At 52.9% G+C, this 57671-nt stretch carries 51 protein-coding genes (2 of these 51 cut by a window edge); 10 read left to right on the plus strand and 41 right to left on the minus strand.

The genetic code is table 11. The features are described from left to right. Together D3P09_RS10470 and D3P09_RS10475 are read right to left on the minus strand one after the other, a co-directional pair. A protein-coding gene (locus D3P09_RS10470) for a glycerophosphodiester phosphodiesterase (RefSeq protein ID WP_120109588.1) crosses the window boundary here: on the minus strand, nucleotides 1–1462 show its 5' portion. 311 nt of this gene lie to the left of the window's left edge; the window shows 1462 of its 1773 coding nt (coding positions 1–1462); the start codon lies at nucleotides 1460–1462; the stop codon falls past the left edge of the window. Nucleotides 1463–1542: 80 nt separating this feature from the next. Continuing rightward, on the minus strand, nucleotides 1543–2643 hold the full coding sequence (locus D3P09_RS10475) for a branched-chain amino acid aminotransferase (protein WP_120109590.1): 1101 nt from the start codon (nucleotides 2641–2643) through the stop codon (nucleotides 1543–1545). Nucleotides 2644–2765: 122 nt separating this feature from the next. Here D3P09_RS10475 and D3P09_RS10480 point away from each other — a divergent pair, with 122 nt between their 5' ends. Then, nucleotides 2766–3662 (plus strand): LysR family transcriptional regulator, encoded by an 897-nt coding sequence (locus D3P09_RS10480; RefSeq protein ID WP_120109591.1) that lies wholly within the window; start codon nucleotides 2766–2768, stop codon nucleotides 3660–3662. Nucleotides 3663–3831: 169 nt separating this feature from the next. On the opposite strand, the gene D3P09_RS10485 is transcribed toward D3P09_RS10480, so the two are convergent. The 6 genes from D3P09_RS10485 to D3P09_RS10510 form a co-directional block, all read right to left on the minus strand. Continuing rightward, nucleotides 3832–4710 carry an AraC family transcriptional regulator gene (locus D3P09_RS10485; protein ID WP_120109593.1) on the minus strand — a complete coding sequence of 293 codons (879 nt, stop codon included), beginning with the start codon at nucleotides 4708–4710 and terminating at the stop codon, nucleotides 3832–3834. 98 nt (nucleotides 4711–4808) lie between these two features. Then, nucleotides 4809–6020 (minus strand): beta-glucanase, encoded by a 1212-nt coding sequence (bglS, locus tag D3P09_RS10490; protein ID WP_120109595.1) that lies wholly within the window; start codon nucleotides 6018–6020, stop codon nucleotides 4809–4811. A gap of 49 nt (nucleotides 6021–6069) precedes the next feature. After that, nucleotides 6070–7215 (minus strand): family 16 glycosylhydrolase, encoded by a 1146-nt coding sequence (locus tag D3P09_RS10495; RefSeq protein ID WP_120109597.1) that lies wholly within the window; start codon nucleotides 7213–7215, stop codon nucleotides 6070–6072. A gap of 208 nt (nucleotides 7216–7423) precedes the next feature. Further along, a complete protein-coding gene (locus D3P09_RS10500) occupies nucleotides 7424–7843 on the minus strand; it encodes an NUDIX domain-containing protein (protein ID WP_120109599.1) in 420 nt (139 codons plus the stop codon). A 4-nt stretch (nucleotides 7844–7847) separates the two neighbouring features. Next, a complete protein-coding gene (locus D3P09_RS10505) occupies nucleotides 7848–8531 on the minus strand; it encodes a DUF2306 domain-containing protein (RefSeq protein WP_120109601.1) in 684 nt (227 codons plus the stop codon). A gap of 380 nt (nucleotides 8532–8911) precedes the next feature. Next, a complete protein-coding gene (locus D3P09_RS10510; RefSeq protein ID WP_341538284.1) occupies nucleotides 8912–11554 on the minus strand; it encodes a discoidin domain-containing protein in 2643 nt (880 codons plus the stop codon). A gap of 263 nt (nucleotides 11555–11817) precedes the next feature. Here D3P09_RS10510 and D3P09_RS10515 point away from each other — a divergent pair, with 263 nt between their 5' ends. From D3P09_RS10515 to D3P09_RS10530, 4 genes are all read left to right on the plus strand, one after another. Continuing rightward, on the plus strand, nucleotides 11818–12399 hold the full coding sequence (locus D3P09_RS10515; RefSeq protein WP_120109602.1) for a TetR/AcrR family transcriptional regulator: 582 nt from the start codon (nucleotides 11818–11820) through the stop codon (nucleotides 12397–12399). Nucleotides 12400–12459: 60 nt separating this feature from the next. Beyond that, nucleotides 12460–14328, plus strand: coding sequence for an alpha/beta fold hydrolase (locus D3P09_RS10520; RefSeq protein WP_120109604.1), 1869 nt, complete (start codon nucleotides 12460–12462; stop codon nucleotides 14326–14328). Nucleotides 14329–14456: 128 nt separating this feature from the next. Then, complete coding sequence (locus D3P09_RS10525; RefSeq protein WP_165867381.1) at nucleotides 14457–15365, plus strand: amidoligase family protein; 909 nt, start codon at nucleotides 14457–14459, stop codon at nucleotides 15363–15365. A 124-nt stretch (nucleotides 15366–15489) separates the two neighbouring features. Next, a complete protein-coding gene (locus D3P09_RS10530) occupies nucleotides 15490–16248 on the plus strand; it encodes a DUF975 family protein (protein ID WP_120109608.1) in 759 nt (252 codons plus the stop codon). 920 nt (nucleotides 16249–17168) lie between these two features. Here the strand turns inward: D3P09_RS10530 and D3P09_RS10535 are convergent. The 6 genes from D3P09_RS10535 to D3P09_RS10560 all read right to left on the minus strand — a co-directional run bounded on the left by D3P09_RS10535 (nucleotide 17169) and on the right by D3P09_RS10560 (nucleotide 22132). Continuing rightward, nucleotides 17169–17774, minus strand: coding sequence for a response regulator transcription factor (locus D3P09_RS10535; protein WP_120109610.1), 606 nt, complete (start codon nucleotides 17772–17774; stop codon nucleotides 17169–17171). A 1-nt stretch (nucleotide 17775) separates the two neighbouring features. After that, a complete protein-coding gene (locus D3P09_RS10540; protein WP_120109612.1) occupies nucleotides 17776–18885 on the minus strand; it encodes a sensor histidine kinase in 1110 nt (369 codons plus the stop codon). Nucleotides 18886–18915: 30 nt separating this feature from the next. After that, entirely contained in the window at nucleotides 18916–20070 is a 1155-nt protein-coding gene (locus D3P09_RS10545; RefSeq protein WP_120109614.1) for a DUF418 domain-containing protein, read from the minus strand. A 182-nt stretch (nucleotides 20071–20252) separates the two neighbouring features. Beyond that, nucleotides 20253–20549 carry an NUDIX domain-containing protein gene (locus D3P09_RS10550; RefSeq protein WP_120109615.1) on the minus strand — a complete coding sequence of 99 codons (297 nt, stop codon included), beginning with the start codon at nucleotides 20547–20549 and terminating at the stop codon, nucleotides 20253–20255. A 175-nt stretch (nucleotides 20550–20724) separates the two neighbouring features. Next, on the minus strand, nucleotides 20725–21006 hold the full coding sequence (locus D3P09_RS10555; protein WP_120109617.1) for a hypothetical protein: 282 nt from the start codon (nucleotides 21004–21006) through the stop codon (nucleotides 20725–20727). A gap of 220 nt (nucleotides 21007–21226) precedes the next feature. Next, a complete protein-coding gene (locus D3P09_RS10560; RefSeq protein WP_120109618.1) occupies nucleotides 21227–22132 on the minus strand; it encodes a DMT family transporter in 906 nt (301 codons plus the stop codon). Between the two features lie 220 nt (nucleotides 22133–22352). Here D3P09_RS10560 and D3P09_RS10565 point away from each other — a divergent pair, with 220 nt between their 5' ends. Beyond that, nucleotides 22353–22865: a GyrI-like domain-containing protein gene (locus D3P09_RS10565; protein WP_120109620.1), complete on the plus strand. Its 513-nt coding sequence runs from the start codon at nucleotides 22353–22355 to the stop codon at nucleotides 22863–22865. A 1200-nt stretch (nucleotides 22866–24065) separates the two neighbouring features. Here the strand turns inward: D3P09_RS10565 and D3P09_RS10570 are convergent. From D3P09_RS10570 to coaW, 6 genes are all read right to left on the minus strand, one after another. Further along, complete coding sequence (locus tag D3P09_RS10570; protein ID WP_120109621.1) at nucleotides 24066–25346, minus strand: methyl-accepting chemotaxis protein; 1281 nt, start codon at nucleotides 25344–25346, stop codon at nucleotides 24066–24068. Nucleotides 25347–25933: 587 nt separating this feature from the next. After that, the gene (locus D3P09_RS10575) at nucleotides 25934–26962 is read right to left on the minus strand and encodes an ABC transporter substrate-binding protein (protein WP_120109623.1); all 1029 of its coding nucleotides are present in this window, start codon (nucleotides 26960–26962) and stop codon (nucleotides 25934–25936) included. Nucleotides 26963–27040: 78 nt separating this feature from the next. Further along, entirely contained in the window at nucleotides 27041–27814 is a 774-nt protein-coding gene (locus D3P09_RS10580; RefSeq protein ID WP_243644063.1) for an ABC transporter permease, read from the minus strand. Then, nucleotides 27744–28586 (minus strand): ABC transporter ATP-binding protein, encoded by an 843-nt coding sequence (locus tag D3P09_RS10585; RefSeq protein WP_120109624.1) that lies wholly within the window; start codon nucleotides 28584–28586, stop codon nucleotides 27744–27746. The genes D3P09_RS10580 and D3P09_RS10585 overlap by 71 nt, the downstream gene beginning before the upstream one ends. A 225-nt stretch (nucleotides 28587–28811) precedes the next feature. Beyond that, nucleotides 28812–29252, minus strand: a complete 441-nt coding sequence (locus D3P09_RS28070) for a hypothetical protein (RefSeq protein ID WP_243644065.1) — start codon at nucleotides 29250–29252, stop codon at nucleotides 28812–28814. A 131-nt stretch (nucleotides 29253–29383) separates the two neighbouring features. Continuing rightward, on the minus strand, nucleotides 29384–30199 hold the full coding sequence (coaW, locus tag D3P09_RS10595; RefSeq protein ID WP_120109626.1) for a type II pantothenate kinase: 816 nt from the start codon (nucleotides 30197–30199) through the stop codon (nucleotides 29384–29386). 297 nt (nucleotides 30200–30496) lie between these two features. Here coaW and D3P09_RS10600 point away from each other — a divergent pair, with 297 nt between their 5' ends. Then, nucleotides 30497–31411 carry a class I SAM-dependent methyltransferase gene (locus D3P09_RS10600; RefSeq protein ID WP_120109627.1) on the plus strand — a complete coding sequence of 305 codons (915 nt, stop codon included), beginning with the start codon at nucleotides 30497–30499 and terminating at the stop codon, nucleotides 31409–31411. 166 nt (nucleotides 31412–31577) lie between these two features. Here the strand turns inward: D3P09_RS10600 and D3P09_RS10605 are convergent, their stop codons facing one another. The 10 genes from D3P09_RS10605 to D3P09_RS10650 all read right to left on the minus strand — a co-directional run bounded on the left by D3P09_RS10605 (nucleotide 31578) and on the right by D3P09_RS10650 (nucleotide 42262). Continuing rightward, the gene (locus tag D3P09_RS10605; RefSeq protein ID WP_120109629.1) at nucleotides 31578–32465 is read right to left on the minus strand and encodes a cupin domain-containing protein; all 888 of its coding nucleotides are present in this window, start codon (nucleotides 32463–32465) and stop codon (nucleotides 31578–31580) included. A 202-nt stretch (nucleotides 32466–32667) separates the two neighbouring features. Beyond that, a complete protein-coding gene (gene asd, locus D3P09_RS10610; protein ID WP_120109631.1) occupies nucleotides 32668–33756 on the minus strand; it encodes an aspartate-semialdehyde dehydrogenase in 1089 nt (362 codons plus the stop codon). A gap of 460 nt (nucleotides 33757–34216) precedes the next feature. Further along, nucleotides 34217–34771, minus strand: a complete 555-nt coding sequence (locus D3P09_RS10615; RefSeq protein ID WP_120109632.1) for a GNAT family N-acetyltransferase — start codon at nucleotides 34769–34771, stop codon at nucleotides 34217–34219. Nucleotides 34772–34855: 84 nt separating this feature from the next. Then, entirely contained in the window at nucleotides 34856–35728 is an 873-nt protein-coding gene (locus tag D3P09_RS10620) for a hypothetical protein (RefSeq protein WP_120109634.1), read from the minus strand. Beyond that, complete coding sequence (locus D3P09_RS10625) at nucleotides 35721–36260, minus strand: RNA polymerase sigma factor (RefSeq protein WP_120109635.1); 540 nt, start codon at nucleotides 36258–36260, stop codon at nucleotides 35721–35723. Before D3P09_RS10625 ends, D3P09_RS10620 begins: the two co-directional genes overlap by 8 nt. Nucleotides 36261–36533: 273 nt before the next feature. After that, complete coding sequence (locus tag D3P09_RS10630) at nucleotides 36534–37469, minus strand: TauD/TfdA dioxygenase family protein (protein WP_120109637.1); 936 nt, start codon at nucleotides 37467–37469, stop codon at nucleotides 36534–36536. Between the two features lie 169 nt (nucleotides 37470–37638). Continuing rightward, the gene (locus D3P09_RS10635) at nucleotides 37639–38991 is read right to left on the minus strand and encodes an LLM class flavin-dependent oxidoreductase (RefSeq protein WP_120109639.1); all 1353 of its coding nucleotides are present in this window, start codon (nucleotides 38989–38991) and stop codon (nucleotides 37639–37641) included. A 484-nt stretch (nucleotides 38992–39475) separates the two neighbouring features. Further along, complete coding sequence (locus D3P09_RS10640; RefSeq protein ID WP_120109641.1) at nucleotides 39476–40309, minus strand: ABC transporter permease; 834 nt, start codon at nucleotides 40307–40309, stop codon at nucleotides 39476–39478. Continuing rightward, nucleotides 40302–41177 carry an ABC transporter ATP-binding protein gene (locus tag D3P09_RS10645; protein ID WP_120109642.1) on the minus strand — a complete coding sequence of 292 codons (876 nt, stop codon included), beginning with the start codon at nucleotides 41175–41177 and terminating at the stop codon, nucleotides 40302–40304. Before D3P09_RS10645 ends, D3P09_RS10640 begins: the two co-directional genes overlap by 8 nt. A gap of 23 nt (nucleotides 41178–41200) precedes the next feature. Then, nucleotides 41201–42262: an ABC transporter substrate-binding protein gene (locus D3P09_RS10650; protein WP_120109644.1), complete on the minus strand. Its 1062-nt coding sequence runs from the start codon at nucleotides 42260–42262 to the stop codon at nucleotides 41201–41203. 391 nt (nucleotides 42263–42653) lie between these two features. On the opposite strand from D3P09_RS10650, the gene D3P09_RS10655 reads away from it, so the two are divergent. Then, complete coding sequence (locus D3P09_RS10655; protein WP_165867382.1) at nucleotides 42654–43922, plus strand: helix-turn-helix domain-containing protein; 1269 nt, start codon at nucleotides 42654–42656, stop codon at nucleotides 43920–43922. A 734-nt stretch (nucleotides 43923–44656) separates the two neighbouring features. Here D3P09_RS10655 and D3P09_RS10670 read toward each other — a convergent pair. Continuing rightward, on the minus strand, nucleotides 44657–45430 hold the full coding sequence (locus tag D3P09_RS10670) for an SDR family NAD(P)-dependent oxidoreductase (protein ID WP_120109650.1): 774 nt from the start codon (nucleotides 45428–45430) through the stop codon (nucleotides 44657–44659). 420 nt (nucleotides 45431–45850) lie between these two features. Next, the gene (locus tag D3P09_RS10675; RefSeq protein ID WP_120109651.1) at nucleotides 45851–46240 is read right to left on the minus strand and encodes a winged helix-turn-helix transcriptional regulator; all 390 of its coding nucleotides are present in this window, start codon (nucleotides 46238–46240) and stop codon (nucleotides 45851–45853) included. A gap of 117 nt (nucleotides 46241–46357) precedes the next feature. Between D3P09_RS10675 and D3P09_RS10680 the strand changes: the two genes are divergently transcribed. Then, nucleotides 46358–47371: a zinc-dependent alcohol dehydrogenase family protein gene (locus D3P09_RS10680; protein ID WP_120109653.1), complete on the plus strand. Its 1014-nt coding sequence runs from the start codon at nucleotides 46358–46360 to the stop codon at nucleotides 47369–47371. Here the strand turns inward: D3P09_RS10680 and D3P09_RS10685 are convergent. The 6 genes from D3P09_RS10685 to D3P09_RS10710 all read right to left on the minus strand — a co-directional run bounded on the left by D3P09_RS10685 (nucleotide 47368) and on the right by D3P09_RS10710 (nucleotide 54338). Next, nucleotides 47368–48177, minus strand: coding sequence for a response regulator transcription factor (locus D3P09_RS10685; RefSeq protein ID WP_120109654.1), 810 nt, complete (start codon nucleotides 48175–48177; stop codon nucleotides 47368–47370). The genes D3P09_RS10680 and D3P09_RS10685 overlap by 4 nt on opposite strands. Then, nucleotides 48149–49864, minus strand: coding sequence for a sensor histidine kinase (locus D3P09_RS10690; protein ID WP_165867383.1), 1716 nt, complete (start codon nucleotides 49862–49864; stop codon nucleotides 48149–48151). The genes D3P09_RS10685 and D3P09_RS10690 overlap by 29 nt, the downstream gene beginning before the upstream one ends. A gap of 118 nt (nucleotides 49865–49982) precedes the next feature. Further along, the gene (locus tag D3P09_RS10695) at nucleotides 49983–51635 is read right to left on the minus strand and encodes an ABC transporter permease (RefSeq protein ID WP_120109657.1); all 1653 of its coding nucleotides are present in this window, start codon (nucleotides 51633–51635) and stop codon (nucleotides 49983–49985) included. Beyond that, nucleotides 51632–52738, minus strand: coding sequence for an ABC transporter ATP-binding protein (locus tag D3P09_RS10700; protein ID WP_120109659.1), 1107 nt, complete (start codon nucleotides 52736–52738; stop codon nucleotides 51632–51634). The genes D3P09_RS10695 and D3P09_RS10700 overlap by 4 nt, the downstream gene beginning before the upstream one ends. 40 nt (nucleotides 52739–52778) lie before the next feature. Further along, nucleotides 52779–53813 carry an ABC transporter substrate-binding protein gene (locus D3P09_RS10705; protein ID WP_120109660.1) on the minus strand — a complete coding sequence of 345 codons (1035 nt, stop codon included), beginning with the start codon at nucleotides 53811–53813 and terminating at the stop codon, nucleotides 52779–52781. A 246-nt stretch (nucleotides 53814–54059) separates the two neighbouring features. Continuing rightward, a complete protein-coding gene (locus D3P09_RS10710; RefSeq protein ID WP_120109662.1) occupies nucleotides 54060–54338 on the minus strand; it encodes a hypothetical protein in 279 nt (92 codons plus the stop codon). A gap of 44 nt (nucleotides 54339–54382) precedes the next feature. Here D3P09_RS10710 and D3P09_RS27640 point away from each other — a divergent pair, with 44 nt between their 5' ends. Next, a complete protein-coding gene (locus tag D3P09_RS27640) occupies nucleotides 54383–54652 on the plus strand; it encodes a hypothetical protein (RefSeq protein WP_165867384.1) in 270 nt (89 codons plus the stop codon). A 930-nt stretch (nucleotides 54653–55582) separates the two neighbouring features. On the opposite strand, the gene D3P09_RS10720 is transcribed toward D3P09_RS27640, so the two are convergent. The 3 genes from D3P09_RS10720 to D3P09_RS10730 form a co-directional block, all read right to left on the minus strand. Further along, nucleotides 55583–56395: a GyrI-like domain-containing protein gene (locus D3P09_RS10720; RefSeq protein ID WP_120109666.1), complete on the minus strand. Its 813-nt coding sequence runs from the start codon at nucleotides 56393–56395 to the stop codon at nucleotides 55583–55585. Between the two features lie 180 nt (nucleotides 56396–56575). Beyond that, complete coding sequence (locus D3P09_RS10725) at nucleotides 56576–57019, minus strand: NUDIX domain-containing protein (protein WP_120109668.1); 444 nt, start codon at nucleotides 57017–57019, stop codon at nucleotides 56576–56578. Nucleotides 57020–57039: 20 nt separating this feature from the next. Continuing rightward, nucleotides 57040–57671 carry the 3' portion of a hypothetical protein gene (locus tag D3P09_RS10730; protein WP_120109670.1) on the minus strand. Its footprint extends 358 nt past the window's final position, so only the last 632 of its 990 coding nucleotides appear in the window; the start codon falls outside the window, past its right edge; the stop codon is at nucleotides 57040–57042.

Consider the following 57671-nt stretch of genomic DNA (forward strand, 5'->3'; position numbering starts at 1 on the left):
CCTCCTCCATGCCGTAAGCCTGGATCAGATTGACGACTTCCTTCACCAGATCGTCGCCCGGGCCGTATGGCTTCAGGTCGAGCAGCAGCTTAATGCGCCCCTGCGCTTCTGCCAGCGCATAAGCCAGCGTCGGAATATGGATAGTTTCCATATTCTCGTCCTGCCCGATAACAAGGCGGCTAAGCTCCTCATAGGTGAGCTCGGACACGCGCTCCGGCACGCCGGCCATACGGCGCAGGCTGTAATCATGATGGAGCACGGCTATGCCGTCTTTGGTTAATTGAACGTCTACTTCTACCGACTGAATCCCCTTGTCTATTGCGGCATTAATGGATGGAATGGAATTCTCCGGAGCGTTCTCCGCATCCCCTCGATGCGCTGAGATGAGCACGTTCCACTTCGCATAGACGAGACTGTCATTGGCTCTGATCCCCACATATACCGCCAGTCCAATGTAGATGACCGCGATGGACGCGTACAGCAGGCTCGTACGCTTCCTCCCCTTCAAGAAGGCGGCGAATCTCTGCTCCAGCCTGCCAAGTCTGCTCCGGTAGATATGCAGATGATCCTTTGGCTTCTCGCCCCTTGTATGTCCGAAATAATAGAACAGACGGGTCAAGAAGATCATATTGATCGGGATAAGCAGCAGCGCGAACATATAGGTCAGAATCGAAGATAGCGTCAAGGAATAATGATTCGTAAACGCCTTAAGCACATTCATATCCATCCACGACGGCAAATAGGAAAGCAAAGAAATCGCCGCGAAGCCGGTGCCGAATACGACCGCATTCAGGACGAACAGCCAGAAGAACAGCTGAAGCCTTCTCCCCTGCGTCAAGACCTGGCTGCAACGGATCGCTTCCGTAATGGACTTGCGCTCCAGCATGATATAGTGCAGCACGAATATCCATCGCAGCACCATATAGAGAATGGCAATCAACAGCAGGATATATACAATCGTCATCGTATAAGAGGCATCGAACACTCTGCTTTGCATGAAGATCGGGAAATTAAACAATGCATAGAAGGAAGCCGATAACGGCGAGTCGATAAAGGGGATCAGCACCAGCAAGAAAACAAGCAGCTGAATGATGCCGAAGCCAAGCAGCCGCGGCGTCTGGCGCAGCGTCGTAAGGAGGGCATCCGCGATGGTGATTCCCTTGCCAAAGTATCGCTGCTGGACGAGAATAACGAGGACGCACAATTCAATGAACAGCGCAAAAGAAGCGACCAGGCCGATCATAATGAGCCCGAGCACTCCTTCGTAAGTATAGCCAATCTTATATACCTCGCCGTTCAGCAGCGAGCCGGAGCCGACTACGGTTAATATCCGGTTGAAGATAAACGTAATAACGGGAATGATAATGACGCTCGTAAGCAGCATGTACAAATATTCAAAGAGCAGCAGCTTGGTGTATGAGGCGCGGAAATCGCGAATGCTTCTGCCGAGCAACCTGAGCATGTGAATTCATCCTATCTGTGGAAGATGGTTACACACCCATTATACCCTCCAAGCCGCCGCTCCTTGAAGCGATTTTTTGTTTAACGTACCGATTCGGCTTTGCCGGCCCCTACTTCGCGCGTCCAGCCGAACGGATCCTCTATCGTTCCATACTGAATGCCTGTGAGCGTATCATACAGCTTGTTCGTCAGCTCGCCTGTGCGGCCTTCGCCGATAACCAGCTTCTGGCCGCCCCAGTTCACTTCGCCAATCGGGGAGATGACAGCAGCGGTGCCTGTGCCGAACGCTTCCTCCAGCAAGCCTTGCTCGGCCGCTTCATAGATCTCATCGATGGACAATCTTCTTTCTTCCACCGTGATGCCCCAATGGGTCAGCAGTTGAATGACGGAGCTGCGCGTAATGCCTGCGAGAATGCTGCCGTTCAGCACCGGAGTCACAACCTTGCCGCCGATCTTGAAGAACACGTTCATACTGCCGACTTCCTCAATGTACTTGTGCTCTGCGCCGTCCAGCCACAGTACCTGCGTATAGCCTTGCTCCTTCGCAATCTGCTGCGACTTTAAGGCTGCGGCATAGTTGCCGGCCGTCTTCGCTTCGCCTACTCCGCCGACCATCGCGCGGACAAACTGGGATTCCACGTAGATTTTGACCGGATTCATGCCCTCCGGATAGTATGCGCCTACTGGCGACATGATGATAATGAAATGGTAGTTCTCCGATGGCGCAACACCAAGCGTTGCCTGCGTCGCAATGACATAAGGGCGAATATAAAGCGATGTGCCCGGTTCAGTCGGAATCCAGTCGGCATCGACTTCGATCAGCCGCTCCAGCGCCTCGACAGCCTTGTCGATGTCCAGCTCAGGAACGCTCATGCGGTCGTTGGAGCGATTCATGCGGGCGAAGTTGTCTTGCGGGCGGAACAAGCGAATGCTGCCGTCTGCGGATTTATACGCTTTCAATCCTTCGAAGATGGTTTGTCCATAGTGGAACACTTTCGCTGCAGGGTCCAGCACAAGCGGCTGATACGGAATAATGCGCGCATTATGCCATTCCTGCTCTACGCTGTAATCCATCATAAACATATGATCGGTGAAATGAATGCCGAAGCCAAGCTGATCTTGCGGCGGCTTTGCTTTCTTCTGCGAAGTTGTTTCCACGGTTATCGATAGGCTTTGAGTCATGAGAATCCAGCTCCTTCGTTCAATACATTGTGATTGAATACTATCATCTTCTGAGGTATATATAAAATATCTAAACTATTCATCATCCATACCTTTAAAGTATGTTAAAGGAGAGCATGACGATGGACATCCGGCAACTGAAATATTTCCTTGCAATCGCGCAAGAAAAGCAGATTACACGCGCCGCCAAGCTGCTGCATATGGAGCAGCCTCCCCTGAGCAGACAGCTCATGCTGATGGAGGAAGAGCTTGGCACCCAGCTGTTCGAGCGCAGCCGCAAGCAGCTCACCCTGACTGCTGCCGGCGAGAGACTCAAGGAGCGCGCGGAGCAGCTGCTGCTGCAGCTGGACGAGACGATTAAAGAAGTGCGGGAGATCGAATCCGGCGTACGGGGCACCCTATCGATCGGGGCCGTCGTATCGTGCGTCTCCATCCTGCCGAAGCCGATTCAACTGCTGCGTGAGACGCATCCCCGGGTTACGTTCAAAATTTCCGAAGGCGACCACTTTATTATGAGCCAGCTGCTGGAGAAACGATCCGTCGAGCTGGTCATCTCGCGGCTGCCGTTCGAAACCAATATTTTGCCTGGGAAAATAGAGATTCTCCCGCTCCCGTCCGATCCCTATGTGGCGCTCATGCCGTCATCCTGGGCCCCGTCCACCGCTGACAAGAGCATCGGCATGGAGGAGCTTGCGACCTATCCGCTGCTAACGCTTAAGACGGACAACACGACACGCATGCATGAACAGGTTGTCAACGAATTCAGGCGCCACGGCATCGAGCCGACGATCATATGCGAATGCTCCAGCGTTGCCATCATCATGTCGCTCGTCGCCGCTGGAATCGGGGCGACTGTCTTCCCGAAATCGACGCTCTCCTCATTCCCGCTGGAGGCTGTGACGATGCTTGCTATACGCGATGCCGACTTTCAATCCGAAGTAGGCATTCTATGGCTGAAGGATCATCGCTTGTCGAAGCGCGCCCAGCACTTTATCGAATGCTTGCTGTCGGCCGAATAGATGAATAGTTGTTTCCAATATGGGAATTCTGCAATCCATTTGCTTGTACCCTACATCCAGTTTAACAGAATCGGCGGAAAATCTCGAAGAATCAAAGAAAAAACGCCTTCTTAGGCGTTTTTTGGCGAATTCAGCTTCATCAGTTTCGCTGCTTCGTTCATCCCGGGCATTATGCCTGCTGCTTGCGCGAAGCCTTCGGCGTCATGCCGACATGCTTCTTGAACAGCCTGTTGAAGTTGGTGAGCGAACGGAAGCCGCATTCCAGCGCGATATCGGTCACCTTCATACCGCCCCCCTCCAGCATGGCGACCGCCTGCTCCAGCCGAATATGAATGAGATACAGCAGCGGCGGCATGCCGACGGCCCGTTTGAATATTTCGCTAAAGCGAGACGGACTTAGATAGACGAGGGACGCAAGCTCCTCCAGCGTCCAAGAGTGGGCATAGTTCAGCTCCATCGTCATAATGACCTGGCGCATCTTCTCCAGCTGCTGCTCGCTGATGCTTGGCTCCTGCCGCAAAGCGCCGTCCACCCGGCACTCCCGGTTGACAACAGCCAGAAACCGGAGCAGCAGCGAATAAACAATAGATCCATAAGAGCGATTCTCCTGCTCATGCTCCTGCTGAAGCTCCATAAGGATGCTCCGCAGCTTGTCCATAGACGGGTGCTCGCGATCGATCAGATTCGTAAAGCATTTGCCCACATCCCTGAACGGGCTTAGCAGCTCCGGATCGAACCTCAAATTGCGGACGAACCAGGTGGGATCGAAGGTGATGACCGTCATGACCAGATCTTTGCTTTCATAGGCGCAGTGCAGATCATTGGAATTAATCAGCAGGATGTCTCCCTGCTGAAACTCGTACTTCTGGCCATTGATTATATAGTAGCCCGTCCCGGACTTGATATAGTTAATCTCCAGCACGTCATGCCAATGCAGCTTCTGATACACATTATTAACCCCGATTGTATCGATGACGAATACCGGATAGTTTTTGTCCAAAATTACTTTTTCCTTCGGAATTGCTTCTTCTCTCATGATAGCTGGCATCTCGGAGCCCCCCGTCTCTCTTCTAACAGGAACAGCTGTCCCGGGTACGATAATCGGACCGGGACAGCTTCATGACACGACTTATATGGCTTGCTTCATCAGTTCGGATAGAGCCTGTTTTGCGGAATAATTTGCTTCGGCTGAGATGCCGACGACCAGGATAGCTTAGCGATGGCATCCTCCGTATTATCGTAGAACTCCAGCTTAATATCATACTTCTGGCCGGCTGTCAGATAGATGGAGCCTGACCATTCGGTCTCGGCCTGATCGACCCACTTGTCGATGATGAGCTGATTGTTCACCCATAGCCGGACGCCGTCATCCGTACTCGTATGGAATGTATAGGTGCCTGTATACTGCGGCTTCACTTTGCCCGTCCAGCGTACGGAGAAGGTATCTGCACCCATAGAAGGAAGCGGCGCTCCGTAGCCCCAATTGAAATTCACTGTCGCGTCTACCCTCGTAGCCATCAAAGAGGTGAAATTCATATTGTCATAGTACTGGGCAGTCAGGCCAGTGCCATTGTCAGCTGGCAGCTCGCTTGCCGGCGTGAACTTGATCCAGTCGTAGTAAGCGCGGACGGGCGCTCCCGGATAATTGAACTTGCCCGTCCATACCTCAGCAGGGCCCGCTCCCGACCACAGGTTAACCATAATGTGGCCTGGACTGGTCGGCAGCGCTCCTCTCGAGCCGTTCTCGGTATGAACTAACACCCCATCCACATACCACTTGATGTAAGTCGGCGACCATTCGAACGCATAATCGTGGAAGTCCAGCGAAGCGTCGAAGCCCAGATTAATAATGGTGCTGTGCTGGCCGACGCCATTCGTGAAGTAGTTCGTCTCCAGCTTGGTTGTGTCTTTGCCCAATATCTCGATGTCAATCTCGTCATTGGATGTACCCTGCGCCGCGCCGGAATACGTAAAGAGGCTGGTGACAAGACCGGTGCCTTTCGCCGCTTTCATTCGGGCTTCCACTCTGCCGTAGCCATACTTCACATTCGTCGCGTATTCACCTGATGCGTAGTTTTTGCCAGAGCAGCTTGCGGGACATCCCGCATTATCCAGCCGCAGTGCCATAATGCCATTCGAAAATTCCTGGTTGGCCGCCTTCCAGCCGACACCGAAGTCGGCGCCGTTGGCCCAGCCGTCCGAAGTGTAGAACATGCTTGGATTCGTCCCGTTCAGCGGTTCAAAAAATGCAACGTCAGCAGCCGACGATGAGTTCGGCAGGAGCAATACTGCAAGCATAGCAGCAGCCGCAAGCAGGGCTGTCATTCTTTTTCTGATAGGCATCACCTTGTTGTTCATGAATACACACCTCTTTCTTGGAATGTGATCGATGGCCCTCTATCGCCGGTTAGGCGAGGCCTCTGGAAATCTTAATGGACTGGTTCTGTGCGTCCCGCTCCACCTTGGCTCCGACAGCATCTGCCAGCGCCGCAAGCGGCACATACGCGATACCATTCCGAAGCGTAACGGGTTCAGCCAGCGTAAGCTTCTTGCCATTCACCGCAGCAGTCTTCGAGCCAGCCTTGAAAATAAGCGTTGCGCCGGACGCTTCATCGATGACGTGAATTTCCTGCTTTGCGCCGTTCCACTCCACCTTCGCGTTCAGGGACTCCATCAGATAACGCAGCGGCGCCATCTCGGTCTGGCCGATGCGGTAGATCAGCGGCTTGTTCGGGTCTTCCACTTGCAGCTCGACCGATTGCACTTCGCCTTGCGGCTGCTCGGCCTTCGTATAAGCCATCCAGTCGAATTCGGCAACCAGCGTCTCTCCTTGATGCGTATAGTCGCCCGCCCATCCGTTCGTCTTCGTTGCCGGCCACAAGTTGGCAATAATATGGCCAGGCGCAGAAGGCAATTCGCCTCTCTCGCCAGTCTCGGTATGAACGAGCTTGCCGTCTACATACCACTTGATATAGTCCGGCGTCCATTCGAAGGCGTAATCGTGGAAGTCATCCGCGGCATCGAAGCCGAGCGGAATTACCGTGGAGTGCATGCCTACGCTTTTCGTAAAATAATTTGTCTCCAGCTTGGTTGTGTCTTTGCCCAAAATTTCCACATCAATCTCATGCGTCTTGCCATCCGCATCGGTGCCGTACGTAAAGAAGCCCGTGACGACGCCAACTCCTTTCACCGCTTTCAGCCTGGCTTCAAACTTGCCGTAGCCGTACTTCTGGGTCGTCGCATATTCTCCTGATGCATACGGCTGTCCGGAGCACAGAGCCTGATCGTCTGCGCAAGGCTTGTCATCCAGCAGCAGCTTCAGCTTCCCGTCCTCGAATACGACATGATCATCCCGCCAGCCGTTCAGGAATGTGCCTCCATTGCCCCATCCGTTCGAGGAATACCAACGTTCGGCGTCTTTCTTGTCAAGCTGATCCTTGAAGCTGGTGCCGAGCGGCGCCGCTTCTTCTGCCATTGCGGTTAGCGGCATAAGAAGCGCCACTGCCGTGAAAGCGGATACAATTAACGCTGTCCATCTCCGTCTAAGCTTCATAAATCGTCATCCTCCTCCTTTTCGCATCTTGTAATCAGAATCATCAATCAACTTAATCCTACATGCTATCGCCTCTATGATCTCAGCCATTTCTACCATAAAACTGCACTATTTTACGGATATTTGAAGAAGGTGTACATACGGAAGGACAGCAAAAGGCCGGAACCATGGACCATTCATTGTCCACATCCGGCCTCTCGCAACGGAATTATTGATCTCCTAAAACATCTTTTTTGAACAAATTCACCTGGGCAACCATATGCCCGATATTCCCTTCACCCGCATACAGCGCCATGTCGAAGAAGTCAGAGGCGGCGTCGATCCAGTCCAGATACTGCTCGTCTCCGGCTGGCTCAACCTCATGCCTAAGCCTTCCGGCGTACACTTCTACGCGGCAATCTTGCAAGTAATAGCTGAACTCCATAACAGGATGCAGCACAATATCCTCACGCGATATGCCCGCCTCCTCACGCAGCTCCCTGTAGGCGCTGTCGATTCCGGTCTCCCCGGGCTCTATTTTGCCGCCTACCAGATTATACAAGCCTTTGTAGGGCTCCTTCACCCTCTTGCACATCAATATCTTGTCCTGATTATGATGATAGACCATGATGACATTATAGCCTTGCATCTGCTCAGTCCTTTCCTAGTCTATGACTGCCAGAGTCTGCGAATCTTTCTTTCATCAGAGGCGGGGACTTGAATACCGTCCGATTGATCACTTCCGCGGCCATCCACAAGCCTATGATCGATACATAGACGGATACCGTATAGCTGGTCGTGAAGGAAAGTCCAAATCCTTTTTGCAGCAAGTTCAGCGACAGATGGGTAACCGCATTGGTGAAGCAAAAGACGTAGCTTCGCACCATCCACTGGCGATGGCTGCTGGGCTGCTTCTTTCTGATTTTGGTTATCGCGATCACTGTAATAACCGGCCAGGCAATATTCAAGAGATTGAACGGAATGCTTGTCGCCTTGCCTCCGGTGGAATAAGGAGCCATGTAGCCTGATGTGATATCTACTATGAGAATAGCGATAAGATAAGCGTAGCCGTTCATGCGATGAAACTTCTTGAACTTCCGCAGCAGCGAGTTCGAAAAGTTAAGCGCTCCCGCTATTAATGCGACACAAGCGAAGGCTACATGCACATACATCACATTCAGCCAAATCGGAGGTTGAAGAGTGCGCTTCAAATCCATCTTTTGGCTGAGAAATCGGGTTGCCGACGGATCATAAATATAATTCGCAATGACAGCATACAGTACGGCGCCAATTGCCGCTGCAATCACAAACTTGTACAGAAGCTTTGAGTTAAACATACATTTCAGCCTTTCTCCCTGATGCATTTCCCTAATGTAACCCATTCTACCTTAAGCCATTGGCCGAGTATAGCATGGTTGCTGCTTATGGAAGGGGCTCTGTAAGTTCTCAAGCAAAAAAACACCGCCATCGGCATTTCCCGATGCGCAGTGCTATAAGGCTGTTTCGAACGCTTAACTTCGGGAAAGCAGACACGACTCCGGCAACGTCTTCAATGGCTGCTTATGCCCGCCCATCTGCCCGTGTATGGGGGCTCCATAAATATCCCGTCTCTAAGCTCCTGCACCTGCGAGCGTATGCTATTCCAGCAGGCAAAGAGGGATTGCAGCCTCTGCAATCCCTTACAAGCACTCTTTTCCTCCGAATCTAACAGCTCTGGTTAGTTGTATACCTTAAGCTCGCGGATCGACCACCAGTTCGATGCCGTTCCCGTCTGCACAATCTTCAAATACCGTGCGCTCACTTGCGAGAATTGGGCGGTCACAACCGGACCGCTGCCCGTGCCGCTGGCGATGACGCTGCCATAGTTCACACCGTCTTGCGAGACATATACCTCATAGCCCCGCGCATAATCATCGTTGCTGCCTGTGGAGTCCATCACAATCTTGCTGAAGCTCTTCGGGGAGCCCATGTCCACGGTCAGCGATTGGCCCGGAGCCATAGCGGCTCCCGTGCTCCAGCGCGTCGACATATCGCCGTCCAACAGGTTGGCTGCCGCGTCTCCGCTCGACGGCGTTGAAGCTGCAATCCAGCCCAAGCGGGACAGCTCTGCGCCTGTACCGCCGCCGGTGTTGCCGCCGCTGCCGTTCGTATATACGTTCAGCTCCCGAATCGACCACCAGTTGGACGCCGTGCCCGTCTGCACGATCTTGATGTACCGTGCCGACTGTGCCGGGAAGACGGCTTCCACGACCGGACCGCTGCCCGTGCCGCTGGCGACCGCGCTGCCATAGTTGATGCCGTCGCTCGATACGTATACCTCGAAGCCGCGCGCATAGTCATCATTGCTGCCTGTGGAGTCCATCACAATCTTGTTGAAGCTCTTCGCCGCTTTCATATCGATGGTCAGCGACTGGCCCGGAGCCATGGCTGTGCCTGCGCTCCAGCGGGTCGCCATGCTGCCATCCAGCAGATTCGCTGCGGCATCTCCGCTAGAAGGCGAAGAGGATGCCGTCCAGCCGGTACGGTCCAGTGCCGTCTCCACGCCTCCTGGGCCTCCGGGTCCGCCTGTGCCCGTACCGATAAATTCATTGACCGTCTGTCTCATGCCCTCCGCAGGCGAGTTGGCATAGACGCGGCCTCCCAGCTTATTGATAACATGCGTAATCTCGCTGCCCGGCGTGCCAGCCAGCCATATCGAGGTCGCATGATGGACCTTGACTCCCGCAGTATCCGGCACTTCAATGCCGCTCTCCAGCTTCACTGGCGCATCTCTGAAGAAGGAATAAACGCCGAGTCCCCATACCTCATGATCCGTCACATGGTCCGCCACCTTATAGGAAGCATAGCCGTTCACGGTTCCGTTCTGGCTCATCCATCCCGCCTGATTCGGAACATCGTACGGAATTTCGGATTGGTAGAAATAGACGCGGCCTCCGTTGCCGTTCCATAATGTCTGATACTCATGATGATGTTCATTGAATAAGCCGTAAATCGTCACCTGGTCGCCGTTCACGACAAGGCCGTTTTTCGATATATTGTCCGTCCAGCCTACACCTGCGCCATGGTCGGCACGCCAGATCCAGAAGTGATCGCCGATTACGTGGTTGCTGTTAATCGTTAAGCTGGCGTCATTTTTCCCGATGGCTGCTCCCCCGATCCGGAAAAACAGATCATGCAGCGAGGTTGGATTAGCCGCATGGCTTGCATTGCTTCCGCTTGGACCCACTTCCAGCAATGAAGCCGAATTGACCGGACCTGCATCCAGCACCAGCCCCGCAACCTTCACGCCGTCAACGTCGGCTACTTTCATCGTCACTTGACCGTTCGCAGGAATAAGCGTCGGCAGACCGATGCCAAGAATGACCGTATTGGCGCGGTTCACTTGAATGGTCTCGCTTAGATGGTAGATGCCCGGTGTGAAGATCAGGTTTTTGCCTTGGCTTAACGCCGCATTGATACTGGCAGCTGTAGCCGTCTCTGGACGCGCGATATGGAAGGTGTCGATCGACAGCGACTCGCCCGGCGTGGAGCCGTTCACCCAGCTGACGCCCTTCCGGTCATGCTGCAGGGAAGGGACGAATACGCGGTATTGCCCTGCGCCGTCGATGTACAAATACGGCTTCTCGCGCAGCACCGGCGCCTGTTCGACCACCGTATACGGCGGATCCGGGAACTGGCCTGCAGGCGGATTCGTATCGCCTACGAATACCATGTTCCATACGCCGTTCGTCCAGTTGCCGTATTGGCTGTTGCGCGAGAACCACTGCTGCTGCGAGCCCGGCACAATCGTGCCGTTGACGACGGAATCTGCCAGCAAGCCCCCGCTTGCCCAGCCTGCATTCCAGTTGTTGTCAAAGTCGAACAATTGCAGCTCGCCGTTAATGTTCAGCCGCCGCAGCGGCGCCGCCTGCGATACAGCGATGCGCGTCATGCCGCTTGACGGTGAGATCGACAGATTCTCAATTGCGCGCCAGAAATTGCGCGTCGCGTTGCCGTTATCCCACTTGGCGTCTACGTTCAGTGCGCCGCCCGTGAGGTTCACTTGTCCCGGGTTTTGCCCGAGGCCCGCTACATGCGTGAAGAAGCCTACTTTCATATCTATGTTGTAGTTGCCCGGTTTGAAGAGAAGCGCATATCTCTGATTGCTGAATTCATTGCTTTCCTGCTCGTTGAATACCGCGCTTGTCACAGCCTGAATATCGGCTGTCGGCATCGATGGATCAAAGACATATACATTCGGGCCAAATATCGTCTGATTCGCCGTCGAAGGAGGCGGAGCCGCTTCCGTGCGGCTGGGAGATACAGCATACGTACTGACAAAAAGCGCTATCGTTGCGATCATGGCTATCCATTTTCTCAAAATGAATTCCCTCCAATATTGAGTATTGATGAAACGATTCCAACGAATCCAATATGCTCCTCTTGCCTGCTCCTCCTTTCCCGCGTGTTGGGCGAACGAGACAGCGTCCTCGCCTCACATCCGCTACTGTACTGACCACCGGGCGAAAACGCTTACATTTATCATAGTGCGATACGTGGTTATTAGACAGGTGGGATAATTTAGATACACGGGCCGATTTTTTAGATTTGACATGGTTTAATTAGTACTGTATAGTTCTAAACATGAAAAAGAAAACTGCCCCCAGCAACCGAACGATCGTGATGCAGGTCGCTGCTTCCCTGTTCTTGGAGAAGGGCTATCAGACGACCAGCATGGACGAAATTGTTGCCGTCAGCAAAGTGTCCAAGACGAATATTTATTACCATTTCAAAAGCAAAGAGGAGCTGCTCGCCGCTATCGCGGACCAAATGATTGACCGATACTCCGGGATGATCGATGAGATTGCAGCCCATAACGAGCTGCCGGTCATGGAACGAATCGGCCGTTTAGCCGCGCTGCTGACAGAGCAGACGCCGAACATCCTTGGCGGGTGCCCGTTTCTAACCCTTTATGTTCAAACCTCGCATGAATCGGATGATGTCCGGAATGCCATTAGAGCATTTTTCGACAAACAAACCAAAACCATGGAGACGCTGCTTCAGGAAGGCGTAGACCGCAAGGAGATCCACACGTCCCTCCCTCTTCCTCAGCTAGCTGCTCTTATCGTTTCGACAATTGAAGGCTCGCTATTCTTGCAGCACGCTCAGCAAGACCCCTCGCTGTTGTCGACCACTCTTCATACTTTGGCTGCGATGCTAAAGTAATTTTTTTGCCCATGACTAGTACTTAACAGTACTAAAAAATGCAATAGGAGGCCAACGAATATGAATACGGTATTTCTAACTGGCGGAAGCGGCTTTATCGGAAGGCAAGTTATGGCGCAGCTAGTGCGGGCAGGACATAAAGTGTACGTCCTTTCACGGTCCAACTCCAAGCTGCTTGAGACGATGAGGGCCATAGGGCTTGATGAGTTCTCCGCCATTACACCGCTTCAGGGTGATCTGACTAAGCCCGCGCTCGGGCTGAGCCCTGCAGATCAAGAGCGAATCAGCAAGGTGGATGTGATCATTCATGCTGGCGGACCCATGGATATCATGCTTCAGGCAGATCAGGCGCAAAAAGTATTCCGAGATGGCGCAATCGAAATGGTCCGGCTGGCCGCCAACATCCATAAAAGCCATTCTCTAAAGCACTTTATTCATGTGGTCGGGTTTAAGTCGCCTTATTCGGAAATCGGCAATAACCATGATGGCCTGAGCCATCCTCACAAGGCGCCTCCCTATGAGCAAATGAAATTCGAAGCCGATCTATTGATTCGGCAGGAGCTCGCCAAGCTGGGCGTTCCGCTGTCTGTCGTGAATCCTAGCGTCGTAATCGGGGACTCTTATACGGGGATGACCGAGCAGCTCGGTGGACTTGGCATATTGGTGAATAGCGTACGCAGGGGACTGATGGCCTTTGCTCCCGGAGGCAAGAAATATTGGCTCCCGCTTGTCCATGTCGATCATGTGGCGGCTTGCATTGCAGCTCTGGCGCAAGAGAAGCATCCCGTTAGCGATACGTATTTCTTGTTGGATCAGCAAACGGCCAGTCCTGACATGATTGAGCTTACTAGACTAATTGCCAAAGAATCGGGTGTCCGAGGGCCTATTGGCGCTATTCCATACCGCTTCATTAAAGCCTTGCTGAACCTCGGAATTGACAAGGGACTGAAAATGCCAAAGGAATCGATCGATTTTATCGTCAACTCTGAATTCCCGCTGGCCTCGAAGATGGACCTGCAAGCCAAGCATGGTCTTCAATTGTCTGTCATTCCGTCCACCCTGCCTTTTGTCGTTGCGGATTTGGATTTCCGTATTTCCCACGGCAGCAGCCTATACCTTCCTCATCCGTTCCGATTAAGCAGAAGGGCGAATCTGGCAACGATTGAAAAGGAAGGACATGGTCCGCCTATCATTCTGTTGCATGGCACCTTTAGCTCAGCCTATGCGTTATTGCCGCTAGCTGAGCAACTTGCCACCCTTTGCGAGAATCCGATTTATCTCATAGACTTGCCGGGATTCGGACGTTCGCCTATCCGTCATCACGACGTACAAATCAAAGGTTTGGAACAGTCCATCAGAGATCTGCTTATGAGCATAGACTCGCCGGTCATCCTGGTTGGACATTCGCTTGGGGGCTATATCGCTGCCAAAATGATAGACCAAGTGCCGGAGCATATTCATATGGGGCTGCTGCTTCAGCCGGTATTACAGCCCTTGTCCATCAAGTTTAAAGCCAAACTCATGACGCTTTCCCTGCTGCGATTCGCATCTGAGAGCGCAATTAAACGCATGCTGCTGAAGGAGCAGAGCTTTGCAGGCGAGCATGAAATTCCCGCAGAGTATATACGCTATATCCATGATGAACTGAGCTCCCCCCGCATCAGGTCCTCCACGGCAGAGGCCATGTCTGCGCTTGCGCGGCCGGAGAGCTTCTCCTTCTCCCCAGCCAACTGGGATGAAAACAGGCTGACGATCTTATGGGGAACGCAGGAGAGCAACTTTCATATTCCGGACCAATACGCTGGATTCCCTGCCATCGGTCTGCCCTATGCGCATCAATTCCCGATATCCCATCCCGCGGAGACTGCATCACGGATTCAAGAGGCTCTGCAAGAATATGTTGTGCCGAATCATTCCCTTTGTATATAATCTCCATAATAACGTACTTCTGGAGGACGCCTATGCTCAAAGAAAAAATTCCCTGGTAAGCCCGTGCCCCGCCGCCTCTCGCTTCAATCGAACGATTCAAATCTAATCGAAACGAGAGGATGAAGAACATGCGGCCACAAGCTGTAGATTGGAAAACGTTAACCTTTGGAGTAGAAATCGAATTTATCGGAGGTCATCCGGAGCAGCTGGAGCTGTTGCCCGGCTGGATCATGTCGCTCGATGAGCGGCAGTTGGATGAGACCGGTCTGGAATCAGGAAGCGAGCTGAAGCCGCCTCCGCTGCTATGGGAGGACCGGGAGCAAATTCGTGTGATGCTGGACCGGCTTTTGGCTCAGGGCGCTGCTATGAATTGGAGCTGCGGCCTTCACGTCCACGTCGGACTGGAGCCCTGGGGTCAAGAGATTGTACCGCGCCTGCTGGATGCAGCTCTGCAATGCCAAGAAGCGATCGGGAAGCTGCTGGCTACAAGCCCGCATCGGCGGCTATTCTGCCCGCCCGTCACGCCGGCAATGAGAGAGCGTTATGCGGCAGCGCCCGAGGAAGAATCCGTCCGCTATTTCGGACGCCCGCAGTCTCATCGCTGCGGCATTAACACAGCGGCGTGGTTTGATATCCAAACCGTTGAAATCCGCTATGCCAACGGCTCGTTGGACTATGAAGAAATCCTTGCAACTGCGGAGCTTTGTCTTCGATTCGTCGCTGCGGTCGGAGAAGGGCGGACGCTATCAAGCGACCATGAGGAGTTGGCTAGGCAGCTGGGCGTGCCAAGCTGCGGATACCCGCCCCCTCTGCCGCCTCCTAGATGGTTCGAAGAGAGAACCTGGCTGGAAGAAGCGCTGATCCCCGTATTGGCCTCAACGGCGGCAGAGCTTGTGAAGGATGGCGAGATCCACCATATTCTGCCCGTTCCGGATGGAATGCTGCTGGCGGTCGAGGACCGTGAAGGACGGCTGTTCAAATTCATCGTTCAACCGCCTGCGGCAAAGTGGACGGTCTTGCGCCAAATCGAAGGGTAATAGGTATAAGGGTCATACTGCCGATAAGGCGGCATGACCCTTCCGAATGTTCTTTAAAGGTAAGGACTATAACCGCATGTCTTATCGTACGATAACAAGAGAGTGGACAAAGGGAGGAATGCCGATGTGGGAACGCAAGGAACTGAAGGATAATGCCAAGTATGTGCTTCGAACCTCGTATTGGAAAGCTTTTCTGGTCAGCCTGATCTTAGGCTTCGTCGGCGGAGGTGCGCGCTTCCCGGATTTGAACTTCAATTTCGGATCATCGTCTAATGGTTCATTTGACTCGGAGACCGGATTTATCGATTGGGGATTGATGGCCCCGATCTTTGCCCTTGCGGCCGGACTAATCATTGTTTTCATTATTTTCGCTATCAGCTTTCGCATATTCCTGGGCTTTCCGCTTGAAGTCGGCTCTATCCAGTACTTCAAGCGCTCGGCAGAGCAGGATGTGAATCTGAACCACTTGGGATACGCCTTCAACAGCCAGCGATACTTGAAAATCGTCGCGGCCATGTTATGGCGGGGCTTTCTCAATTTCCTATGGTATCTGCTGCTCATCATTCCGGGCATTGTAAAGTCTTACGCGTACAGCTTAGTGCCATATATTCTCGCCGATAACCCGAACATCGGATACAATCGGGCAGTGGATTTGAGCAACCAGATGACAAGAGGACATAAATTCCGCATGTTCGTCCTGGATCTAAGCTTTATCGGCTGGATTCTCCTCGGCTTGCTGGCATGCTTCGTCGGCGTCCTGTTCGTAATGCCCTATATCAACGCTACCAAAGCGGAGCTTTATCTCGCATTGCGCAAAGAAGCGCTGGAGCGGAATCTGACGACGGAAGCGGAATTGCAGCTCGTTCCTCCGCCTCTCTACTAGTTCCGTTTGCATGCGCAAGGTGCTTTCCCAAAAGGGAGGCAACGGATAAGGCACTCCCAAACGGCGAAAAAAGCCTTCAAATCCACCGCAAGAGTGGGTTTGAAGGCTTTTCGCTTGCAGCGGGAGCTATGATTGGCAGCTGCGGGGGGAGCCCTAAGCCGAGTTTCTCGGCCTGCGGCTCCGCCTTCCGCTCGGCGGCACGCTTTAAGCCGAGTTTCTCGGACTGCAGCTCCGCTTTCCGCTCGGCGGCGCACTCTAGGCCGGGTTTCTCGGACTGCAGTTCGGCTTTCCGCCCTGCGGTGCTCTCTAGGCCGAGTTTATCGGACTGCAGCTCCGCTTGCCGTTCGGCGGCGCTCTCTAAGCCGAGATTCTCGGACTGCAGCTCCGTTTTACGCTCGGCGGCGCTCTCTAAGCCGAGTTTCTCGGACTGCAGCTCCGTTTTACGCTCGGCGGCACGCTCTAGGCCGAGTTTCTCGGACTGCAGCTCCGTTTTACGCTCGGCGGCACGCTCTAGGCCGAGTTTCTCGGACTGCAGCTCTGCTTTCCGCTCGGCGGTGCTCTCTAAGCCGAGTTTCGCGGACTGCAGTTCCGCTTCCCGCTCGGCGACACTCTCTAAGCCGAGTTTCTCGGACTGCAGCTCCGCTTTCCGCTCGGCGGTACGTCTAGGCCGAGTTTCTCGGACTGCAACTTCGATTCCTGCTCGGCGGCACGCTCTAGGCCGAGTTTCTCGGACTGTAGCTCTGCTTTCCGCTCAGCGGTACGCTCTAGGCCGGGTTTCTCGGACTGCAGTTCAGCTTTCCACCCAGCTCGCACGACTGTCCCGAGGTGTCGTTAGATGACGGAGAGGCACCCCCCATACGATTAACCGCATATGACACAACTACTCGCTTTTCGAACAGCCCTTGCCATTGCCACTTTCGTCAGATCCAGCCGTTGTCATGCGCCTTCTCAGTCGCTTGCTGCCTCGTCTCCACTCCCAGCTTCTGAATCGCTGTTGACAGATAATTGCGGACGGTCCCATTGGTCAAATAAAGCTGCCCCGCTATCTCGCTCGTCGACAGCCCCGATCTGGACAGCCGAAGCACATCGCCCTCCCTCTCGGTCAGCGGATTCTCTTCCTTCACGAACAGAGCCGTTGCAAGGTCCTTGCTAATGACATGCCCGCCAGCCATCACTTTGCGAATGGCATCGATCAAAAACTCAATGGGTTCATCCTTGAGCAAATATCCTTCCACCTTGAGCTCTCTCGCCTTCTGCAAGAAGCCCGGACGGGCGAAGGTCGTCACCATAATGATTTTGGGAGCATGCCCTTCTTCTTTCAGCTTCTCCGCAAGCTCGAGGCCGGACAAGAACGGAATTTCGATGTCCAGCAGGCACAGATCAGGCTGTTGTCTCCGAATGACTTCCAGAGCCTCGACACCGTCCCCCGCTTCTCCTACCACATCTAAGTCGTCCTCCAGGGATAGCAGCGATCTTAGCGTCCCTCTTAGCAGCTTCTGATCTTCAGCAATTACGATTCGGATCACCTTACACCCTCCTATTGCCCATTAATGGAATCTTCAATGTCACCACTGCGCCCCTGTCCGGATTAGCCGTCACATAGGCTTCTCCTTGCAGCGCGGCCATACGCTCTCTCATGGATTGCAGGCCGTTCCCTTGGCCTTGCCCTTCAAGCCCTCTGCCATTATCAATGATTTGAATATAATAATGCTCGCCTTGAACGTAATGAGAAAGAGTGCACAAGTCAGCGCCGCTATGCCTAATAATATTAGTTACCGCTTCCCGGAGGCAGAGCGCAACCATCGTCTCGGCCCTATCGGACAACGGTCTGATCCCTTCTTGCACGGCGGTCATATCGATGTCCGCCTCGCCAAGCAGCTCCCTGGACCGTTCAATCTCCTTCGCCAAAGAGACGAATCGCATGTCCGTCACCAGCTCCCGCACTTGCTTCAGCGCAAAGCGTGACGTATCCAATATATCGTTCAGCTCATGCCTCGCTTTCTCCGGATGCTTCTCTACCAGACGCAGCGTCAATTCGCTCTTCAGCTTGATCATCGTCAGCGTCTGCCCCAGCGTATCGTGCAGATCCCTGGCAATCCGGTTCCGCTCTTCTTCCTGAATATAATGCTCCAGCTGCGCGTTAGCGATATCCAGCTTCTCCTTCAGCCCCTTCGACTTTTCCTTCGTATGCACCACTATAGTTGTCGTCAGCTGCATAATCATGCCCGCGAAGAACAAATTCGCAAATAGCGCAAACGGACTCCCCGCATCCAGCCAGCTATGAGCCGCATACATGATGACGATGCCGGCCATTCCGCCGGCCATCACCCACATACGTTTCGTCCGTCCCAGCAGATCGGCAAACACAAATCCATAGAGCAGCATCCAATCGTCAATGTATAGGCCAAGCACAGCGAGTAGAGCACACCAAACGAGACTGGCCGCAAGCAAGCGCCAGTCCCGATACCATAAGCCAACATAAAAAGATGCCAGAAACAACAGGAAAGCTGTTATCTTCCCCGCAGGAGAAAGCGAATGATTCATAATAAAGACATGATAAATAAATACGACCACAACCAGCATGTCGATAATTAAATATTTCTCAATCTGGTCCCGGGGATAAATCCGTCTCCACATCGTTGTTCAACACACCTTGTCTGTAACGTTCTAAGCTTTCTGCCTTGCCACAAGTCCTGTCGCAAATCTTCGGGCTGATTCCATAGGACCAAACTTGAATCTTCCAAGCCATGCGTAAGCAAACAATATTTGAATGCAGCTGATTGCCAGCCACACTCCAACTATTGCTGCCGGGTGCAGCTTGCCGCCAAGCCCCGCTCCCCAGCCGTAGAATATAACGCCGGAGATGATGTTTTGCAGTACATAGCAGCTAAGCGACATTTTGCCAACCTGCTCCAAACGATTCCATAACCACAATTTCTCGCTGCTTTCCACCAGCTTTGCAATCAATCCCATGTAGCCTAGCGCCAGGATCGGCGCAAACAGATAGCGCACCGGCAGATCGAAGTAGCCGCCAGGAATGAATAGAAGCAGATTAAGCGGAATGCCCGCTCCAAGTCCCCATTGCAGAAGCTTCTTCCGTTTCTTTCTGCCCTCATCATCAGGAGCAAAATAACCCGATCGCATCAGCCTGATGCCAAGCAGGAACAGGAAGATATTCATTGGAATGACGAACAGCGCCTCCATTCGAAGCATCAGAAATTGAGACAAGCGGTATTCCACCTGCTGCAGCCAGCTTCCCTCCTTATATAATAACACTGTACCGTTCATGTCGCCTAAGCTCATATTCGCCCCGCTTAAGCCGAGATAGATGCCGCCCATTAATAGAAGCAGCATAACGAGTCCATGAAAGCCGCCGAAAATCGCCATCGCCCGCCGAATCGACTTATCCCCGCCTTTGACAATAAATGCCGCAATAATAGCCGTTATGCCGTAGCTCATCAATATGTCGTATTCCATCACCAGCGCAAAGTGAAGAAGCCCTTCAGTCATTAGAATAATCGACGTCCAGATATAGACGCCGGGCCATGCGCTGCCTCGCCTTAAGGATTGCCTGTACTTCATCTCCAGTCCGACGCCGAACATAATCGTCAGCAGACCTAGAAGCTTTCCGTTCACCAAGAACAGTACCAATACGCGCACAAACTCTTCCAATGACGTCCACCACGGAGCTGCATCAAAGGTCATCATATAATTCAAGTCGCCCAGATAAGCGAACAGCCATATATTCGTGCCAAGCGTACCCATGACCGCAAATCCTCTCAATATGTCCAGCAACCGCAATCGTCCGTTTTTTTCCGCCATGCCAATCCCCTCTTCGCTCAAGTTAATAACTCTATTGTATGGATGAGGGAACGGCCGCAGTATTCACAGCAGTCAGCACTTTGATATGACAGTGTCATATCCGTGGGAGTGTAAAAAGTAATAAACCGCATCTCCATGAGATACGGCTGCTATATCCATATAGAAAAGGACCCCCTTCTGTATTATTTGTTAGCCAAATGCCTCAACTTGTCCAAGTGCTCGCCAAGATGACTGTACAGGGGCGGGCATGACTCCAAGTCCATCCATGAATAATGAAAGATCCAGCCGTTATCCTCATCATTGCTTTGCACCACATGGGTGAAGGCTTCCGGAGCATCTGCATCAAGCTGATAATAATACCGCTGTACATGCTGCTTCAGCGTCTCGGAATAGTAGGCATGCTCGCCAAGAAAAACGATATTGTGCGCCTTTCGTATGCCCGATTCCTCCATAATCTCTCGATAAAGCGCATCGAGCACAAGAGCTCGTTCTCCTCTACTGTGCCGCCTGGAACCTGCCAGCCTAGGTGCTCATAATCCTGCTCGCGGAAAACCAGCAGCTGCAATTTCCCTTCATGCATTCGAGTGATGTACGCTGTTACCTTATAGACGATATCCATATCCATATCCAAGCACCTCGATTCCATTCATCATCCTACTTCCCGTTGACCGCTTTCTCCAGCTCTATTATTCGAGTCCTCAAAAATATCACTTCATCCTCCAGCGCTTCTCTCGTCTTACGGGTTAACAGCGTCACCAAAATCGCAAGCACGCTAACCGCGATAATCGAGAACGCTCCGAAAAAGATGGCTTCTCTATCCATCAGACTGCCGTTATCAATAAGCATAATGAGTCCATAGCATGCAAAAACGATAATGACGATGCTGATCACCGTACAGACGCCAGCCAGCCTTCTAAAGCCCGTCTCGGAAAACATAACATCACTCCCTATACTCTTTTTTCTCATCATCCAAAATATCCCTGAATATCTGCCTATACTAACGCTCTATTGAAGAGGAAGGTTTCAACCGATCGAATTATTCACTTCTCTCGATTCCACTTCTACGACCCTGACGGCAGATTTGCCGGTATTAACTTGAGAATAGACAAAGAAAAAGACCCCTTTGGAATAGGGGTCTTCGTCTCATTATGAATTATTAGCCGACTGCTTTGATTGGCCGCTTGGATGGCTTGCGGTTAACAAAATAAATGCTGACCAGAATGCAGGCCAGTCCGGCGACCAGCGTCAACGTAAGCGGCTCATGCAGAAACAGGGTGCCTGCCAAAATGGCCACGACGGGAATGAGGAACGTGTAGGAGGCCATCTTGCCCGCTTCGCCGGAATCCATTAACTTGTAGAACACCAGCCAGCCCATTGCAATAACAAAGATGGAGATAAATAAAAGGCTGCCGATGAAGGCGGCATTCCAGTGCACATCCCCCCAGCTTTCCAATCCGCTGCCTGTCGCTGTCATAAGCACTCCGCCAATCAGGAGCTGGAGCGTCACAAGCCATATCGGGTCGACGCTGCCGCTTTTGCGCTTCACATAGACCGTCCCCAGCGCCCAGCTCAGAGCGGAGCCAAGAGCAAGCAGGACGCCGGGAACCGAGATGTGCCCGGACAAGCCCCCTGCCCCGGTGCTGATAATGCCGACTCCGGCGAAGCCGAGCAGCAGGCCAGTTACCTTCATGCCGTTCATCGACTCCCCTAGCCACATCCAGGAGAAAAGCCCGACCAGCACCGGCTGGAGGAACACAATCGCCGAGAACAAGCCGGACGGCAAGTAGTTAAGACCGATCGACTGCAGACCGTAATACAGAATGATATTGACGATTGCGGAAATAACATAAACCGGCCACGTTCTGCCCAAATTCAGCTTCTTGTATCGCGGCAGAGCGAACATAAGAAGCAGAATACCGCCCAACAGCGTTCTCACTCCCGAGAACAGCACCGGCGGCATATAGGCTAAAGCAAACTTGGATAAAGGCCAATTGATTCCCCATACGAGCACGAGGAACAGAATAAGCAAAGCCGTATTGGCTTTGGACAGTTGTTGTTGCATGGTGCAGGACTCCTTGCTGTAGGTTCACATGAGGTTTGGTCGAGCCGTTACATCCATCATCATACTCCTGTCCCCTGCCGGAATCAACAACCTTTCAAAGAAAAAACTAGAACGTATGATCCTATTGGATTATAATGGAATAGAATTCTTTGAAGCCTCTCTTGCCTTGCGGCAGCACAGCCGAATCGGAGCAGGACAACCCTATTAGGAGGAAAGTGAAATGGAGTATCGTATTGTGACCAAACCTGGCTTTGATGTGATTGGCTACACCATCCGCACCCGCATGGCGGACGGACAGAACCATCGTGACATTCCGGCATTCTGGCAGCGCTACACGGAGAAGAAGCTCGGCGAGACCTTGTACGAGCAAGCCGTCTCGATGGCAGAGTACGGCATCTGCGACGACTTCGATATGGAGGCGGGCGAATTCAGCTACATCATCGGCGTAGAAGCCAAGGAAGGCGCCGAAGCGCCTGCAGGTACGATTCGCCGCCATTATCCGGAGCAGACCTATGCCGTGTTCACAACCCCGATGAGCACGCCGGAGCAATTCTCCGATTCCATCCAGCGTACATGGGGATATATCATGAGTGAATGGCTGCCCGAGGCTCCCTATACGCATGCAGCCGCAGCGGAGTTTGAATATTATGACGAGCGATGCTGGCAGGACCGCAACGAGCTGCTGGAGATGGATATCTATATTCCTGTACAGCCGAAATCTGAAGAAGCTTAGGGTTCGCGTAGCGTTTTGTGCGGAAGCATATAGCAAGGGAAACTGTCCCAACAGCGAATTGGCTGTGTGTGCTACACACTGTTAATCGTAAAAAGGGGCGGCCCTCCTTCGGTCAGCAAACGATACTAGTCTCGTTTGAGCTGGGTGGAAGCAAGGTGGCAATCCGAGCGGAAAACGGAGCTGCTAGCCGAGAAACTCGGCTTAGAGAGTGCCGCCCAGCGGAAAACAGAGCGATAGACCGAGAAACTCGACTTAGAGGGTGCCGCCAAGCGGAAAACAGAGCGGGTAGGCCGAGAAACTCGGCTTAGGGAGCGCCGCTCAGCGGAAAACAGAGCGGTAGGCCGAGAAACTCGGCTTAGAGAGCGCCGCCGAGCGCACAGCAGAGCTGCTGGCCGAGATACTCGGCTTAGGGAGCGCCGCCAAGCGGACTGCAGAGCTGCTGGCCGAGATACTCGGCTTAGAGAGCGCCGCCGAGCGCACAGCAGAGCTGCTGGCCGAGATACTCGGCTTAGAGAGCGCCGCCAAGCGGAAAACAGAGCGCTAGGCCGAGAAACTCGGCTTAGGGAGCGCCGCTCAGCGGACAGCAGAGCTGCTAGCCGAGAAACTCGGCTTAGAGAGCGCCGCCAAGCGGAAAACAGAGCGCTAGGCCGAGATACTCGGCTTAGAGAGCGCCGCCGAGCGCACAGCAGAGCTGCTGGCCGAGAAACTCGGCTTAGGGAGTGCCGCCGAGCGCACAGCAGAGCTGCTGGCCGAGAAACTCGGCTTAGAGAGCGCCGCCAAGCGGAAAACAGAGCGCTAGGCCGAGATACTCGGCTTAGAGAGCGCCGCCGAGCGCACAGCAGAGCTGCTGGCCGAGAAACTCGGCTTAGAGAGTGCCGCCGAGCGGAGATCGGAGCTGCAGGACGAGAAAGTCGGCATAGAGTGTGCGCTGTGGGGTGCTGCAAGCCGTAAAATATGGCTTAGAGCTACCCGCAGCTGCCAATCATCGCTCCCGCCGCAAACGAAAAGCCTCCAAATCCACTTTGACGGTGGGCTTGCAGGCTTTTACATGGAATGTTTAAGAATGGCTTATCCGTTAATTCCTCTTTGGAATAGCCCCTTCACACGTAGGCTGGGTAATTTGCTGCCTAGCTTTGTGTTGGAACTTTTCTGTTTTATCTTGTATTGTAACTTTTCTGTTTGTGTTGGAACTTTTCTGTTTTATTTATACTGAAATTTCTCGATTCCGCTTTGTAGAGCGACAGTCATGTTCTGCAATTCGTTCGAGGCTGCAGCCACTTCTTCCACCATCGCATTCTGCTCCTGTACCGATGCCGATATTTTGCCAAGCTTATCCGCATTTTCTTTGGCGGCATCCGCTACCTGCCCGGCGTCGACGAGCATCGTATTCATCTTCGCAGACTGAATGCCCATCAGCTCGGCAATGCGGTCAATGGCCCCGACGGTTCGCTCGACCGATTCGGCAATAAGCTGCAGGTGGCCGATTGTTTCGGTCGTTTTGGCCGCTCCGACATGCGTATGCCGGGCTTGCTGCTCCATGCGGCTCACCGCAAGACTTAGATCGGCATGAATGGCTTCGATCAGATCACCGATATTTTTCACTTCCAAGGAGGTGTGATTCGCCAGCTTTCGAATCTCAATCGCCACCACCTGGAAGCCTTGGCCATGCTCGCCCGCATGTGCCGCTTCAATGGAGGCATTCAGCGCCAGCAGGTTGGTCCGAGACGATATTTCTTCGACAGCATGAATGATGTCGCCGATCTGATCCGCGCGCTCCTTCAGCTTCGACATAATAACGGCGGTCTCCTCGCCTTCCGCAGCAAGCCGGTTCATCGTGGATGACAGCTCATCGACCGACTCGTTGCTGCTGATCATCGCCAGCGACATATCCTTGGCATCCTGTTGAGCGACCTCGGTACAAGCGGATGCGTCCGCTGATAATCCCGCTATATCTTGAATGGATACGTACATCGCATCCGACAGCTGAGCTTGCGTATCAGTGTTGGCGGAAATCTCCCCTACACGCTCCGTCACCACGGTCAGCAGCGAAGCCACCTGCTCCAGCGCCAGTCTCAAATGCTCCACTTCCGTGCCTGTTGCTTTGGAATGCGTATCGATATTGGCGATAATGCCTCGAAGGCTTGTAATCATCTCGTTGAACGAATTGGCCAGCTGCGACAATTCATCCCCGGATTTCGGAATCGACACGCCTGCCTTCAGATCTCCCTTGGCCGCAATATCCGCCGCCTTGTGCAGATCATTAAGCGGCTTGACCAGCCATCTTGCAGTCAGCCAACCCAGAAACCCCGTCCAGAATACGCCCATCCCGAAGGTCAAGCTTGTAAAAAGCCACGACTCCATATTCGGAGCCAAGTAATCCTTCAGCACAAAAATAAAAAATGCGCTTGTCCCGTACGTAGTCGTTGCCACGAGACTGATCCCTGCTACAATTTTGGTAACCAAGCTTGTTGATAGCTTCATTTTGACAACCCTCCGCAAGTGAATGTTCTACCCGCCTTGCTGCTTTCCCTGATCCATTATGACCGTTCTTCCATGCAAGTACTGTGACGAAAGTCACAAAAAAGGCCATGCAACCCAAACATTTTTTGAGCCATTCATCACAATGTAAAGGTGAAGTGCAAAACAAATTCACCCTGCGAGTGATTGAAAGTCACAAGTGTTCGATCCTGATCCTGCCTCCTAACGGAACTAAGAGACTCTATGCTTCGTTTTTTGATAGGTTTATAACGACTACCGGAACTAGGATGCCTTATTTGCATCATCCGACCCGTATTTCGGTTCATTTAGGGCAAATAAGAGCTCTCTGTTCCTTTACCGTTTATAAAACGTGCAAAAACGGGCAAATAGCGTCTCGTAGTTCCCTTACAAATTTCAAAGAATGACTTCCCCTACTTCAGGACCTGCTTCAGCCAACTTCAACAGGCTTTTGCTGCTTAGAGCTCTCCTTTCGACGAATTTATCCACAACTTCTAAAATTGCATATTTCCTAAACAAACAAAAAAACACCGCCGCAGGGGCGATGTTTCTCGCAGAGCATATGCTCCAACTTATTTGCCGTTCTTAGCCTCATCCAGAATAGAAAGGTCCAGGAACTTGCTCAGGTCTAGCGAATCTACGGTTACATCCTTGATGTAGCCTGCCTCGATCGAGACTCTGGCCATCTCCTCAATCGCTTCTTGGCTTACATCGGAGGTCAGTCTCATATGGGACAGAGCAGCTTTGATCAGAGCCACATCCAGGCCTTTTCCGCTCAGCTCGCTCAGACGCTTGTTGATAAGCTCATACGACTCGTCCGGATTGGACTGGATGTATTCGATCGCTTCCAGGTTGCCTTTCACAATCGCTTTCGCAAGGTCTCTATGCTCGCTGATGAACTTGTCGCTTGCTACGAGAATAACCAGCGGGTAGTCGCCGTTGTTCGGCGGAATTTGATCCCAAGGCACAATAACCTTGCCGATGCCTTCCTGCTCAATCTGCGTGCCCCACGGCTCCGGAATGAGCGTCGCATGCACTTCGTTCTGGCGAAGGGCGACCAGTGTATCGGAAGGCGCGCGCGCTACGATCTGAGCGCCGGAGCTGTCCGTCGTAATCGGAACGCCCTCTTGCTCCAGCAGCAGGCGCAGCGAAATTTCGTTCGTGCTGCCTTTTGTCGGAATTGCGATGGTTTTGCCTACGAGATCTTTGACCGTCTCCACACCGGAATCCTTGCCTGCAACAAGGACGGCACCGCCGTTATCCGCGCCGGAGATGACCCGGAAGTTGCTGCTCTTCAGGAACTGGTTCGTCGATGGGCCAGGGCCAACATAGCCGATGTCGATCTGTCCTGTCGCGATTGCAGTCGAGAAGTCGGAGCCGTTATCAAATGCTTGAACCTCGATCTTCACATTCTCGCCAAGCTGCTTCTGGAAAAACTCCTTCTCCAGGCCAATGTAGCCCGCAGCGTGCGTTACGTTCTTGAACATGCCGAGCTTCACCGTCACTTGGCCCTTGGAGCCCGAACCGCCCGACTTCCCGCCGCAAGCGGCAAGCGTGAACACCAGTACAAATGCCATAACCAGTATGCCGATCTTTCTCATAGACAACCCCTTCTCTCTCCCTATAATCATATCGATAAATTCTTATTCCGACTAATTATATATGATTACTGTTAAATGTCAACTCTTGCTGTTGCTTTCCAACCCGTACCTGACGAGCAGCCTGTCCTCCAGCTTCTTGAAGCAGAAGTGGTCGGAGAGCGTGCCAAGCACCGCAATAATGATGACGACGTTGAGCATCAAGGCCGTGTCGCCAAGGCCTCTGCCGTCTTGCAGCAGCTGTCCAAGGCCTGCACCGTTGGCAATAAGCTCGCCCGCTACAAGAGCACGCCATGCAAACGCCCACGATACCCTTACGCCCGTCATCAGATGCGGGAATGCCCCAGGCACGAGGATTTGGGTGAACATGCGCCAGCCATTGCCCGTACCCAAGGTTTGAGCCGCTCTCAGATAGATTGGCGGAATGTTCTTAATCCCCGTTCTGGTCGCAATGGACATCGTCCACGTCGCACCAAGCGCGGTGATGAAAATAACGGACACATCATTGAAGCCGAACCAGATGATCGCAAAAGGAAGCCAAGCAATACTAGGCACTGTCTGAAGCGCAATGACCATGAAGCCTATCGTATCGTCAATTGCCTTGAACTTGGCGAACATAAGTCCAAGCACCATGCCTATGGAGAGGGAGATCGCAAAGGCAATAAACAGCCTTCTAAGCGAGTTGTAGATGGCATCCAGCAATTGACCGTGGGCGAACCCGGTGTAGAACGACTCTACCGTCTGGAACAGGGAAGGAAACTTCCACGACTCCCAGCCGATCAGCCTATATGCCGCCTCCCATATCACTAATATCGCGATTATGAAAATCGTTCTTCTTAAAGCTGTAGTTGTCATCGTCCATTTCCTCCTTGATCACTTTCTCCATCTCATCCGCCAAGCAATCCATAACTGACCGTTCTACATGGTGAATCAGCGGATCAGCGCTGTCTCTCGGCCTTGCGGCTTGCACCACGAATTCCTTCTTGATCGTCCCTGGCCGAGTAGACATCACGAGCACCCGATCGGACAACATCACAGCTTCTCGAATGTTATGCGTAATAAACAGGATCGTCTTGCCTGTCTTCATCCATATATCTTCAAGCTCCTTGTGCAGCACGAGACGGGTCTGCTCGTCAAGCGCGGCGAAGGGCTCGTCCATCAGCAGAATCTTCGGATTCATAATGAGCGCCCTGGCAATCGCGGCCCGCTGCTTCATCCCGCCGGAGAGCTCATGGGGATAACGGTCGGCGAACTTGCCCAGATGGACATAGCGGATCTGCTCTCTCGCCCGCTCCAGCCGCTCCTTCTTCCCTACTCCCTGCTGCTTCAGCCCAAAAGCTACATTTTCCAGCACCGTCATCCAAGGGAACAGTCCATGCTCCTGGAATACGACGACCCGGTCCGGTCCCGGCGCCTTAACGCTCTCGCCGCTCACCTTGATCGTGCCGTCGAATTGCCGGTCGAATCCGGCGATCAAATTCAGAATTGTCGATTTCCCGCAGCCGGACGGACCGAGCAGCGAGACGAATTCGCCTTCTTTTATAGTGATGCTTACATCATCGATGGCTTTAAAGCGGTTTCCGTCACGCTGTTGAAACTGCTTACTCACGTGGTCAATGACAATCATCGTGTTGAACCCCATTTCGTAAAAAACTATATTTCTTTATAATTCTTATTGGTTATGTATGAATTGTCAATTAGAAATGTAGAAAAAGCTGTTAGAAAAGGACAAAATACCTTTTTACTATTTCTGAATGATGAATCCTTGACGATCGGTTGGGCAGCAAAAAAGCCGCCGATGCTCCCGTTTCCGAGAAACACCGGCGGCTTTGCCGCTGCTTGCCTGATTCATTTATTCAAGACCGAATTGGGCCTTTGACTGCAGCTCATCACCTAAAAAGCTGAAGCTTGCGGATGCTCCCAGATCACCGGAGCCTTCATACATGACAACGAACACATAGAGATCGTCGCCCTTCTTCCCGCTTTCTGCCATAACCTCGCCTTCGCTGCCGACAATCTCGATGATTTCCTCATAGGTCATGCCGCTCTCGATTTTGGCATACTGCTCCTTCGTAATAAGTCCGCTCCCCGCTTCCGAACCGCTCTCCTCAGGCGGTGCAGATTCCGTGGAAGCCGGACTTTCCTCTGGACTTTCCTCCGGCGCTGCCGGTTCCGTGACAGCCGGGCTCTTCACCGGTTCGCCTGTACCGTCGGTCGAGTTATTGCTCGTATTGCTGCAAGCCACAGCCGAAAGCATAAGGCTGGCTGCGATGATGAGTCTGATGATCTTCATAGCTCCTCCTATATCTGTGCAGTCATATATTACCTCTTCAGAAATTATAGGCCATCGCAATCGTCCATTATCAGGTACAAAGTAACTAATTCAGGCATTCCTGGCATTGCACGCATGACGCTTAAGTCCCATTAACGGCCCAGCTGCAGCAGCGCTCCGATCGCGCCGCAATACGCCCCATTCTCCAGAAACACCGGCGCAGCGCCTCGCAGCTTGGTGTAGCCCTCTACCGCTTCTTTCAGAAGATCGTTGCGTATAAAGGATGATCCGATGAAGACAACGGTGCCAGCCCCGAATTGACCGGCCGCAAGCACGCTCGTCGTAGCGACCGTCTCCCCTACAAGACCGATCACGGAGGACAGCAAGTCGCTAGGGGACAGCTTGTCGAGTGCGGCAAGCATATTCAGCCTGCCGAAGTTGCTTGCCGTCAGCTCTCCCGGTATCGGCGGCTCTGCTCCTTCATAGATATGTCTCACTTTCAGATCGATCCCCTCACGCGAGCCATTAGCAGCTGACCGGACAAGCTCCTCATAATCGGCAAGCCCTGTCAATGCATAAGACAAGCCCATAATCGTCCCGCCTCCGACACCCGTTCCCCCTACCCGGCGATGCGTATGCTCCGACAAATAGTGAATCGAGGTTCCGGTACCGACATTCGTCAGAATGAACGATTCCAGCGGCGTCCCTGTCTCCTTCAAAAGATAACGAACACCGTGATACGTCGCCTCGAACTCCACAATACCCGCTAACGGCTGGACTCCGCAGGCTTCCAACTGCTTGACTTTGCCGCCAGTGACGCAAACCTCCGCAGGGCCCAGCTTCAGAATCCAATCCGCAACAGCCTCTATATGAGATGCAGGAAATGTCCGGTACTGAATGGAGCCTGACTCCTCTTCTATGTATGCCATCTTGATTAACGTACCGCCAGCATCGATCCCCAGCTTCATCTTCAAGCTCCCCTCATCACCTAAGCTGTCTCTGTATCCATAAAAAGAATGAAATCATTATAACTCATTCCGCACAAAAAACGCCTCTTAGCCTAGAATTTCCAGACTAAAAGGCGCCAAGCAATCCCCATGCAGCTGTGGGCGAGCAGGATAAGAGCATAAAAAAACCGCCTTAAATTGTGGCGATTATGTGAACTTTTCGTATTTCACATCTCTATTATACCATAAAATTACATAAAAATCAAGTATTGTTTCATGCACGCTCCCGATGATACAACGGAATAGAGGTGATTTCGAATGGAAAAACAAAGCTTAACCGCTCTGGTCAGCGCATTCGCCAGAGCTTATCACGCCGAGCATAAGGAGGTCAAAGTGTTCGACGATCCGCTCGCCAGACTGCTCATCAGCGACGAAGAATTTGCGGGCATCAGCGGCAACATGGCGAAGGCCGCCGCTTTCTTCCGTCCCGGCTTATCCGGATCCCCGGAAGAGGCGCTGCGCGAGGTTGTCGACCATCAGCTGTCTCCGACGCCGCTTGGCCGTGCGGCCTTCACCGAAGAAGCGCTTGAAGCGGCGGTCCGGCTAGGCGCCCGGCAATATCTCATCTTCGCCGCGGGCTATGACACATTCGCTTACCGCCAGCCGGCATGGGCAGCGCCGCTTCAGATCTTCGAGATCGACCATCCCGCAACATCGGCTGACAAGCAGCGGCGCATAGCGGCCCTTCCGATCGCTATGCCAGAGAATCTTCACTTCATCGCAGCCGACTTCCGCGAGCCGGATTGGCGAAGCCGCTTGCTGGACTGCCCTGCTTTTGACCCGCCATGCATCAGCTTCTGCAGTCTGCTTGGCATCAGCTATTATTTGACCAAAGAGGTATTCCGGCAGCTGCTCTCCGACATCGCCTCGATGCTTCCGCGCGGCAGCAGCATCGTCTTCGACTATCCCGATGAACTGACTTTCACGGATCAAGCAGGCCAGCGGGCCAAGAAACAGGTCATGATGGCCGCGCAGGCAGGCGAGCCTATGGAGGCAAGCTATTCTTATGCAGAGCTCGAACGCATGCTGGAGGAAGCAGATTTGCTCATATACAAGCATCTGACCCCTGAGGAGATCACCGACCAAGTGTTCCATGCCTATAACAACAGCCAGCCTGACCACCCCGTCACAGCTTTCGATCATGTTCATTATGTATTGGCGGTCAAGCAATAAGGATGTCCCGCAGAATTGCGGGACTGAAGCGGAAAAGGGAGCCCAGTGCTCCCCCTCCGCTTACGCTGGCCGCTAGCCATTCTGTACGTCAACAGCCTCTGCACGACAACCGCTCTAACTCTGGCAGCTAGCCGTTCTGCACGACAACCCGCTCTAATGCTGGCAGCTAGCGTTCCTGCCCGTCTTGCTCCGCTTGCGATCTCGTCTCCTCCACTTTTCCGAAAGGATGCTCCGGCGGACCATAGATGACATAGACCTTCAAAGGCTCGTTGCCCGTGTTGGTCACATTATGCCATTTCCCTGCAGGGACCATAATCGCGTAGCCCTCTGAGGCATCTGCCTGGAAATCAAGCCGGTCCCTCTGATCGCCCATCTGGACGAGGCCTTTCCCTTCCTCGATGCGAATGAATTGATCCGTAGTCGGATGAACTTCAAGGCCGATATCCTCTCCGACCTTGATGCTCATCACGGTAACTTGCAAATGCGCTCCAGTCCAGATTGCAGTACGATACGTATTGTTCTGCTCCGTTACCTTCTCAATGTTGACGACGTAAGGCTTGCCTCCTTGGTCGGCCGCACGCTCCTCGTCCAGCGAGGCAAAGCGCTCCGCATTCTCCCTCTCTGCCGACGAAGCATTTAAGAAGAGGTGCTGGAAGAACGGATAAGGGGCAATGGAAGCCAGTTGACGGTAATACATGCTGCCCTCAAGTCCGGCTCCGCAAGCCATCGATATGCCGTCGTCATAGCAGTGGAATGTCGTGCGTTCAACGATGTACAACGGCTGAAGCCCTGTCAGCGAACGATAGAAATCGGTGAACTGGCTGAGCTGCACATTGGCGCTGTCCGCTGCTTCAAGGATCAGAATTCTGTGCTGCGCGCTAGGCGCCGCATGAGCCAACTGATTGTACAGATCAAGGATTGATGCTTGTCTTGTCAGGCTTTGATGCAGGGCATAGATGGAAGCTTGAACAGCTTGCTGCGGATCGTTCGCATTCGCGGCGTATTCCGTATTACTGTGCGTATTCATCTCATGCGTGTTGGGAATTTGATTCATCTCCGGGACGTTCCCTCCATAGGTTGATACCCGCATTATATGCCCAGATCCAAAGATCGTTCTTCGGAGCTATGGAGCACGATCCGCATCTTGCACGCAGGCTGATCGCTAGCAACAAAAAACAGGAGCTATTCCGCCAAGGATAGCTCCTGTTCTTCTATTGCTGCATGCTCCGAATGAACTTGGAGCACATTATCTTCGTTTACGCTTTAGCCTGAATATATCCTTCCGCCTTCAGCAGCTCGGCGATCAATACAGCGCCGCCAGCCGCGCCGCGAAGCGTATTGTGCGAGAGGCCGACGAATTTGAAATCGTACAGGGAATCCTCGCGCAGTCTGCCTGCGGATACGCCCATGCCGCCTTCAATGTTGCGGTCCATGTTCGTCTGCGGTCTGTTCTCTTCTTCGAAGTACGTGATGAACTGCTTAGGCGCGCTTGGAAGCTCCAGCTCCTGCGGGCGGCCTTTGTAGCCCCTCCACAGCTCCAAAATTTGCTCCTTCGAAGGTTTGTTCTCGAACGATACGAATACAGTAGCCAGGTGGCCGTCCGTTACCGGAACGCGGATGCACTGCGTTGTAATATGCGGCTCGCTTGCTTTCACAATCGCGCCGTCTTCCACGCTGCCCCAGATGCGAAGCGGCTCCTGCTCGCTTTTCTCTTCCTCGCCGCCGATATACGGGATAACGTTGTCGAGCATTTCCGGCCAGTCCGTGAAGTTTTTGCCCGCGCCGGAGATCGCCTGGTATGTCGAAGCGACAACCGTCTTCGGCTTGAACTCTTGCAGCGCATGCAGCATTGGCACGTAGCTTTGGATCGAGCAGTTCGGTTTTACGGCGATGAAGCCGGTCTCTGTGCCCAGACGCTTGCGCTGTGCGGCAATGACGTCCAGATGGCCCGGATTGATCTCCGGAATCACCATCGGCACATCCGCTGTCCAGCGGTGAGCGGAGTTGTTCGATACGACAGGCGTTCCTGTCTTCGCATACGCTTCTTCCAGCGCCTTGATCTCTTCCTTCTTCATATCTACTGCACAGAAGATAAAGTCGACGCCAGCGGCTACTTCTTCCACTTTGGAAGCATCTTGCACGACAATGGACTTCACATCTTCCGGAATCGGCGTGTCCAGCTTCCATCTGCCCTGTACGGATTGCTCATATGTCTTGCCAGCCGAGCCCGCGCTTGCGGCGATTGCCGTTACTTTAAACCAAGGGTGTCCATCCAGCAGCTGCACGAAGCGCTGCCCAACCATTCCTGTACCGCCGACAATGCCAACTTTCAGTAATTGTGCCATAACATTTATCTCCTCCTAAGTAGTATCCACTCGTCATGTCTGTCTTATTATTACATGTCACCTGCTATACTTTCGGAACAACAAAAAAATCCCACCCCCAAGACTGCTGTCAGTCTCAGGGACGAGATTGGATTCTCGCGGTACCACCCTAAATTCGCGTGTATGTCGCCATATCCGCCTCTTCAAGTACGGCATGATGCCATCATGCTTATACTCTAGCTCTGTAACAGGAGCTCCTGGCACACCACCCCCTGTAACCATTACAGGTTCCGATGCGCTGCTCTGAGTCTTTTTTCAATAATGGTTTCTTTGCTCCTTTTCAGCTGCCGGAGCTCTCTGCGAAAGAATGGTCCACTATCTACTCGTCTCTTCATCGCATTTCTTGTGATTTATCTTATCAAGTATCAGGCCCGAGGTAAACCTTCTTTTTCAAAAAAGTAAAAATTTTTTGTGCATTCGCTTAGTCAAAGAGCAAATACCAGTATAGCGCCACCTCTGTACTATCCTTATGCAGTCCGCGATATACACGTGTATCGAATCCGCCGATCGCAAAGCCGCACCTTTCGTACAAGCGGCAGGCGCGCACATTGTGATTTTGCGTCTCCAGCACGACGCCGGGCATTCCGCCTGCTCTAGCCCACTGCACGGCCTGTTCCACGAGCCGCCTGCCGATGCCGCCGCCCCTGTGCTTCGCATCCACCGCAATGTCTTCGATCAGCGCATAGCGGTTCCAATTCCGCTTCAACAGGATGCGGCCAACTGCCTGCTCTCCCGCGTAGGCCACATACAGGGCCTGATCTGAATTATCGATATAATCGGCCGCATCATCCGCTTCCGCCTCTTCCTCTGCTTCTTGTGCTGCATAGCTTTTCACATAGCCGGGGATTTCTTGCACGGTATAGCTGATCTCCCCATCCGTCACGGACAGGACAAGGGCCGAGTCCACCGTAAAGCGGTCGTCGATATGCTTCCACGCATCGCCATCCCCGGGTGCGAGCTTTCGAATTTTGATCATTACGACTCCTCCCGAATTCCCTTCAAACACAAACATAATCACATTTTACTGCACGCTAGGTATGTTTTGAAGGATAGGATTAAATCATTCATCGACCAAGTTTGCCGTAACGACCGTTTGGGATAATTCATTATTGCTGACTTTGACATGAATATATCTCGTCGTAATGTTGCCATCGCGATCCGTAATGACAATCGTTATGGTATCCTCCAACAGCTCTTCTGGATAGCCCTCCAGTTGAATATGGCCTACCCCCGACAGATTACCCGCTGCCATCTCCCTCTCTTCTTGTGATCCTGAAGGCGGCGGCGCCATCCCTGCCCCAAGAAAACGCGAGAAATTATCCTCTGCTGCCCACTGGTACAAATTCCACGCCGTCCAGAAATACCATATCTCACCGTAGTCTGTAAAAGCTTCATCAAAGGTCATTGTCATCTTCTTATCGTACAACAGACTGAAATCGGCAATTGAAATCTGTTTTTCCTCATCAAAAGTTTGATAGTATTCGTCGTTCCAATATTTCTCATGCTGCGTCTTTGTCCAATCTGCGGCGTAAACATATTCATTTTCTGAAGAAATTTCGATTTGGGCGATATTGTCCCCTTCCACATAAAACTCCAGACCTGGCCGTGAGTCGACGTTGCTGACCGTTGTACTGAATTGATCTGGAGATTTCTGACGGTCTGCAAGCTTGAAAGTATGCTCCTCCTCACCGACTTTAAGATGAATGGCGTATACCGGCGATGCTCCTCCGAAAGAACCACTCAAAAATACGACTGCTGCCAGCATAAGGCATAGCGCTGGCGCAGCCCACCATATGTATCGCCGCCTAGGAGGGCGTGCCTCGCTCGAGACCGACGACTCCCTGCGATTCATGAGATAGCTCCGAATCCGCTTCTTCTGAATCTCGTCTGGCGACATATTTTCAAATAATGAATTCAGTTCCTCTCTACTCAACCCTATCATCTCCCATCTGCAATTTCAGTCGTTTCCGCGCGCTTCTCATCTGCGACTTCACCGTATTCGGATTTAGCGTTAACATTTCAGCGATTTCAACCACTTTATAACCTTCGTAATAATACAGATATAGGAGCAATCTGAGCGTCGAAGGAAGCCTCCGCAGATTGTCCTCCAGTTCCCGTCTTTCCATTGTTGCGGTACCAGCAAGCTCCATCACGCTCGGATCCAGGTCCACAACTTTTTTCTTCCACCACTTGCGGTGCATGTCTCGGCAGTGGTTCCGAGCCGTCAAAATCAGCCACGCTTTCTCATGTTCGATACTGGTGAACGGCCTGTCATTTTCCATTAACTTCACGAACACTGTCTGCGCTGCATCTTCCGCATCCTGCTTGTTTCCCATCATGGAATAACAAACCCGGTATACCATATCGACGTGCCGGTCATATGCATCCAGAATTGCGCTCATCACGTCATCCGTGTCATCGGATATGATACCGCTGTGGCGTGCGACTAACGTGGATATTTTCACTCTTCTTTCCTCCTTTCTCCCCTAACACGATTCAATGGGCCAAATGGTTTTATATTCATCCGTAATAGTTGAACTTTTTCTGATTATTGGAAACAACATACCTTTCCATTATGATCGGATATGTGAAACTCATCTACCTTTATCGCTTGTAGTGATGGTGAACGGACTCTAGACTGAAATACAAAAAGGCTGCGCCAGCTAGCCGAATGGCTAACGAACGCAACCCCATTTTCACAAAATATCCTTGCAGCTATTTTATTTCAGTGAAGAACGTTAAGCGGATTCCGCCTCCGAGCTTTGCGAATCGGACGAGTTGTAGCGCGCTACGCTGCGGCGTCCGTCAATGCTGACAGGCACGTCGCCGTCAATGGTCACGCGGCGTACGACGCGGTGCTGGTCGCCATAATCGTTGACCGCATAATGCTGCGTCGCCCGGTTATCCCAGATGACCACATCTCCCGCAGCCCAGCGCCAACGCACCGTATTCTCCAGCTTAGTCACATGATTTTGCAGAAGGTTGAACAGCTGAGCGGAGTCAGTCTTGGACAAGCCGATAAAATGCTTCACGAAATGCCCCAGCAGCAAAGTACGCTCCCCTGTCTCGGGATGGACACGGACAACCGGATGTTCTGTCTCATACACCGTGGACCGGAACACTTCCCGATGGTAACGCTGGGCTTCCTCAGAGACTTGATTGCGCTGGGCCGCATAATCGTAGTCATTGCTATGGACGGCCCACAGCCCGTTCACCAGCTGCTTCAGATCATCGGGCAGTTGCTCGTAAGCGGCTGCCGTATTCGCCCAGACCGTATCGCCGCCAGCTTCCGGAATAACGATTGCGCGCAGTACAGAGGCTTGCGGATATGCATCCACAAAGGATACGTCCGTATGCCAAGAGTCGGCTCTGCCGCCATGAGCGGAATTCAGCTCCAGCACATAATCGGTGCCTTGCTTGATCGGAACGGTAGGATGGGCGACAGGGCTGCCAAGCCGATGAGCGAAAGCCTCCTGTCCGGCATCGTCCAAGTGCTGCTGATCCCGTACAAAAATAACCTTGTACTTCAGCAGCGCTTCACGGAGCGTCGCCAACGTTTCTTGCGTCAGGTCGCCTCCCAGCCGCACGCCTCTAATCTCTGCTCCAATTCTGCCTGCCACCGGATGAATCGAAATAACTGCTTCCTCCTGAACCGATTGCTCTGCTTTGCTCATCTCCATACCTCCATTTAGTTCCCTAAGGGATTAATATACTGCGTATCGTGAACTGTAATTTATAGTGAAATGATTCATGATGGTTCATGTGAAAAATGATTCCATTTGCCTGAGGAGCAACGGATGCTTCATTGGCAGCTCTTTGCTTGCAATCGCCCCTGGCTTGCTCTTATTGCGAGATCGCTGCGGCCGTCGCTGCAGGCACAGCAGGATGATTCGGCCGCTGCAATCCCAGGTTCCCGCGCAGTGTATGGCCTTCATATTCGGTTCGGAACAGGCCTCTGCGCTGCAGCTCCGGAATGACGCTGCTTGCGAATTCATCCAGACCGCCCGGCAAGTAAGGAGGCATTACATTGAAGCCGTCCGCACCGCCCGATACGAACCACTCTTCCAGCTGATCTGCGATTTGTGCTGGCGTACCGGCATACGTCCGGTGTCCTCTGCCTCCTGCAAGCTTGTGCAGCAACTGGCGGATCGTGAGTCTCTCCCGCTCAGCCAAGTCCACGACCAGTTGGAAGCGGCTTTTGTTGCCGTTGATGTCCTCCAGCTTCGGCAGCTCAGGCAGCGGCCCGTCAAGCGGATAGGTATAAAGGTCGACGCCCAGCATATTGGACAGCTGATTCAGCCCGTATTCCGGCACCGTCAGCTCGTTGATCTCCTGCTCCTTCTCCTTCGCCTCGCTTTCGGTCGCGCCAATGATCGGGCAGATTCCCGGCAGGATCAGCAGCTGGTCCGGCGTTCTGCCGTAACGGAGCAGTCTTCCTTTGACATCTGCATAGAACTGCTGCGCCTCCAGAAGAGTTTGCTGCGCAGTGAAGATCGCTTCCGCATATTGCGCGGCGAATTCCTTGCCGTCTTCCGACGAGCCAGCCTGGACCAGCACAGGATAGCCTTGCGGCGGACGCGGAATGTTGAGCGGCCCTCTCACCTGGAAGTGCTCGCCCTGATGCGAGATCGGATGCACCTTCAGCGGGTCCGCGAATACGCCGGCTTCGCGGTCGATGAGCAGCGCATCATCCTGCCAGCTGTCCCACAGCGCCGTCGTCACATCGAGAAACTCTTTGGCCCGCTCATAGCGCTTGGCATGCTCCGGATGCGTATCCCGATTGAAGTTCTGCGCCTCATGGATGCTGCCTGACGTAACGATATTCCAGCCCGCACGGCCGTTACTGATATGATCGAGCGATGCGAACTTCCGCGCCACGTGGAAAGGCTCATTATAAGTCGTCGAGACGGTGCCGATCAGGCCGATGCGCTCGGTGACCGCCGCCAGCGCCGACAGCAGGGTGAACGGCTCCAGTCCGACGAACGCTCCGTGCTTCACATGCTTGTTGACCGACAGTCCGTCAGCGAGGAAGACCGAATCGAACTTGGCCGCCTCCGCGGTCTGCGCCAGCCGCTGATAATGCTTCAAATCGTTGATCCGCTCCGGCTCCGTACCCTTGTACCTCCATGCCGCCTCATGATGGCCGACGCTCATAATAAACAAATTCAAATGCAATTGCCGTTGTTGTTTCCCCATTCGTCCTCCACTCCTTCCCAATATGCGGCCTCATGAGCCGTGTTTTGCGGCTTGCAGGTGCTCGCAGCCCAGCCGATGCACGCTCCAAGCCATGTTGTGCGGCTTGCAGCTCCCCGCAGCGCACACTGCGCACATCTAAGCCGACTTTCTCGGCCTACAGCCTCCGTCGCGCACCCAGCGCACACTCTATGCCGAGTTTCTCGGCCTACAGCCCCCCGCAGCGCGGTCAGCGCACATCTAAGCTGACTTTCTCGGCCTACAGCCTCTGTCGGGCACCCAGCGCACGCTCTATGCCGACTTTCTCGGCTTACAGCCCTCGTCGCGCACCCAGCGCATGCTCTATGCCGACTTTCTCGGCTTGCAGACCCCGTGGCGCACCCGGCGCATGTTCTAAGCCGACTTTCTCGGCTTGCAGCCCTCTTGGCGCACCCGGCGCACGCTCTAAACCGACTTTCTCGGCTTAGAGCTTCTCGCGGCGCAGAAGCTACTCCCGCGCGTTCTGCTTCCAGCCCGTGAGCCGTTTCTCCAGCGATACGAGCACGTAGTTCACGATGAGTCCAATAACCGAAATCGTAATAATGCCGGCATACATCTCCGTAATCAGAAAGCTGAACTGCGCGTACTGGATCAGGTAGCCCAGCCCTGACGTCGCGCCGACCATCTCCGCCGCCACCAGCACCAGAATCGAGCTGGCCCCCGCCTGCCGGATACCGACGAATATCGTAGGAATCGAAGCCGGCACAATTACTTTGCGGAAGAGGCTGACCGCGTTCAGCCCCATGGAACGGGCTGACTTGATCAGCAGCGGATCCACATTCTTCACTCCGCTGATTGTATTGAGCAGCAGCGGGAAAATACAAGCGTAGAAAACGATAGCCACCTTCGACGTCTCGCCAAGACCGAGCAGCAGGATGAATACCGGCAGGATCGCAAGCGCGGCCGTATTGCGCATCAGCTCCAGGAACGGATTCAAATATTCGGCGACCGGCTTCCACCATCCAATAGCTAGACCTAGCGGAATGCTAACCACGATAGCGAGCGCAAAACCTCCGATAGATCGCGACAGGCTCGCTGCCGTATGGTCTAGCAGATCACCCGACAGCAGCAGCTGCCACCAGGTAGCCAGCACTTGAGAGATTGGCGGAAAAAACGTGATATTAATGATGCCAAGCCGCGGCGTAACCTCCCATATAGCAAGCAGGACTACAATAACAATCGAGTTTTTGAAAAGCTTGCGGAGCGCAGCAAGCGACCAGCGTGCAGCCTCCGATTCCTTCGCCTTCGGCAATACCAGCTCCCCTGCTCTTCCATTAGCCATGTTTCGCCACTCCTTTTCTTGCGTCCGCCGATTTGAAGCTGTCCAGCGTCTTCGACTTCTCTTGCTCTTGTGCGCGGACCACCTCATCCTTCAGCAGTTCCCATATTTCATGACGCAGCCGCACAAACTCCGGATTAGAGCGCAAATCCTCTTCACTGCTGCGGGATTCGAACGGAATATCAATAACTTGCTTGATCCTACCCGGACGGGAGGACATGACCGCAACACGCTGTCCAAGATAAACGGCCTCTTCAATTCCGTGCGTTATGAAAATAATCGTCTTCTTTGTGGTTTCCCAGATGCGAAGCAGCTCGCTTTGAAGCGTCTCTCTCGTCTGGGCATCAAGTGCCGCGAACGGCTCATCCATCAGCAGCACTTCGGGATCATAGGCCAAGCTGCGCGCAATCGCTACTCTTTGCTTCATCCCGCCCGACAATTCGTGAGGATAGCGGTTCTCGAAACCAGATAATCCGACCAAGTCAATATATTCCTTGGCCCGTTTTCTGCGTTCTTCTCGTCCTACCCCTTTCGCCTCCAGCCCAAATTCCACATTGCCAAGCGCCGTCTTCCACGGGAACAACGCATACTGTTGAAAGACGATGCCTCTATCCAGATTAGGGCCGGCAATCGGCTTGCCGTCGAGCAGAATGCGGCCGCTGCTCGGCGTAGTAAGTCCCGCCAGCAGATCAAGCAGGGTTGATTTGCCGCAGCCGCTCGGACCAACGATCACCATAAACTCCCCTTGCCGGACTTCAAGATTGATGTCATGCAAGGCCGACAACGGCTGCGCTTCTTCCTTCAGCGCTCCCATATTGCGCTTGATGCGAAATGACTTTTGCACATGCTCAATGCTGATTTTGACTGCCATCGCTTAGCTCCCCTCCTGTTTCCCTATTGGTTGAATGGATTAAATTCATTCGTGAACAGATCCGACGATTTGTAATCGCCCGCCTTCAGCTCGCCCTCGTTCACCAGCCAGTCGATCCACGTCTGGAACTCCTTATCCGCGATCAAGCCGCCTTCGCCAGCGACACCTGTGCTTTTCCAAAACTTGACCGTATCTTTGTCTTCCTTGCGGTCTCGCTTCTGGATGATGCTCTCATATCGTGCAATGACTTCTTCACGCGGAGTGTTCCGTGCCCACTCGATCGCTTTGGCCGTCGCCTCTACAAACTTCTTCGCCGCCTTCGGATTGTCCTTAATGAATTTGTCCGTAAGCACATAGCTTCCCGCGCTGAAATTGCCGAATAGCTCCTTATCTGTGAACAGAGGATGGATGCCGCCTCGCTCCAGCGCTTTATCCCTCAGCACACCGCCCAGTGTCGCCACATCGATCTGATTCGCCCGAAGCGTCTGCTCCGATGTGACCGGGGGCACGACCACAAGCGCAACCTGCTTGATCTCCTCCGGCGTCAGCCCTTCCCGGTGCAAATATTCCTTAATCACAAACTCATGATGGGCGCCCAGCGTATTGACCGCAATTCGTTTGCCGATCAGATCACGCGCCGTCTTGATGGGACTGTCATCCAGCACATAATATCCCGTCCAGGTGTTGTCATCGACGCCGTAATAGCTGATGACCGACTTGATTGGCGCTTTGGCGGCAATCAGCTTGACGATAGCCCCGTTGAACGCCCCGCCGAAATCGGTATCGCCCGTCACAACAGCCTGAATGTCCTGCGGACCGCTTATCGTATTGCCGATGAACTTCAGCTTCAGCGGCGCCAGATACCCTAGATCCTCGGCCAGCTCTGGAAAAGTGACCGCACCTACGCTTCCCTGATAGCGAAGCTCCGATATCTCCAGCTTCTCTACGCCGTCTGTAGCCGCCGATACGGCAGGCTCTGACTTGCCGCCGCATGCGCCCAGCATAAGAGCTGCGGCAAGCAGCAGCGGCAACAGCCGAATAGACCCTCTCAGCGAACCTTTTTGAACCCGTCTATAGTTGATCATGATATCCCACTCCAATTGTCGTATTATTCTGTCTATTTATAAAAGAGCTCTTCCCGACTCTTGCATCAGACTACTCGTAATTACGCTGCAGGAAAGAACGGCAACAATAGAAGTCCCTCATGACTTCCCAACCGGGACGCATTTGCTTGCTTGTCATTGTCCTCTCTCCCCTTCGCCCAAATGAAGCTTGCGACATTTTTCTGCCCTCACATATATACACTTATTCCTATATACTTACTATGTTTAATTTCTTATAATTGACTATATGACTTTCGCATTTCATGTGTCAACGGATGGCGAGCAAGTGACCATGAATGACCATGAATGACCATGAATGACCACATGTAACCATTTTGAAGCGGCGGCAAGCTGTGTGAAGGAGGCGTATCCGATGTCATTACAGCAGTTTAATTTGCTTACTTTGCAAGAAGCGATGGATTTGCTTGGCATCAGCAGATCCACCTTCGATCGTTGGCGGAGACATAAGCAGCTTCCCTTCCGCAAGATCGGCAAGGAAATCTGGGTCGACAAGACCGAACTGGAGCTGTGGATTCATCGTCACGCTACCATCCTGCATAACGCGGCTATGCTGCAGGAAAGCGTAAAGAACATGCCGGGCAGACATCACGAATCCGGGGCTTACGAGGATTCGTATAAAAGAGCCAGCGATGCAGCTTCCCCTCTGCTCGTCTCGGTCGGCTATCAAAGCCGTTCCGCGCAAATCTGGACTTCCTTCATCATGAAGGAGCTGGGCTGGTTCGAGGAGGAGCTGTCCCGTACGATGCCGGGAAAGCCAGTTGAGGTGCAATGGACCGATGCGCCTAACGGGCCGGAGCTAGTCCAAGGAATGATTGGCGGGCATATTCATATCGCCTCTCTAGGAGATTATCCGATTGCACTGTGCTCATCGCTTGGGCAAGTGCTTCCCTCCTTCCGTCCGGTGCTGCTCGCCTGCGACGGCAAGACGCAAGGAGGACAAGGAATTGGTCTCGTTATCCGCAATGATATTCAGCTGAAAACCGCCTCCCATATCGAAAGCTTGTCGATTTCCGCAGTAGCCCAATCCAGCTCCGGCGGCCGCATGGCCAAGATTCTTCACAACTTCGGTATTGAGGACAGCCAGGTACTGCATCGGGAGCTGGATGAAAGCTTAGCCGGCATGATGCGTCAGGAGCTGTCCGGAAGCGTGTTGAATGAGCCATACCTCAGCATGGCCCAACATCGCGGATTAGGCCGCGTTCTTGTTCAAGAAGAGCCGGGGGACGATTTCCTGACGGGCATCGTAGTCGATGAAGCTTGGGCAAGCCGCCATCCCGCCGTCATCGTGGCTTATCTCAAAGCGCATCTGCGCGTGCATCAATTCGTACGATCATCCCCGCTTCGGGCAGCAAGCATCATCTCTCGCCGCCAAGGCATCCCCGCCGAAGTGGCGGCTTCTATCGCAGCCAGCGTATGCTGGGATTCTGCCTTATACGAGATGGAGCTTGCCAGCTTGAACCGGCTGAATCAGGAGCAAGCCAGAAGCAGTGGTTGGCTCGCCGCCGGGCGCGGCATCGAGTACCGCTTCGAATACCTCTATGAAGCGATGGAGGCCCTGCGGCTGCCTGTGCCGGACAGAGCCCTGCCCGATGAAGACTGGGCTGCCCGCGGACTTTATTAGCAGCACTCTTTGCATCAGCTCAAACTAAAAACCAGCCGCCCACTTATGAATGGGCGACTGGTTTTAACAAGTTTCTCGGATATTAAAATGTTCGTATTACCTTTGCAAGGGTTCTATAAGTCAGCCCCCAGATCATAGGGAAAAAAATAACTCCAATCATAATCAATCCGAGGTAATAGGAAGCAATAAGAATCACCACTCCTGCCAGTGTTGAAAGTACAGCAGCCTTTCGATTACTATACACGTGCTTCCCCCTTTCAAGATTAATCATTCTCCTTGGTTGTCATGGCGCCCTTCGACTCCATTCTAGTAAGCAGCCTTGTCATCAAGAACCCTAGAATACCGCCCGCAGCTACAATCCCCAACCTCTCCATCGTATCTTGCCATGTAAAGCTGCTCCAATTTGTAATAATCCTATATACCGCATGAATCAGAAGGACAGGCAGACCCACCCACAATATTGCTGACCTTAACCTGTTGGTTACACGAGATATAGCTCGATTAAGCCTTTCCGACTTGCTGAAACTTCGTATGGTAATGAGCACGGTAGGAATGAGCAACAGTACGATGAGCAGCATGATTCACCTGATTCCATAAGTTTTCCAATTCATCTAGCCTCATCATATTCCATGTCGCGATAGGTGTCTATATATTCCAATAAGAAGCTCACACATTCAAAAACACATATCAAAAAAGCCCCAGGCACAAGGCCTGGAGCTTCTCATTTGATCCTATTATTGATTCATCTGACCGCCGTCTACAGTGTAGATGGATTGAGTGACATAGGAAGAGTCGTCGGACAGCAGGAAGATCGCCACGTTGGCCACTTCTTCCGCTTCGCCGTAGCGGCCCATCGGCACGGCTGCGCCGAATGCTTTTCTTGCTCCTTCGGCATCCTGCGGCACTGTATTTTTTTCGATCTGGCGCATCATGCGGGTGTTGATGACGCCCGGCGCTACCGCATTGACGCGAACGCCGAACGGCGCTGTCTCCAGTGCCACTACGCGAGTCATCCCGATCAATGCATGCTTGGAGCTATTGTAGCCCACAAATCCAGGCGAGCCGATCAGACCGGCGCCGGATGCCGTATTCACAATGCTTCCGTAACCTTGCTTCTTCATGGCCGGTACCACATATTTCAGGCCGAAGAAGGCGCCTTTCACGTTGACATTCAGCACCAGCTCGAATACGTCCGTCGGATAATCCTCTACGTTCGCTGTGATGCCCTCGATACCGGCGTTGTTGAAGAAGCCGTCGATTTTTCCGAACTTATCCAGAGTTGCCTCTACATAAGCTTGGACTTCATTTTCATTCGCCACATTCGCTTGCAGGGCAAGCGCTTTGCCTTCTTCAAGACCCAGCTCTGCAACAACAGCTTCTACCGCATCCAGCTTCAAATCGACCAAAACAAGGCTTGCACCCTGCTCAGCCAATTTCTGCGCTGTTACTTTGCCGATACCGCCAGCCGCGCCAGTTATAATAATGACTTTGCCATCGAATTTTCCCATATGAATAAGCCTCCCTTAGAGTTGTATCCAGACATCTTAGGATTCATTGCTGTCAGGCTCTATATTCGAGCTTCCCAACTATTTATTGCATCAATCTCATGTATTAGGCCTCTGCGCAGGACGACCTTACAGCACTTGTCTTAATGAACTTAATCTCCTTAAAACTGTGCTATTTTGTTCACATCTTTATTGTACTGCGTTGCTCTTCGGGAACAAATCATTAGAATTGGCGCAAGTGTCGGATTCATATACACTTCAGCTGAATGTGTCGGATTGGATGGGATTTATTTATTAGAGATCTATCCATGAGGGGCTGTTTTTTATTAGGGGGAATATACCGGAGTCCAAAATAAATACGGTCAAAAGGATACTTTATGTGCAAAAGCAGCCTTTTGACCGTATGAGCATATCTATCGTATGTCAGCTTTTCAATTGGCGCACAGCAGCATCCGCTTCGGCGAGCAAATAGCTCTCTCTGGCCTTCTGTACTGAAGGATAATGCTCCGCAGCCCATCCTTTCAGCATCTTCATGCAAGGAATCAGTGTCTCGCCCAGCGGGGTCAAGGTATAATCCACGATAGGCGGCACGGACGGCGTAACCTTCCGGCTGACCAGACCGTCCCGCTCCAGCTGCTTTAACGTCTGCGTCAGCATCTTTTGCGAAATGCCATCTATGCGCCTCTTGATCTCTCCGTAGCGAATGGTGCCGTTCTCCAGAGAGTAGATAACGAGCGCGGTCCATTTGTTCGAGATGATCTCCAGGACATGAGTATAGCTGCATGCTGTATGCGAAATATCTGCAGGCTTCATAACCCTCCGCCTCCTCTCCCGCACCTTGAGGTTCGTAACCGACTTTAAAGTGCCGTCTAGCATCATCTTAGTTCATGAATTAAGGTGTGTCTATACCCATTGAAGGAGTGAAGATTCATGAAAGCATACATGATTAAAGGAGGCTTCGGCCTCCATCATGTCACGGAGACCGATCTCCCGGTCCCGTCCCCTGCGAGGGGCGAGGTGCTCATACGCATGAAAGCTGTTTCGCTGAATGCGCGCGATATCGGGGTTATTGACGGTTTCTACAACCCTCAGCTGAGCGAACCGCTGATTCCGGTATCGGACGGAGTAGGCGAAGTCGTTGCCGTAGGGGAGAATGCTGGCAAGTTCCAGGCAGGCGATCGGGTAAGCCCGATCTTCACCCAAAGCTGGAAGTCCGGCGAGGCTACGCAGGACAACTGGATTACGACGCTAGGGAGTCCGCTTCAAGGGATGCTTGCGGAGTACGTTGTCCTTCCTGAGGAAGGGCTGGTTCGCGTCCCAGACTACTTGACCGATATCGAAGCGGCGACGCTGCCCTGCGCCGGAGTGACCGCCTGGCATGCCATTGTCGAGGAAGGCCAAGTCAAGGCAGGCGACACTGTCGTCGTCCAGGGAACCGGCGGCGTCTCGTTGTTCGCCCTTCAATTCGCCAAGCTGCAAGGAGCGAGGGTGATTGTTACCTCCAGCAGCGATGCCAAGCTCGACAGGGCGATCGAATTAGGCGCCGACCACGGCATCAACTACAAGAGCACACCGGAATGGGATCAGGCCGTGCTCGAACACACAGAGGGACGCGGAGCCGACCATATCGTCGATCTCGGCGGCGGGGCTACGCTTAATCGGTCCATCTCCGCCTTGCGTGTCGGCGGCGGGATCAGCATCGTGGGGATATTGTCCGGGGCGAGCGTCGAAGGGCTCGCTATCGTCCCTGCCATTCTGAGAAGGGCAAAATTGCAGGCCATTAATGTAGGCAGCAGAGACATGTTCGAGCGGATGAATGCCGCTATCGCCCATCACAAGCTTCGCCCTGTCGTCGATGCCGTCTATCCATTTACGCAAGCTCTCGATGCTCTCAGCCATCTGTCGAAGGGTTCGTATTTCGGCAAAATCGCCATTTCGTTCTAACCGTTCGCGTCATGCTCCTCTTTGGTTCCGTGCCCGTACGTCTCCTGATAATAGCTGGGCGTGCAGCCTGCGTATTTTTTGAAGATCGCAATAAAATATTTGTAGTCCTTGAAGCCGACATCCGCGGCGATGGCATATACTTTCCCGTCACTTCGCTGAAGCAGTTCCATCGCTTTCTGAATACGGTAGCGGTTCAGGAAGTCGTTAAACGTGTAGGTCGTCTCGCTTTTGAACTTCTGGTTCAGATACGTAGCGCTGACCTCCAGCTTCTCCACCAGGTCCTTGATGCTGATCTTCTCCGCATAGTGCTCCTGCACATATTGAAGCATCTTCGTTACGTAACGGGACGACTTGCCCGGCAGCTTCACGACCGAAGCCTGCCGGGCTTCTCCGCTTCCCGACTCGGAAGTCTTCAGCGCGGCATATTGGCGCTTCATCTCTACCTGGCTTTTGGCCCGCTCCAGCGCGGCCAGCAGCTGCTCCTGCTCCAGCGGCTTAAGCAAATACTCTGTGACGCCAAGCCGGATGGCAGCCTTGGCAAGCCGGAATTCATCATAGCCTGACAGGATGATATAGCTGCACGATGCCCCCTCTACGCTTTGCTCAATCATCGCAATGCCGTCCATCAACGGCATGTTGACGTCCACAATAACAATATCCGGCTGGAGTGCAGCAATCTGCCGCAGCCCTTCCTCTCCGTTCTCGGCCTCGCCCACCACGACACAGTCCGCTCCCATCCAGTCAAAGGTAAAGCGAAGCCCTTTGCGAATCATCTCTTCATCTTCCACCAGCAGCACCTTGAACATCCGCTTCCTCCTTCCGGTACGGCAGCAAGAATGTTACGGCCGTTCCTTCCCCTTGGGCGCTGTCAATCCGAATGCCGTAGCGCTCACCGTACATCAGTACCAATCTCCTGTGCAAATTATGCAGTCCGATATGCGGCGCGCGGTTGTTCTGCGATAGCATGATCTCCCGAACCTCTTCCAGCCGCTCCTGGCTCATGCCGCCCCCGTCATCCTTCACCTCGATGACAAGGTCATCACCCATCACGCAGCCAACCACTTCGATGGAGACAGCTTGGCGCTGGCGATACCCGTATTTGATCGCATTTTCAATAACCGGCTGCAGCATCAGCCTCGGCACAAGCGCCGCCTTCGCCGCCTCCTCTACCTTCTCCACATAGTTAAGCCTGTCCTTGAATCGCATCTGCTGGAGCTTCATATACCCTGCGATGTACTCCAGATCAGTGCCAAGAACCACTTGATCCCGCTCGTTGCCGATACTGTAACGCAGGTGGCGGGACAACGTAAGCACAATATCTTGAGCCAGCTTGTCATCGACGACAATGGCGTATCGCAGCATCTCCAGCACGTTGAAAATAAAATGCGGATGAAACTGCGACTGCAGATGCTTCACTTCAATGACCCGGCGCAAATCCGACAGCTCCTCATTTTTGGCTACCAGTTCATTGAGCCGTCTTAACATCAGATTATATTGATTCGCCAGCGTATCGAATTCATCGCCTGTTCCGATATAGACATACGCATCCATATTGCCGGATTGCAGCTCCCGCACGGCATAGGTCAGCTTATCCATCGCACGCGACTGGCGCGTGGAGATCATGCGGGCGGAATAACGGATGAGCAGCCACAGCAGCAGACTTGCAAGCGCAAAGAAAACGGCCAGCGACAAGTAAGCGGCATGATTCCATTGAGCCGCGCTAAGCGTATAGATCTGCCACTGCGAGACGAGCGCATACGTCTCCTTGCTGTAATACCGCCCCTTATCGATCCAGACAAAGCCCTGCGGCTCCCCAGCGAGGCTGTACTTATTCATCAGACCGCGCGTCAGATTGCTCGTCGTTGCAATAATATTATGATAGGAGTCCGTCACGACGGCAATTTCATTATTTTGCACAAAAATAAGCTTCTGGAAGTCTTCTTCATACAGCTGATATATCAAGTATCCGGCAATCCGGCTGCCGCTCGGAATCGCTCTGGCAAAGGTATAAGCGGTGTAACGGTCCTGGGAGAAGCGGATTTGATTCGTCTCCGCAAGCGAAGCCAGGCCTTGCCCCTCCATTCTGCGAACGATAGCTTGCAGCGCCTGATCCGTCGATTCCGAGCCATAGTTGGCTGAGGACGCCAGAATAACGCCATCAGGACTTAGAATATGCATAATGCTCTTTACTTGCTGGCGGCTGTTGAAGCTGTAGAACCGCTCGAACAATTCCGGCCCCCCTTGCCCCGACTCCACATAGGAAATGACCGCTCCTTGCTCGGCAGCCTCGTTCATCTCCTTGGTATAGGAAGCGTATACACTTTCCAAAGCCGACTTGATCTTCTTGCCGGCATCAGTCGTCTGGCTGACCAATAGCAGCTTCGAGTTGATCATCATGAACAGCAGGAAGAGGACGAACAGAATCGAGATCGGCACTAACGTATGCAGCAGGAACATCCGGCGCAGCGAATCTTTGAAGCTCCTTTTGGCCACTTCGCCCTCTCCTTTCATGCGTCTCATATTTTTTGCGAAATGCGGAAAGGCTATGCCCTAATGTCCCTCCCTGAATGGACAAAAGGCCGGAACTCGCTTCCGCGAGCCCGGTCCGGACTTACATGGTCACTTCTTTTTTGCCCGACAACTTGAAGAACAAGAGCAACGAGATGACGGTAATGACCGTCAGCATCGTGGACAACGCGGCCGCTACTCCGTAATTGCCCCGGACGACTTCCGTATAGACGGCAACGGTCATCGTTCTCGTATTCCCCGTGTAGAGAATAATCGAAGTGCTAAGTTCAGTTATAATGCTGATCCAGCTAATAATCGCGCCGGCGAATACGCCGGATATCATCATCGGAACCGTAATTTTGAAGAAGGTCCTCATCGTAGAGGAGCCCAGGCTGATTGCCGCTTCCTCGATGCTGTCGTTCACCTGATGCAGCACGGCTGCGCTGGAGCGAATTGTGTACGGCAAGCGCCGAATGGTGAAAGCCGCAATAAGAATGATCATGGTGCCGCTGAGTACAAGCGGCGGCTTATTGAAGGTGACGAGCAGCGCGATGCCCAATATAGAGCCCGGCACAATGTAAGGCAGCATCGAGAACGTATCCAGCAGATTCGCGACTGCGCCTTTACGCTTCACCGTTACATACGCAATCAGCATAGCTGCGAGTGTAATAATCACAATCGTAATGCCCGCGATGATAAAGGTATTATAGATGGAATCCCCCACCTTCGAAAAGGCGGCCTTGTAGCTATCAAGCGAATATCCGTCTACAAAGATTTTGCCAGACGTCTTCTGGAAGGACGTATAGGCGACATAGGTTTGCGGCATCATCGCTAAAATCGTGAACAGATAGACATAGATATGGGCGGCTGCATTCGCCACGCCCTTCAGCTTCTTAGGTTCAATCGGATTGAGTGCGCTCATGCTGTACGATTTCCGGTTGGCTACAAACTTCTGCAGCAGGAACACCGCTGTTGCGAATACGACCACAATTACGCTAATCGCTGCAGCAAATCCGTCGTCGCCGCCGACTTCGCTAATAAACTCATTGAAGATGAGGACCGGAACCGTGCGGAAGCCCTCGCCGATCAGCATTGGCGTACCGAAGTCCGCGAAGGCTCTCATGAAGACGAGCAAGCCGCCGGCAAGCAGCGTCGGAGTGATCAGCGGCACGAGAATCTTCCACATTTTCTTCAGGCCGGTGCAGTTCATGCTTTCCGCGGCCTCCATAAGAGAGTTATCGACATTCTTCAGCGCTCCGGATACATACATGAAAATAAGCGGAGACAATTGCAGTGTCAGTACAAGCAGAATGCCGGAAAATCCGTAGACGTCAGGCATGCGGAAGCCGAATACATCATGAAAAAAGTTCGTAATGACGCCGTTGCGGCCAAGCAGCAAGATCCAGGCGTACGCCCCGATGAACGGAGCGGACATCGAAGAAATCAGGATCAGGATGCGGATTGTGCCGCTGCCTTTGATCTTGGCTATTGTCATTATATAAGCAAGCGGCCCCGCTACAATAACAGAGAGCAAGGTTACGCATACAGTCACCTTTATACTGTTCCAGACAGCGTTCATATAATAGGCTTTGCTGAAAAACTTCGTGAAATAAGCCAAGGAAAACTCGCCTGTCGTGCCGTCGAAGAAGCTCTTGATCAGCAGCATGAACAGCGGCAGCGCCAGGAAGATCAAATATCCGGCAAAAATAACAAACGTGATGAGCGACCAAATGTCCCATCGTTTCATGCGATTCATCGTCCTGTCCCCCGATTGAGGTTGCGCTCTCCAGAGGCATCATACACATTAATGGTTTCGGGCAGAATCGCAAGCCTTACCGTCTGGCCGATCTCTGCCGTTTCCGTAGAAGCCGATTGCTGGATAACTTCCACCTCTTGCCCATTATCGAGCAATACGATCAAGTGCGTGTTCAGACCAAGGAAGACATTGTTGACGACCTTGCCCGCAAGCCCCTGGCCGTCCTCGGACAATACGAACTCCTCCGGCCGTACAGAGAGCCTCACATCGAGGGATTGGCCAGACTTCGCAAGTTCGCCCAGCTCCGGCATCGACAGCGAATAGTCGCGTCCGACGCGAACCGCAGCGCTGCCGCCTTCGCCCGTCTCCAGCTTGGCATCGATGACGTTCGTGCGGCCGATAAAGGTCGCGACGAACAGGTTCGAAGGGCGCTGATATATTTCTCTTGGCGTGCCGATCTGCTGGATAACGCCGGAGTTCATGACCGCAATACGGTCGGAGACTGCCATCGCTTCCTCTTGATCATGAGTTACATATACCGTCGTAATGCCGACTTCACGCTGGATCGATTTGATCGCATTGCGCATGTCAACGCGCAGCTTCGCATCCAGGTTGGACAGCGGCTCATCCATCAGCAGCACGTCTGGATTGATCACGATCGCTCTGGCCAGCGCTACACGCTGCTGTTGGCCGCCCGACAGATTTTTGGGCATTCTATTTTTATATTGATCGATTTGCACCGTATACAGCATCTCGCTTACCCGGCGCTGCTGCTCCGCTTTGGCTACCTTGCGGTTTTGCAGGCCGAATGCGACGTTCTCCGATACGCTGAGATGCGGGAAGATCGCGTAATTCTGAAATACCATACCAATGTTCCGTTTTCCCGGAGGAACATCGTTCATAACCTTGTCGTTGAAAGCGAGCGCTCCGCCCTCAATGCTGTTGAAGCCCGCCACCATGCGAAGCAATGTTGTTTTCCCGCAACCTGAAGGACCCAGAAGGGTGAAGAACTCACCCTTCTGAATGTCCAGATTCAGCTCGGGGATAACGGTAGTGTCGCCATATTTTTTTACGATGTCCTGGAACGATATCGCAACGCTCATGTTATGCACCCGCTTTCCTTGTTTTCCGTGTAGTCTTGTGTTATTTCGCGATTTGTGTGAATAGGTCTGTGTAGCGTTCTACAATGGATGGTTTGTTCTCTGCGACGTAAGCTACATCTTCTTGAATCACTTTGATTTGATCGATTGGCGTCATGAAGTCGCTGATTGCCGCGTCGGCGCGAAGCGGACGATTCGTTGTCTGTTGTCCAATCGCGTCTTGGCCTTCTTTCGAGATCAAATAGTCAATAAATTTTTTCGCATTTTCCTGGTTCTTGGCGCCTTTCACGAGGCCTGTGCCTGCATCCAGGAACACAGCGCCTTCCTTCGGGAAGACAACCTTCACCGGAGCGCCGTCCTTGACATAGCTGACTGCCGGATCTTCGTACGTCAAGGCAACAACATACTCGCCATCGGCTACGCTCTTATGAGCTTTGCTGGAGCTGCCCGCGATTTTGCCGTCGATGTTCTCCAGCAGCTTCGCGACATAGTCCCATCCGGCTTCGGATGTGTAGTCGCCGCCCATGGCTTTCAGCATATTGGTCAGCTGAGCGAAGGCCGAGCTGGAGTTAGCGGGATCCGCCATCGCAATCTTGCCTTTCAGAGCCGGATTCAGCAGATCTTCATAGCCGTTGATTTCAATATCGCCCGCCAGGTTCGTGTTCACCAGCAAGACGCTGCCGTCCGATACGACGGGTGTCATGATTCCCGATTTGTTCTCATGGCCCTCTAGCAGATCCTTGTCGTTCACCGAAACGTATTCCTCGAACAGGTCTGCATTATCGTTATACAACGCGAAAGCGCCTCCAAATAAAACGTCAGCGTAAGGATTCGCTTTCTCCGACTGAATACGCTTGATCAGCTCGCCGCTGCCTGCAGATACCAGCTCCACCGTAATGCCTGTCTGTTTCTCGAACGATGGAATCAGTGCATTCAGCATAGCTTCGCTATTCGGCGTATAGACAACCAGCTTGTTCGAGCCGCCCGATGCGCCGTTGTTCGAGTTGCCGCCTCCGCATGCCGCGAGCATGGCAACCAACATTGTTAGAATAATTGACGTACTCAACCACTTTCTCATTATTCCTTCACCCCTTGTTTGAATGTAGCTTCATTCTAATCCCAATGTAAGCGCATTAAAATCCTATTATTCAACACAATCGTCTAAGATTCGCAACTAATTTACGCTTTGCGTTACTATACATTACACTGTTTTTGTGTTGGTGCGCAGTATGTATAGTTCATAGTGTTTGTAGTTTGGACAGGGATAAAACTAAAAAAAGCCGGTCTCGGCAATGCGCCAAAACCAGCTTTTGAGGCAGTATAATTAGTTTGTTGATTTGGTTCTCCAGTGAACAACGCCTGCAATGATCAAATGAACGGCGAGCAATGCTCCGAGCAGCATCGAAGTGACGATGTCGGCAATGCCGCTGTATCCTTTCTGGAAGAAAGCAAACTTGATCCCTGTCCCCGCCAATGCTGCCACAATTATCAGGGAAGGGAGCCATACCAGCCACTTAGGCGCTTGCGTGCGCACGGCCCATCCATAGTACGAAACGGACAGCAGCCCTACAACCAATATGGCGAGCATCGAATACCCGTTCATCCCGTCACCGCCCTTCCTTCTCTACCTAGTTGTCGCTGCGGCTCATGCTGGTGCTGGTGTTGCTGGTGTTGTTGGTGTTGCTGGTGTTGCTGGTGTTGCTGGTGTTGCTGGTGTTGCTGGTGTTGCTGGTGTTGCTGGTGCTGCTGGTGCTGCTGGTGCTGCGACTGGTGCTGGTGCTGCTTTTGTTGCTGCTGCAGGCTAAGCTTGTCACATTTCCTGCTGCTTGCCCAGCCTCCAAGCTCTCCTCTCTCTCTATGCATACACAGCGTCCCCTTCCGAATGACAAATTTAACTTTATTTTACGAACGAACTAGCTCCAATGTTTCTTAATATGCAAAAAATCCCGAAATCGCGTTCTTCTCGAACATGATTGCGGGATAAGGTTGTTTGCGCTCGTTTTCGCTCCTGCAACGCCGCCTCACGGCGCTATTTGCGCTTTTCGCACGCTTTCACTCCTGCAACGCCGCCTCACGGCGCTATTTGCGCTTTTCGCACGATTTCACTCCTGCAACGCCGCCTCACGGTGCTATTTCCGCTTTTCGCACGTTGTCGCTCCTGCAACGCCGCCTCACGGCGCTATTTGCGCTTTTCGCACGTTTTCGCTCTTGCAACGCCGCCTCACGGCGCTATTTACGCTTTTCGCACGTTTTCGCTCGTGCAACGCCGCCTCACGGCGCTATTTGCGCTTTTCGCACGTTTTTGCTCCTGCAACGCAGTCTCACGGTGCTATTTGCGCTTTTCGCACGATTTCACTCCTGCAACGCCGCCTCACGGCGCTATTTGCGCTTTTCGCACGATTTCACTCCTGCAACGCCGCCTCACGGTGCTATTTCCGCTTTTCGCACGTTGTCGCTCCTGCAACGCCGCCTCACGCGCGCTATTTGCGCTTTTCGCACGTTTTCGATCCTGCAACGCCGCCTCACGGCGCTATTTCCGCTTTTCGCACGTTTTCGCTCCTGCAACGCCGCCTCACGGCGCTATTTGCGCTTTTCGCACGTTGTCGCTCCTGCAACGCCGCCTCACGGCGCTATTTGCGCTTTTCGCACGTTGTCGCTCCTGCAATGCCGCCTCACGGCGTTATTTCCGCGTTTCGCACGTTTTCGCTCCTGCAACGCCGCCTCACAACGTTAATCGGCCATCGCACAATTAAGCAATGCGCGATGGCCGATGTACGCCAATACTCATCGAGACGAGGCCCAGCATTGCAAACGGCTGCTGCCGCTCGAAGCTTCCTTCACCCCCGCCTACTCAATCGGGATATAAATATCAACTTCCGAGCTTTCGGACTCCGGCCCATGGAAGCGCTCATCGTAGCGCTCAAAGTCGATGCCCTTAGTCACCTTAAGTCCTTGCAGCGGCAGCCATTTGCCGTAGATCAGTTCATACGTTTCACCCATGCTTTCCGTCTTCCCTTTGTGGGTGAACACCGCATAACGCTGGGCGGGTACATTCACTCTGGTCATTCCATCCGGAAGATGATCCCCATAAGCTTCGTAGCTCGCAACATACGTAAAATCCTCGCATTCATCCATCGGAATGCAAATGCCATAGCTTACCTTCGGCTCCCGTTTGCCCTCAATCTCATGCTCGCGCGGGATAAATCTTTGCCACATCGAAGGGATATCTCCTTCGCTGGACTGGCTATGCCATTCCATCCCCACAATCGTAAACGCTTCTTTCTGAATCACTTTCGGTTCCATAGGTATTCCTCCCGTATTCGTCATATACTCGACCATACGATGAATATCATGGAGCTGCTTGTGAAGGGAGCCTACCTCGTCTTGAATAGCCTCCGCCCGCTTCTGGAGAAGGCCCTTCATATATTCGGCATCCCCCAGCGTACCGCTGCGCTTCATCTCCTGAATGGAATCCAGGTTCAATCCCATCGATCTCAGGAACAGAATCGTACGCAGCTCAGGCAGCTGTTCGGGCGCATACAAGCGATAGAGATTATCCTCACCCACTTTCGCTGGGGTAAAAAGTCCAACCGCATCGTAATGCCGAAGCGTCTTCGCTGTAATGCCATACAAACGCGCGACAAGTCCAATCGTAAGCATACTCCTAACATCCTTTCATCGTAGCCGGTAATCACATCCTACAGCCTTGCCCTTGGGGCAAGGTCAACACCTATTTCACAAAAAGTTTTCGGCTATAGCCATCAACCATTGATAACTGCCATTCTGCTCAAAATCAAGCCTGTCAGCTCGCTCCACTTTCCCTCTGCACAGCTGCTTAATCTACTTAAACTCCCTTGCATAAAGCGGTTCGACAAGAGCCAGAAGCTGCAACCTCAAGCCGTCGCCTTCAAGTGTGGTAATCAGCTCGCGTGCTGTTTCCAGGTTCATCGCTACCCGCCCCGTTGTCTCAAAGCCTTCCGGCAGCTCTCTGTACTCCCGAATTCTAGCCATGACAAAAACTGTGAATGTATCTGTGCTTTCCCAATACCAGGCCGCGAACGGAATCCTTCGTGCCTCCAGCACAATTCCTGCTTCCTCCATCGTCTCCCGGTCCAGAGCGGCATCGATATCTTCATTAGAATCAAGCCTGCCGCCGACCGTCGTCAATGCTTTTTCATACTTGTCCCAGACGAAAACAATCGAGCCGTCTTCCGCCACCGGAATGCTATGGATGCCTGCAATCGTTTTGTCCGCAGGAAACGCGCCATTCAATGGTATAAGCATACATACCTCCTAAGAGTTCATTATTTCACAACAAACGCTCTACGGTAAAAATAATAGCCAGTTGCCAAATCCTCATCCTCCGCCAGCTCGATTGCCATTGCATCCCGCCAATAGGTTGCCAGCGGCAGCATCATATAGATAAAGGGCTCTCCCCCGCACAATGCGCTCCCGCCGTCCCCGCCTTTGACGAGGCACTCGGAGTCAACGATCTCGTATTTGTACGGATCGTATGCGATCGTCACACCTAGCCCGTTCGGTTGCTCCAGCACGTTTTCGCCAGTTTCACTAAGATGCGCGTACCGGACCTCCTCGTCGAACCGGCCGCCGAATGGAAATAGCGTACGCTGTCCCGCTCCGCACAGATATTCCCACTGATCCTCCGTCAGCAAAGTGAAGCCATCCCTCTGAAGCTCCGCCAGCAAGTCCTCCCGCGTCGTGTAGTCAAAAGCATAAATATGATAAACCATCGGATCATCCTCGCTCCGCTGGAAGCGGCATGTCTCCGAATATTCCGTCATGACGTGCTCCGTATTAAACTCGTACAAATAATCCTCAACCTGCTCCAAATAATCTTCCTCTACTTGATGCTCTCCTTTGCCGCGGTCCACATATCCGACCGGCACAAGACCGACCTCATTCAGCTCGCACTCCA

The sequence above is a fragment of the Paenibacillus pinisoli genome, assembly GCF_003605435.1.
Taxonomy (GTDB): Bacteria; Bacillota; Bacilli; order Paenibacillales; family Paenibacillaceae; genus Pristimantibacillus; species Pristimantibacillus pinisoli.

What these genes read in the sequence shown, in the direction of transcription:
- D3P09_RS10475 (WP_120109590.1), bottom strand. Translation starts at nt 2,643, where the DNA reads ATGACTCAAAGCCTATCGATAACCGTGGAAACAACTTCGCAGAAGAAA.
- D3P09_RS10480 (WP_120109591.1), top strand. Translation starts at nt 2,766, where the DNA reads ATGGACATCCGGCAACTGAAATATTTCCTTGCAATCGCGCAAGAAAAG.
- D3P09_RS10485 (WP_120109593.1), bottom strand. Translation starts at nt 4,710, where the DNA reads ATGCCAGCTATCATGAGAGAAGAAGCAATTCCGAAGGAAAAAGTAATT.
- bglS (WP_120109595.1), bottom strand. Translation starts at nt 6,020, where the DNA reads ATGAACAACAAGGTGATGCCTATCAGAAAAAGAATGACAGCCCTGCTT.
- D3P09_RS10495 (WP_120109597.1), bottom strand. Translation starts at nt 7,215, where the DNA reads ATGAAGCTTAGACGGAGATGGACAGCGTTAATTGTATCCGCTTTCACG.
- D3P09_RS10500 (WP_120109599.1), bottom strand. Translation starts at nt 7,843, where the DNA reads ATGCAAGGCTATAATGTCATCATGGTCTATCATCATAATCAGGACAAG.
- D3P09_RS10505 (WP_120109601.1), bottom strand. Translation starts at nt 8,531, where the DNA reads ATGTTTAACTCAAAGCTTCTGTACAAGTTTGTGATTGCAGCGGCAATT.
- D3P09_RS10515 (WP_120109602.1), top strand. Translation starts at nt 11,818, where the DNA reads ATGAAAAAGAAAACTGCCCCCAGCAACCGAACGATCGTGATGCAGGTC.
- D3P09_RS10520 (WP_120109604.1), top strand. Translation starts at nt 12,460, where the DNA reads ATGAATACGGTATTTCTAACTGGCGGAAGCGGCTTTATCGGAAGGCAA.
- D3P09_RS10525 (WP_165867381.1), top strand. Translation starts at nt 14,457, where the DNA reads ATGCGGCCACAAGCTGTAGATTGGAAAACGTTAACCTTTGGAGTAGAA.
- D3P09_RS10530 (WP_120109608.1), top strand. Translation starts at nt 15,490, where the DNA reads ATGTGGGAACGCAAGGAACTGAAGGATAATGCCAAGTATGTGCTTCGA.
- D3P09_RS10540 (WP_120109612.1), bottom strand. Translation starts at nt 18,885, where the DNA reads ATGTGGAGACGGATTTATCCCCGGGACCAGATTGAGAAATATTTAATT.
- D3P09_RS10545 (WP_120109614.1), bottom strand. Translation starts at nt 20,070, where the DNA reads ATGGCGGAAAAAAACGGACGATTGCGGTTGCTGGACATATTGAGAGGA.
- D3P09_RS10555 (WP_120109617.1), bottom strand. Translation starts at nt 21,006, where the DNA reads ATGTTTTCCGAGACGGGCTTTAGAAGGCTGGCTGGCGTCTGTACGGTG.
- D3P09_RS10560 (WP_120109618.1), bottom strand. Translation starts at nt 22,132, where the DNA reads ATGCAACAACAACTGTCCAAAGCCAATACGGCTTTGCTTATTCTGTTC.
- D3P09_RS10565 (WP_120109620.1), top strand. Translation starts at nt 22,353, where the DNA reads ATGGAGTATCGTATTGTGACCAAACCTGGCTTTGATGTGATTGGCTAC.
- D3P09_RS10570 (WP_120109621.1), bottom strand. Translation starts at nt 25,346, where the DNA reads ATGAAGCTATCAACAAGCTTGGTTACCAAAATTGTAGCAGGGATCAGT.
- D3P09_RS10575 (WP_120109623.1), bottom strand. Translation starts at nt 26,962, where the DNA reads ATGAGAAAGATCGGCATACTGGTTATGGCATTTGTACTGGTGTTCACG.
- D3P09_RS10580 (WP_243644063.1), bottom strand. Translation starts at nt 27,814, where the DNA reads ATGACAACTACAGCTTTAAGAAGAACGATTTTCATAATCGCGATATTA.
- D3P09_RS10585 (WP_120109624.1), bottom strand. Translation starts at nt 28,586, where the DNA reads ATGATTGTCATTGACCACGTGAGTAAGCAGTTTCAACAGCGTGACGGA.
- D3P09_RS28070 (WP_243644065.1), bottom strand. Translation starts at nt 29,252, where the DNA reads ATGAAGATCATCAGACTCATCATCGCAGCCAGCCTTATGCTTTCGGCT.
- coaW (WP_120109626.1), bottom strand. Translation starts at nt 30,199, where the DNA reads ATGAAGCTGGGGATCGATGCTGGCGGTACGTTAATCAAGATGGCATAC.
- D3P09_RS10600 (WP_120109627.1), top strand. Translation starts at nt 30,497, where the DNA reads ATGGAAAAACAAAGCTTAACCGCTCTGGTCAGCGCATTCGCCAGAGCT.
- D3P09_RS10605 (WP_120109629.1), bottom strand. Translation starts at nt 32,465, where the DNA reads ATGAATCAAATTCCCAACACGCATGAGATGAATACGCACAGTAATACG.
- asd (WP_120109631.1), bottom strand. Translation starts at nt 33,756, where the DNA reads ATGGCACAATTACTGAAAGTTGGCATTGTCGGCGGTACAGGAATGGTT.
- D3P09_RS10615 (WP_120109632.1), bottom strand. Translation starts at nt 34,771, where the DNA reads ATGATCAAAATTCGAAAGCTCGCACCCGGGGATGGCGATGCGTGGAAG.
- D3P09_RS10630 (WP_120109637.1), bottom strand. Translation starts at nt 37,469, where the DNA reads ATGAGCAAAGCAGAGCAATCGGTTCAGGAGGAAGCAGTTATTTCGATT.
- D3P09_RS10635 (WP_120109639.1), bottom strand. Translation starts at nt 38,991, where the DNA reads ATGGGGAAACAACAACGGCAATTGCATTTGAATTTGTTTATTATGAGC.
- D3P09_RS10640 (WP_120109641.1), bottom strand. Translation starts at nt 40,309, where the DNA reads ATGGCTAATGGAAGAGCAGGGGAGCTGGTATTGCCGAAGGCGAAGGAA.
- D3P09_RS10645 (WP_120109642.1), bottom strand. Translation starts at nt 41,177, where the DNA reads ATGGCAGTCAAAATCAGCATTGAGCATGTGCAAAAGTCATTTCGCATC.
- D3P09_RS10650 (WP_120109644.1), bottom strand. Translation starts at nt 42,262, where the DNA reads ATGATCAACTATAGACGGGTTCAAAAAGGTTCGCTGAGAGGGTCTATT.
- D3P09_RS10655 (WP_165867382.1), top strand. Translation starts at nt 42,654, where the DNA reads ATGTCATTACAGCAGTTTAATTTGCTTACTTTGCAAGAAGCGATGGAT.
- D3P09_RS10670 (WP_120109650.1), bottom strand. Translation starts at nt 45,430, where the DNA reads ATGGGAAAATTCGATGGCAAAGTCATTATTATAACTGGCGCGGCTGGC.
- D3P09_RS10675 (WP_120109651.1), bottom strand. Translation starts at nt 46,240, where the DNA reads ATGAAGCCTGCAGATATTTCGCATACAGCATGCAGCTATACTCATGTC.
- D3P09_RS10680 (WP_120109653.1), top strand. Translation starts at nt 46,358, where the DNA reads ATGAAAGCATACATGATTAAAGGAGGCTTCGGCCTCCATCATGTCACG.
- D3P09_RS10685 (WP_120109654.1), bottom strand. Translation starts at nt 48,177, where the DNA reads ATGTTCAAGGTGCTGCTGGTGGAAGATGAAGAGATGATTCGCAAAGGG.
- D3P09_RS10695 (WP_120109657.1), bottom strand. Translation starts at nt 51,635, where the DNA reads ATGAATCGCATGAAACGATGGGACATTTGGTCGCTCATCACGTTTGTT.
- D3P09_RS10700 (WP_120109659.1), bottom strand. Translation starts at nt 52,738, where the DNA reads ATGAGCGTTGCGATATCGTTCCAGGACATCGTAAAAAAATATGGCGAC.
- D3P09_RS10705 (WP_120109660.1), bottom strand. Translation starts at nt 53,813, where the DNA reads ATGAGAAAGTGGTTGAGTACGTCAATTATTCTAACAATGTTGGTTGCC.
- D3P09_RS10710 (WP_120109662.1), bottom strand. Translation starts at nt 54,338, where the DNA reads ATGAACGGGTATTCGATGCTCGCCATATTGGTTGTAGGGCTGCTGTCC.
- D3P09_RS27640 (WP_165867384.1), top strand. Translation starts at nt 54,383, where the DNA reads ATGCTGGTGCTGGTGTTGCTGGTGTTGTTGGTGTTGCTGGTGTTGCTG.
- D3P09_RS10720 (WP_120109666.1), bottom strand. Translation starts at nt 56,395, where the DNA reads ATGCTTACGATTGGACTTGTCGCGCGTTTGTATGGCATTACAGCGAAG.
- D3P09_RS10725 (WP_120109668.1), bottom strand. Translation starts at nt 57,019, where the DNA reads ATGCTTATACCATTGAATGGCGCGTTTCCTGCGGACAAAACGATTGCA.